The organism is Pseudoduganella umbonata, from assembly GCF_014192225.1.
Lineage (GTDB): Bacteria > Pseudomonadota > Gammaproteobacteria > Burkholderiales > Burkholderiaceae_D > Rugamonas > Rugamonas umbonata.
In genome coordinates, this window is record NZ_JACHXS010000003.1 from 173,015 (window position 1) to 230,685 (window position 57,671).

General features: G+C 68.2%; 43 protein-coding genes and 1 pseudogene (2 of these 44 running past the window's edge). 25 read left to right on the forward strand and 19 right to left on the reverse strand.

From position 1 onward, the window contains the following. Positions 1-2,938, forward strand: the 3' portion of a protein-coding gene (locus FHS02_RS09550; RefSeq protein WP_137313210.1) for a DEAD/DEAH box helicase. Its footprint begins 1,421 nt before the window's first position; the window shows 2,938 of its 4,359 coding nt (coding positions 1,422-4,359); its start codon lies off the left edge, out of view; it ends in the stop codon at positions 2,936-2,938. A gap of 271 nt (positions 2,939-3,209) precedes the next feature. Here the strand turns inward: FHS02_RS09550 and FHS02_RS09555 are convergent, their stop codons facing one another. After that, the gene (locus tag FHS02_RS09555) at positions 3,210-4,121 is read right to left on the reverse strand and encodes a LysR family transcriptional regulator (RefSeq protein ID WP_137313211.1); all 912 of its coding nucleotides are present in this window, start codon (positions 4,119-4,121) and stop codon (positions 3,210-3,212) included. Between the two features lie 119 nt (positions 4,122-4,240). Here FHS02_RS09555 and FHS02_RS09560 point away from each other — a divergent pair, with 119 nt between their 5' ends. From FHS02_RS09560 to FHS02_RS09570, 3 genes are all read left to right on the forward strand, one after another. Continuing rightward, complete coding sequence (locus tag FHS02_RS09560) at positions 4,241-4,450, forward strand: hypothetical protein (RefSeq protein WP_137313212.1); 210 nt, start codon at positions 4,241-4,243, stop codon at positions 4,448-4,450. A gap of 68 nt (positions 4,451-4,518) precedes the next feature. Beyond that, positions 4,519-6,054 carry a methyltransferase regulatory domain-containing protein gene (locus FHS02_RS09565; protein ID WP_137313213.1) on the forward strand — a complete coding sequence of 512 codons (1,536 nt, stop codon included), beginning with the start codon at positions 4,519-4,521 and terminating at the stop codon, positions 6,052-6,054. An 8-nt stretch (positions 6,055-6,062) separates the two neighbouring features. Beyond that, positions 6,063-6,854, forward strand: a complete 792-nt coding sequence (locus FHS02_RS09570; protein WP_137313214.1) for an AraC family transcriptional regulator — start codon at positions 6,063-6,065, stop codon at positions 6,852-6,854. 31 nt (positions 6,855-6,885) lie between these two features. Here FHS02_RS09570 and FHS02_RS09575 read toward each other — a convergent pair whose 3' ends face one another. The 3 genes from FHS02_RS09575 to FHS02_RS09585 all read right to left on the reverse strand — a co-directional run bounded on the left by FHS02_RS09575 (position 6,886) and on the right by FHS02_RS09585 (position 10,771). Then, a complete protein-coding gene (locus tag FHS02_RS09575) occupies positions 6,886-7,476 on the reverse strand; it encodes a LysE family translocator (RefSeq protein ID WP_137313215.1) in 591 nt (196 codons plus the stop codon). 84 nt (positions 7,477-7,560) lie between these two features. Then, positions 7,561-9,225, reverse strand: coding sequence for an ATP-binding protein (locus tag FHS02_RS09580; protein ID WP_371870561.1), 1,665 nt, complete (start codon positions 9,223-9,225; stop codon positions 7,561-7,563). 16 nt (positions 9,226-9,241) lie between these two features. Further along, complete coding sequence (locus FHS02_RS09585; protein ID WP_137313217.1) at positions 9,242-10,771, reverse strand: ATPase domain-containing protein; 1,530 nt, start codon at positions 10,769-10,771, stop codon at positions 9,242-9,244. Positions 10,772-11,063: 292 nt separating this feature from the next. Here FHS02_RS09585 and FHS02_RS09590 point away from each other — a divergent pair, with 292 nt between their 5' ends. The 6 genes from FHS02_RS09590 to FHS02_RS09615 all read left to right on the forward strand — a co-directional run bounded on the left by FHS02_RS09590 (position 11,064) and on the right by FHS02_RS09615 (position 20,400). Further along, complete coding sequence (locus FHS02_RS09590; protein ID WP_137313218.1) at positions 11,064-13,013, forward strand: methyl-accepting chemotaxis protein; 1,950 nt, start codon at positions 11,064-11,066, stop codon at positions 13,011-13,013. Positions 13,014-13,098: 85 nt separating this feature from the next. Next, positions 13,099-14,793: a diguanylate cyclase gene (locus tag FHS02_RS09595; RefSeq protein ID WP_137313219.1), complete on the forward strand. Its 1,695-nt coding sequence runs from the start codon at positions 13,099-13,101 to the stop codon at positions 14,791-14,793. Between the two features lie 124 nt (positions 14,794-14,917). Beyond that, positions 14,918-17,296, forward strand: a complete 2,379-nt coding sequence (locus FHS02_RS09600) for a hybrid sensor histidine kinase/response regulator (RefSeq protein WP_137313220.1) — start codon at positions 14,918-14,920, stop codon at positions 17,294-17,296. 56 nt (positions 17,297-17,352) lie between these two features. Then, positions 17,353-18,117, forward strand: a complete 765-nt coding sequence (locus tag FHS02_RS09605; protein ID WP_137313221.1) for a substrate-binding periplasmic protein — start codon at positions 17,353-17,355, stop codon at positions 18,115-18,117. A gap of 14 nt (positions 18,118-18,131) precedes the next feature. Next, positions 18,132-19,160: an Lnb N-terminal periplasmic domain-containing protein gene (locus tag FHS02_RS09610; RefSeq protein WP_137313222.1), complete on the forward strand. Its 1,029-nt coding sequence runs from the start codon at positions 18,132-18,134 to the stop codon at positions 19,158-19,160. Between the two features lie 145 nt (positions 19,161-19,305). Further along, entirely contained in the window at positions 19,306-20,400 is a 1,095-nt protein-coding gene (locus FHS02_RS09615) for a PAS domain-containing sensor histidine kinase (protein WP_175424749.1), read from the forward strand. A gap of 60 nt (positions 20,401-20,460) precedes the next feature. Here FHS02_RS09615 and FHS02_RS09620 read toward each other — a convergent pair whose 3' ends face one another. Both FHS02_RS09620 and nhaR read right to left on the reverse strand, forming a co-directional pair. Beyond that, a complete protein-coding gene (locus tag FHS02_RS09620; RefSeq protein ID WP_137313224.1) occupies positions 20,461-20,820 on the reverse strand; it encodes a hypothetical protein in 360 nt (119 codons plus the stop codon). A 113-nt stretch (positions 20,821-20,933) separates the two neighbouring features. Then, complete coding sequence (gene nhaR / locus FHS02_RS09625) at positions 20,934-21,830, reverse strand: transcriptional activator NhaR (RefSeq protein ID WP_137313225.1); 897 nt, start codon at positions 21,828-21,830, stop codon at positions 20,934-20,936. Positions 21,831-22,067: 237 nt separating this feature from the next. On the opposite strand from nhaR, the gene FHS02_RS09630 reads away from it, so the two are divergent. The 4 genes from FHS02_RS09630 to FHS02_RS09645 all read left to right on the forward strand — a co-directional run bounded on the left by FHS02_RS09630 (position 22,068) and on the right by FHS02_RS09645 (position 25,693). After that, complete coding sequence (locus FHS02_RS09630) at positions 22,068-23,030, forward strand: TerC family protein (RefSeq protein ID WP_137313226.1); 963 nt, start codon at positions 22,068-22,070, stop codon at positions 23,028-23,030. Positions 23,031-23,090: 60 nt separating this feature from the next. Next, positions 23,091-23,498, forward strand: coding sequence for a tellurite resistance TerB family protein (locus tag FHS02_RS09635; protein ID WP_137313227.1), 408 nt, complete (start codon positions 23,091-23,093; stop codon positions 23,496-23,498). A gap of 166 nt (positions 23,499-23,664) precedes the next feature. Next, the gene (locus FHS02_RS09640; RefSeq protein ID WP_229422563.1) at positions 23,665-24,996 is read left to right on the forward strand and encodes a TrkH family potassium uptake protein; all 1,332 of its coding nucleotides are present in this window, start codon (positions 23,665-23,667) and stop codon (positions 24,994-24,996) included. Further along, a complete protein-coding gene (locus FHS02_RS09645; protein WP_137313228.1) occupies positions 24,986-25,693 on the forward strand; it encodes a potassium channel family protein in 708 nt (235 codons plus the stop codon). Before FHS02_RS09640 ends, FHS02_RS09645 begins: the two co-directional genes overlap by 11 nt. 3 nt (positions 25,694-25,696) lie before the next feature. On the opposite strand, the gene FHS02_RS09650 is transcribed toward FHS02_RS09645, so the two are convergent. Together FHS02_RS09650 and FHS02_RS09655 are read right to left on the reverse strand one after the other, a co-directional pair. Beyond that, positions 25,697-26,287 carry an NADPH-dependent FMN reductase gene (locus tag FHS02_RS09650; protein WP_137313229.1) on the reverse strand — a complete coding sequence of 197 codons (591 nt, stop codon included), beginning with the start codon at positions 26,285-26,287 and terminating at the stop codon, positions 25,697-25,699. A 242-nt stretch (positions 26,288-26,529) separates the two neighbouring features. Further along, positions 26,530-28,926 carry a TonB-dependent receptor gene (locus FHS02_RS09655; protein ID WP_175424750.1) on the reverse strand — a complete coding sequence of 799 codons (2,397 nt, stop codon included), beginning with the start codon at positions 28,924-28,926 and terminating at the stop codon, positions 26,530-26,532. Between the two features lie 286 nt (positions 28,927-29,212). Between FHS02_RS09655 and FHS02_RS09660 the strand changes: the two genes are divergently transcribed. The 7 genes and pseudogenes from FHS02_RS09660 to FHS02_RS09690 all read left to right on the forward strand — a co-directional run bounded on the left by FHS02_RS09660 (position 29,213) and on the right by FHS02_RS09690 (position 38,376). Beyond that, positions 29,213-30,328 carry an ABC transporter substrate-binding protein gene (locus FHS02_RS09660; RefSeq protein ID WP_137313232.1) on the forward strand — a complete coding sequence of 372 codons (1,116 nt, stop codon included), beginning with the start codon at positions 29,213-29,215 and terminating at the stop codon, positions 30,326-30,328. Between the two features lie 28 nt (positions 30,329-30,356). Beyond that, on the forward strand, positions 30,357-31,025 hold the full coding sequence (locus FHS02_RS09665; protein WP_137313233.1) for a class II aldolase/adducin family protein: 669 nt from the start codon (positions 30,357-30,359) through the stop codon (positions 31,023-31,025). A 95-nt stretch (positions 31,026-31,120) separates the two neighbouring features. Then, positions 31,121-32,494, forward strand: a complete 1,374-nt coding sequence (locus FHS02_RS09670) for an LLM class flavin-dependent oxidoreductase (protein ID WP_137313234.1) — start codon at positions 31,121-31,123, stop codon at positions 32,492-32,494. Between the two features lie 44 nt (positions 32,495-32,538). Then, positions 32,539-33,597, forward strand: coding sequence for a microcin C ABC transporter permease YejB (locus FHS02_RS09675; RefSeq protein ID WP_137313235.1), 1,059 nt, complete (start codon positions 32,539-32,541; stop codon positions 33,595-33,597). Between the two features lies 1 nt (position 33,598). After that, positions 33,599-34,699: pseudogene (locus tag FHS02_RS09680) on the forward strand (ABC transporter permease); the annotation flags it as partial. A 92-nt stretch (positions 34,700-34,791) separates the two neighbouring features. Then, positions 34,792-36,426, forward strand: coding sequence for an ABC transporter ATP-binding protein (locus FHS02_RS09685; protein WP_137313237.1), 1,635 nt, complete (start codon positions 34,792-34,794; stop codon positions 36,424-36,426). 69 nt (positions 36,427-36,495) lie between these two features. Further along, a complete protein-coding gene (locus FHS02_RS09690; RefSeq protein ID WP_137313238.1) occupies positions 36,496-38,376 on the forward strand; it encodes an extracellular solute-binding protein in 1,881 nt (626 codons plus the stop codon). A gap of 160 nt (positions 38,377-38,536) precedes the next feature. Here FHS02_RS09690 and FHS02_RS09695 read toward each other — a convergent pair whose 3' ends face one another. Beyond that, positions 38,537-40,306: an ABC transporter ATP-binding protein gene (locus tag FHS02_RS09695; RefSeq protein WP_137313239.1), complete on the reverse strand. Its 1,770-nt coding sequence runs from the start codon at positions 40,304-40,306 to the stop codon at positions 38,537-38,539. A gap of 486 nt (positions 40,307-40,792) precedes the next feature. Between FHS02_RS09695 and FHS02_RS09700 the strand changes: the two genes are divergently transcribed. After that, positions 40,793-42,088, forward strand: a complete 1,296-nt coding sequence (locus tag FHS02_RS09700; RefSeq protein WP_175424751.1) for a DUF1036 domain-containing protein — start codon at positions 40,793-40,795, stop codon at positions 42,086-42,088. Positions 42,089-42,166: 78 nt separating this feature from the next. Here the strand turns inward: FHS02_RS09700 and FHS02_RS09705 are convergent, their stop codons facing one another. Then, complete coding sequence (locus FHS02_RS09705) at positions 42,167-42,949, reverse strand: hypothetical protein (RefSeq protein ID WP_137313241.1); 783 nt, start codon at positions 42,947-42,949, stop codon at positions 42,167-42,169. Positions 42,950-43,100: 151 nt separating this feature from the next. Between FHS02_RS09705 and FHS02_RS09710 the strand changes: the two genes are divergently transcribed. After that, the gene (locus tag FHS02_RS09710) at positions 43,101-43,811 is read left to right on the forward strand and encodes a hypothetical protein (RefSeq protein WP_137313242.1); all 711 of its coding nucleotides are present in this window, start codon (positions 43,101-43,103) and stop codon (positions 43,809-43,811) included. Positions 43,812-43,816: 5 nt separating this feature from the next. On the opposite strand, the gene FHS02_RS09715 is transcribed toward FHS02_RS09710, so the two are convergent. After that, the gene (locus FHS02_RS09715; RefSeq protein WP_137313243.1) at positions 43,817-45,199 is read right to left on the reverse strand and encodes an MBL fold metallo-hydrolase; all 1,383 of its coding nucleotides are present in this window, start codon (positions 45,197-45,199) and stop codon (positions 43,817-43,819) included. Between the two features lie 109 nt (positions 45,200-45,308). Here FHS02_RS09715 and FHS02_RS09720 point away from each other — a divergent pair, with 109 nt between their 5' ends. Both FHS02_RS09720 and gudD read left to right on the forward strand, forming a co-directional pair. Further along, positions 45,309-46,490, forward strand: coding sequence for a pyridoxal phosphate-dependent aminotransferase (locus FHS02_RS09720; protein WP_137313244.1), 1,182 nt, complete (start codon positions 45,309-45,311; stop codon positions 46,488-46,490). 199 nt (positions 46,491-46,689) lie between these two features. After that, entirely contained in the window at positions 46,690-48,030 is a 1,341-nt protein-coding gene (gudD, locus tag FHS02_RS09725; RefSeq protein ID WP_137313245.1) for a glucarate dehydratase, read from the forward strand. Positions 48,031-48,039: 9 nt separating this feature from the next. Here gudD and FHS02_RS09730 read toward each other — a convergent pair whose 3' ends face one another. From FHS02_RS09730 to FHS02_RS09765, 8 genes are all read right to left on the reverse strand, one after another. Next, entirely contained in the window at positions 48,040-49,482 is a 1,443-nt protein-coding gene (locus FHS02_RS09730; protein WP_229422564.1) for an acetate kinase, read from the reverse strand. Between the two features lie 27 nt (positions 49,483-49,509). After that, positions 49,510-49,983 (reverse strand): hypothetical protein, encoded by a 474-nt coding sequence (locus tag FHS02_RS09735; RefSeq protein ID WP_137313247.1) that lies wholly within the window; start codon positions 49,981-49,983, stop codon positions 49,510-49,512. A gap of 29 nt (positions 49,984-50,012) precedes the next feature. Further along, positions 50,013-50,690: a C39 family peptidase gene (locus FHS02_RS09740; RefSeq protein ID WP_137313248.1), complete on the reverse strand. Its 678-nt coding sequence runs from the start codon at positions 50,688-50,690 to the stop codon at positions 50,013-50,015. Between the two features lie 14 nt (positions 50,691-50,704). Continuing rightward, entirely contained in the window at positions 50,705-51,181 is a 477-nt protein-coding gene (locus tag FHS02_RS31465; protein ID WP_229422565.1) for a hypothetical protein, read from the reverse strand. 89 nt (positions 51,182-51,270) lie between these two features. After that, positions 51,271-53,586: a hypothetical protein gene (locus FHS02_RS09750; protein ID WP_175424752.1), complete on the reverse strand. Its 2,316-nt coding sequence runs from the start codon at positions 53,584-53,586 to the stop codon at positions 51,271-51,273. A 388-nt stretch (positions 53,587-53,974) separates the two neighbouring features. Next, the gene (locus FHS02_RS09755; protein WP_137313249.1) at positions 53,975-54,442 is read right to left on the reverse strand and encodes an IS1595 family transposase; all 468 of its coding nucleotides are present in this window, start codon (positions 54,440-54,442) and stop codon (positions 53,975-53,977) included. Continuing rightward, positions 54,439-55,773, reverse strand: coding sequence for a sigma-54 dependent transcriptional regulator (locus FHS02_RS09760; protein ID WP_137313250.1), 1,335 nt, complete (start codon positions 55,771-55,773; stop codon positions 54,439-54,441). The genes FHS02_RS09755 and FHS02_RS09760 overlap by 4 nt, the downstream gene beginning before the upstream one ends. A gap of 393 nt (positions 55,774-56,166) precedes the next feature. Then, positions 56,167-57,671, reverse strand: the 3' portion of a protein-coding gene (locus tag FHS02_RS09765) for a methyl-accepting chemotaxis protein (protein ID WP_137313251.1). Its footprint extends 85 nt past the window's final position; only the last 1,505 of its 1,590 coding nucleotides appear in the window; its start codon lies off the right edge, out of view — the gene reads right to left on this strand; the stop codon is at positions 56,167-56,169.

The following is a 57,671-nucleotide window of genomic DNA, read 5'->3' on the forward strand; positions in this document are numbered from 1 at the left end:
CGACGCCGTCAGCGGCACGGTGCGCGGCCGGCGCGGCGGGCGGCTGACGGCCGTCACCTCGGGCGGCGCGATTCCCGACAATGCCGATTTCACGGTGCTGCTGGAACCGGGCGGCCAGAACGTGGGCACCGTGCACGAGGATTTTGCGGTGGAGAGCCTGGCCGGCGACGTGTTTCAGCTCGGCAACACCTCGTACCGCATCGTGCGCGTCGAAGCGGGCAAGGTGCGCGTCGAGGATGCCCGCGGCGCGGCGCCGAATATCCCCTTCTGGCTGGGCGAGGCGCCGGGCCGCAGCGACGAGCTGTCGCTGGGGGTGGCGCGCCTGCGCGGCGAAATCGACCGGCTGCTGGGCGAGAAGGAGGACGGCGAGGAGGCGATCGAGCATGCCATCGGCTGGCTGTATGAACACCTGGGCCTGGGCGACGATGCGGCGCGCCAGGTCGTCGAGTACCTGGCCCGGGCCCGCGCCGCGCTGTCCGCACTGCCCACCCGCGACACGCTCGTCATGGAACGCTTCTTCGACGAATCGGGCGGCATGCAGCTGGTGCTGCATGCGCCGTACGGCAGCCGCATCAACCGGGCCTGGGGCCTGGCGCTGCGCAAGCGCTTCTGCCGCACCTTCAATTTCGAACTGCAGGCCGCGGCCACCGAGGATGCGATCGTGCTGTCGCTGTCGGAAAGCCACAGTTTTCCGCTGGACGAAGTATGGCGCTACCTGCGCTCGGCAAGCGCGGAGCACATCCTGATCCAGGCGCTGCTCGACGCGCCGCTGTTCAACGTGCGTTGGCGCTGGAACGCCACGACGGCACTGGCCCTGCCCCGCTTCGCCGGCGGGCGCAAGGTGGCGCCGCAGCTGATGCGGATGAAAAGCGACGACATGCTGGCCGCCGTCTTCCCCGATGGCGCGGCGTGCCTGGAAAACATCGTCGGCGAGCGCGAACTGCCCAGCCACCCGCTGGTGGACCAGACGGTCGACGATTGCCTGCACGAGGCGATGGACAGCGAAGGCTGGCTGGCGCTGCTGCGGCGCATCGAGGCGGGCGACGTGCGGCTGCTGTCGCGCGACCTGCCGGCGCCGTCGCCGCTGGCGATGGAAATCCTCAATGCCCGCCCCTACGCCTTCCTCGACGACGCGCCGCTGGAAGAACGCCGCACCCAGGCCGTGCTGAACCGCCGCTGGACCGATCCGGCGTCCACCGACGATCTCGGCGCGCTCGATGCCGGCGCCATCGGCGCGGTGGCCGAGGAAGCGTGGCCGCGCCCGCGCAATGCCGATGAAATGCATGAAGCACTGGTGGCGCTGGCCTGTATCACGCGCGACGAAGCTGCCGCCAACGAAGGATGGCAGGACTGGATCGACGCGCTGGTGAAAAGCGGCCGGGCCACGCGCCTGACTGGCGGCGGCGCCGATTGTTACGTGGCGCTGGAACGGCTGGCCTGCCTGCAGGCCGCTTACCCGGATGCCGTCGCCACGCCGCCGCTGGCGATCCCCGAGCGCCTGGTGGTGGATGGCGACGATGCCTGGACGCGCGACGCCGCGCTGGTCGAACTGCTGCGCGCGCGGCTGTCCGGCTTCGGGCCGCAGACCGTTGCCGCCATCGCCGCGTCGCTGGGCCTGCCGGACAGCACGGTGACGATCGCGCTGGCGGCGCTGGAAAGCGAAGGCTACGTGATGCGGGGCCGGTTTACGCCCGGCGCGGTGGATGAACAATGGTGCGAACGGCACCTGCTGGCGCGCATCCACCGCTACACCATCAAGAGCTTGCGGCGCGAGATCGAGCCGGTGGAGCGGCAGGATTTCATGCGCTTCCTGTTCGAATGGCAGCATGTCGGCGAGGACACCCGGCTGCAGGGCAGCGATGCGCTGCCGCAGGCGCTGGCCCAGCTGGAAGGCTATGAAGCGGCCGCCGGCGCGTGGGAGAGCGAGATCCTGGCGACCCGTGTCAGGGAATACTCGATGCTGTGGCTCGACGACCTGTGCCGCGCCGGGCGCATCGTGTGGACGCGCGTCGGCGCGCCGACCAGCGCCAGCGGCGGCCCGGTGCGCGGCACGCCGCTGGTGCTGCTGCCGCGCCGGCAACTGGCCTTGTGGCACGCGCTGCCGGCGGTCGCCACCGAAGTACAGGTATCGTCGCGCGCGATGCGCGTGCTCGATGCGCTGCGCGCCCACGGCGCGATGTTCTTCGACGAGCTGGCGCACGACGCGCGGCTGCTGGGCGCCGAACTGGAAGATGCGCTGGGCGAACTGGTCGCCACCGGCCTCGTCAACGCCGACAGCTATGCCGGCCTGCGCGCAATGCTGGTGCCGGCCAACAAGCGCAACACGATGGACCGCAAGCGCCGCCGCGGCGCAGGCCCGACGATGGAGGAAGCGGGCCGCTGGGCGCTGGTACGCCGCGCCGACGGCGTGGCGATCGCCGAACGGGGCGCTGCCGCCGACCCGGGTCCCCGTCCTGCGCCGGCGCGGCGCCCGCGCACCGAGCCGGCAACGCTGGAACACATCGCGATGACCTTGTTGCGCCGCTACGGCGTGATGTTCTGGCACCTGCTGGAGCGCGAGGCGGGGTGGCTGCCGGCGTGGCGCGAACTGCTGCCGGTGTACCACCGCCTCGAAGCGCGCGGCGAGATCCGCGGCGGGCGCTTCGTGGCCGGGCTGTCCGGCGAACAGTTCGCGCTGCCCGAAGCCATCCCGCTGCTGCGCGAGATGCGGCGCCGGCCTCACGACGGCGCGCTGGTGGCGGTGTCCGGCGTCGACCCGCTGAACCTGTGCGGCATCCTGCTGCCCGGCGACAAGGTCCCCGCCCTGGCCGGCAACCGCGTGCTGTTCCGCGACGGCGCCCCCGTCGCCACGCTCATTGCGGGAAAATTCGCCTACCTGCAGTCTCCCGATCCCGCCGAACGCGAGATGCTGCACGCCCGGCTGGTCGCGCAGAGGTAAGCGCACCGATAAGCGCATAAGCAGTCGTTATGCAGATGTCGCAGATAGCGGCCGAGCAGCAGTGGACTGTCCCCGCATGGGGACTGTCCCCGGTTTTTTGCGGACGTCGGCGTAATACAGACAAAAACCGGGGTCCGGGACCTGGTGTCGGACACCGGCTTCATGGTGTCGGACACCGGTTTTCCAGCGTGGAGGTTCCCACATGCCGGCAAAAAACCGGTGTCCGACACATGAATGTGTCCGACACCAGCGGCACATCCTCCTCTGCGACTCATCCCCCACCCGGCTGACTACAAGCAAAAATCGCATCCCGCAACCACCGGTGCCCCGGATCGTCATCCCGCCGCGCATGCCACGCCTGCTGGTACGAAAAACTGGGCAGCGCGAACGGCGGCTTGAACCGCCGCAGCGCCTTGTGCGACGCCATCGCGCCGCTGGTGCGGCTGGCGGCGGTCAGGATCAGGTCGGTACCGGCAATCAGCTCCACCGCGGCGCTCCAGTGCGGCAGCGCGACGGCGATGTGGCGCTGCAGGCCCAGTTCGCCGAGGGCACGTTCGATCTCGTCATGCGAGTCGGGCCGCAGCGCCAGCTTCACGTGCGGGCGGCGCAGGAACTCGTCCAGCGTTAGCCCGCCCTTGGGCGGCAATGTGGACTTGTCCGCCAGGCTGATGAACTCCTCGGCAAACAGGTCCTGCACGTGGATCGTATCGGGACGGTCGGGAAAGATGCCGAGCGCCACGTCGACTTCGCCATCGACGAGCTGGGCCAGCATCGCATCCCGGCTGGCCTGGCTGACCGCCAGGTCGATACCCGGCGCATGGCGGCGCACGTAACGCACCAGCGGTGGCAGGATCAGGCGCGCCGAGTAGTCGGACAGCGTGAGCCGGAAGCGCCGCTGCGCCGCGGCCGGATCGAACTGCTGCGCGGCCAGCAGGCCATTCAGCGTGCCCAGTGCCTCCGCCAGCGGTTCGATCAGCGACAGGGCGCGCGGCGTCAGCGCCATCTGCCCGTCGCGGCGCACCAGCAGCGGGTCGTCGAAGTGCGCGCGCAGCTGTGCCAGCCCATGGCTGACCGCCGGCTGGCTCTTGTGCAGCCGCAGCGCGGCCCGCGTGACGTGCTTCTCCGCCAGCAGCGCGTGCAGCGTCAGCAGCAGGTTCAGGTCGATACGCCGCAGCTCATCCATTGCAATCATCCATCGCAACCGTCCATCGCAGTCAAACCGAAAATATTATTCATGCGACGAATAGTACACGTGCACCAGAACGATTTCCATCGATCCCGCGCATGCGCGACACTGGGCCCATGAATACCAGGACCGCCTTCCTCGCCCTCCTTCCCGTTGCCGTCGCCCTGCTGGCCGGCGCGGCACTGCCGTTCCAGGACGCCGCCACGGGCGCCGCGCCGGGCCACCCGCCGTGGGGCACCGTCGTCTCGCTCGCCGCCGGCGGCATCATCGCCCTGGCGGTCGCACTGCTGCTGCGCCTGCGCACCGGGGCACCGCCGCCGCGGTAACGACAAGTCTGGCCCCGGGCCGCATGCCTGGCTTACACTGGCGGAATCGTCAACGACAGGAACGCCACATGCCCGACTGGTCCGCAGGCTATGTATCCGACATCGGCTACACGTACGGCGTGTATCCGGAGCTGAACCCGCTGCGCGTGCGCCTGGCGTTCCTGAACGCCGGGCTGGTGTTCCCGGAGCAGGGGCACGCGTGCGAACTGGGCTTCGGGCAGGGCGTCAGCGTCAACGTGCATGCGGCGGCATCGGCCACGCAATGGCACGGTACCGACTTCAACCCCGTGCAGGCCGGCTTTGCCCGCGAGCTGGCCGCCGCGTCGGGCGCCGACGCCCACCTGGGCGACGCATCGTTCGCCGAATTCTGCGCCCGCCCCGACCTGCCCGACTTCGACTTCATCTGCCTGCACGGCGTGTGGAGCTGGGTGTCGGACGAGAACCGGCACGTGCTGGTCGATTTCGTGCGCCGCAAGCTCAAGGTCGGCGGCGTGCTGTACATCAGCTACAACACGCAGCCGGGCTGGGCGGCACTGAGCCCCGTGCGCGAGCTGATGACGCGCCACTACGCGACGATGACGGTGCCCAGCGCCGACATCGGGCAGCGCATCGGGCAGGCGCTGGGTTTCGCCGACGCGCTGCTGGCCACCGATCCCGGCTTCGTGCAGGCCAATCCGCACATACCGGCCCGGATGGAACTGCTGAAGGCATCGAGCACGGCCTACCTGGCCCACGAATACTTCAACCGCGACTGGCAGCCGATGTCGTTCCCCGCGCTGGCCGACTGGCTGGCGCCGGCCAGGCTGGATTTCGCCTGCCCGGCCACGTACGTCGAGCATATCGACAGCGCCATCGTCACGCCGGAGCAGGCCCGCTTCCTGCAGGGCGTGACCGACCCGGCACTGAAGCAGATGGCGTTCGACTTCATGATCAACCAGCAGTTCCGGCGCGACTACTGGGTGCGCGGGGCGCGCCGGCTGGCGCCGCTGGAACGCGCCCGGCTGCTGCGGGGCCAGCGGGTGGTGCTGGTGATGGCGCCGGACGACGTGGCCTACACCGTCAAGGCCGGGCAGATCGAAGTGGGCCTGAACGAAGCGATGCACCGCCCCGTCATCGAAACGCTGGCCGATCACCTGCCCCGCACGATCGGCGAGCTGGAAACGGCCTGCGCGGCGGCCGGGCTGACGGCCGTGCAGACCCAGCAGGCCGTGTTCCAGCTGGCCGGCACCCAGCAGGTGCAGCCCGCGCAGGACGACGCGGCCATCGAACGGGCATTGCCGGCCTGCCGCCGGCTGAACGAACACCTGCTGGCGCTGGCCGAACATCGCGGTGACATCCATTACCTGGCTTCGCCCGTCACCGGCGGCGGCATCCCGGTACCGCGGCTGCACCAGCTGTTCCTGCTCGGCCAGGCGCGCGGCCACGGCCAGGCCGGAGAACTGGTCGCGTTCGCGATGGCGCTGGGCGCCGGGCGGGACTTGCGGCCGGTGCACGGCGAGGCGGCTGCCACGGTGGACCAGCAGGTCGCGCTGCTCGAACGGCAGGCCGCCGCATTCCTGCAGCGACGGCTGCCGGTGCTGCAAGCACTGGCGGTGGTATCCTGAGCGGCACCATGAGCACTCCGACCTTCTGGCGCGACGACGCCCTGCCCTTCCTCGAAGCGCGCGCCATCGCGGACGGCCGCGGCATCTGCTACGCGAAGCACTCGCATGAAACCTTCTCGATCGGGTCGATTACGGGCGGCGAGAGCGTCTACCTGAACGGCCGCGTGCGCGAGCACGTGGGGGCAGGCACCGTGGTGCTGATGAATCCCGGCGACGTCCATGCCTGCAATCCGCTGGGCGAACAGCCATGGTCGTACCGCATGTTCCATGTCGACAGCCGCTGGCTGGCGGCGGCGCAGGGCCGCGATGCCTTCCAGCCTTACGCCGCGGCGGCCAGCCACGCTCCCGGGCTGTTCGCGCGGCTCGAAGCGCTGTACGCGACCTGCATCGACGCGGCCGCCGGCACGCTGGAAAAGCACGGTGCGGCACTCGACTTCTTCACATCCATGCACGACACGCTGCAGCCGGCACCGGCCGCGCCGCTGCCGGATCACCAGGTGCGGCGCGCCGCGGAATACCTGCGCGCGCACCGCGCCGGCAACCCCACGCTGGACGACCTGTGCGGCGCCACGGGACTGTCGCCGTCCTACCTGATCCGCGCGTTCAAGGCCCGCTACGGCATGACGCCGCATGCCTGGCTGGTCGACTGCCGCATCCAGTACTGCCGCGAGCAGCTGCGGCGCGGCAGGCCGATCGCCGACGTGGCGCTGGAGGCCGGCTTCGCCGACCAGGCCCACCTGCAGCGTGCGTTCAAGCGCCACGTGGCGGCCACGCCGGGCCAGTACCGCAAGGTGCGCTAGCCGTCAGTCGCTGGTTGTCGATCGCACATGATCAATCCGCCAGCAGCAGCCAGGCCGCGCTGCCGGCCAGCAGCAGCGCCATCGCCCGGTTGAGCAGCCGCACACGCGCCGCATTGGCCAGCCAGCCGCGCAGCGCCGTTCCCGCCCACGCCCAGCAGAAGATCGACAGCCAGCAGACCACGAAGTAGATGGCGGCGAAAATCCACACGAGCGCGCCGCCGCCATCGGCCGCGTACGCACCCATGCCGGAGACGGCGGCCAGCCAGGCCTTCGGGTTCAGCCACTGCATCGCCGCGCCGGCCAGCAGCGACGGCCCGCGCGCGGCGCCGTCGAACGACAGTTCGCCATCGTCGGCCGCCAGCCGCCACGCCAGCCAGAACAGGAAGGCGATGCCGGCCCAGCGAACGCCGGCGACCAGTCCAGGCCACCGTTCGACCAGCTGGTAAAGGCCCAGCCCGACCAGCAGCAACAGCACGGTGAACCCGATCGTGGCGCCGCTGACGTGGCGCATGCTGGCGGCCAGGCCGTGGCGGGCCCCGGCGCCGAGCGCCACGATGTTGACGGGGCCGGGCGTGATCGAAGAGGCCAGCGCGAAGGCGGCCATCGACAGATAAAGAGTCATGCGAAGCGCTCCTGGATCGAAAGAAGCGCCACGATAGCGGCCCGGCGTGCTCCCGTATTGAACGGAATTGCCCTCGCGAGCAGCTTACGTCGCCGGCACGGCGCCCAGCGCCCTGCGCACGGCTGCGCCCAGCTCGGCGATCAGGAACGGCTTGCGCAGGATTTCCACGCCACCCGCGGCATCCCGGATCGCATCCATGTCGGCATAACCCGTGGCCACCACCACCGGCAGGCCGGCGAAGCGGGCCCGCGCCTGCCGCGCCAGCTCGGCACCGGTCATGCCCGGCATCAGGTAGTCGGTCACCAGCACGCCGGGCGGCCCGTGGGCCAGCGCGTCGAGCCCGGCGGCGCCGTCGGGTGCCTGCTCGACCTCGCAGCCCAGCAGCGCCAGCGCATCGACCATGCAGGCGCGCACGAAGGCATCGTCCTCGACCACCAGCACCTTCAAGCCGGCCAGCTGCGGCTCGTGCCCGGCCGTATCCACCTCGGGCACGTCGCCGGCGCCGGCGGCCGGCAGCCACATCTCGACCGTGGTGCCCTGCCCCGGCATGCTCTCCACGCGCGCGATGCCGCCCGACTGCCGCGCCATGCCATACACCTGGGACAGGCCCAGGCCGGTACCCTTGCCCACCGGCTTGGTCGTGAAGAACGGCTCGAACACACGGGCGGCGATGTCCGCGCTCATGCCGGGGCCGTTGTCGGACACGGCCAGGCGCACGTAGGCGCCGGCGGCACTGTCCGGCAGCAGGCCTTGCGGCGGCCGCGGCCGCGAGGCGTGCAGCACGATGCGCCCGCCCCCGGGCATCGCGTCGCGGGCGTTGATGACGAGGTTCAGCAGCGCCATCTCGATCTGGCTGGTGTCGGCCAGCACGGCATTGGTTCCCGATGCAACGCCGGTGACGAATTCGAAGGTATCGCCCAGCAGCGGGCGGGCCATCTGCAGCACGGACTCGAACAGCCCCATCACCGGCAGGGGCCGCAGGTCCAGCGTCTGGTTGCGGGCAAACGCCAGCAGCTGCGCAGTCAGCCTGGCGCCCCGTTCGCACGCCGCCTTGGCCGTTTCGGCACGGCGCCGCACTGCGGCATCGGTGCTGGTGAGCAGGATCAGCTCCATGCTGCCCTGCACGACATTGAGCAGGTTGTTGAAGTCGTGCGCCACGCCCCCTGTCAGCTGCCCCAGCGATTCCATCTTCTGGTACTGCAGCATGGCTTGCTGGGCCTTCTCGCGCTCGATCACCTCGGCGGTCAGCCGGTCGTTGGCTTGTGCCAGCGCGCGCGTGCGCTCGTCCACCCGGGTCTCCAGCGTGGCATTCAGCGCGGCCAGCTCGTCCGACACCCGCTGGCGGTCGGCCAGCACGGCGCGCGCCTGGTACTGGCGATGCCGGGCCCGCAGCGCCGCGCCGGTGGCGCTGCCGAGCGTGTCCGCGCTCAGCGGGCGCTCCAGCAGGATCACGTTGCCCAGCGCGGAAAACAGCGCGCCCGCGCGGCTGGAGCCCGGCCCCAGCCGCCGCGACAGCAGCACGATGAACGGAAAGTCCGACCACGGCTCCTGCGCCGCCAGCCAGTCGTGCAGCGGCGCCAGGTCGGCGCCATGCAGCGCCTCGTCGGTAACGATCGCCGTCGCGGCGCCGGCCATGACGCAGGCGGCCAGCGCACCGAAATCGGCCACGGTTTCGCAGCGCACCCCGTGGCGGACGATGACACCGGCAATCACTTCGGCGTCCCGTCCGCGCGGGGCGAGTACGAGCACCCGTGCTTCGGCCGCCTCAGCCCCGGACATCGGCGGCCGACATCATCGCGGTATCCCCGCGGTAGCTCGGTAATCCCGTCAGCACGCCTTCGAAACCGACCAGAGGCGCGCCGATGCCGATGCCCTGGCTGTGCAGCGCCAGTTCGTGGATCGTCAGCGCGTGGCTGGCGGCGCGGCTTTTCACCACCGTGATGGCGCGCCGCAGCATGCCGCCGGCCTCGAAGAAGCGCATCAGCAGCGTCGAGTCGCTGAGGTAGCTGAGGTCGACTTCGCGCTCCATCTGCCCCACCAGGCCGTGCTCGCCCAGCACCAGCATCGTCGTCACGCCCTTCTGGTTCAGGTAAGCCAGCAGTTCGTGCATCTGCAGCGTCAGGTACTGCTCGCCGGGCATGGCCTGCAGGTAAGCGTTCAGGCTGTCGATGGCCATGAAGGTCACGCCGCCGGTTTCCACCGCGTCGCGCAGCATCTGCGCGAACTCGCCCGGCGACAGTTCGGCCGGGTCGACGTGGCGCAGCGTCATCTGGCCGCTGGCCAGGTGCGGCGCCACGTCCATGCCCAGCGCCGCGCTGCGCGCCAGGAAGGTGCCCATGCCTTCGTCGAACAGGTAGAACGCGGCTTTCTCGCCCCGCTCCAGCGCGGCCAGCATGCAGCGCATGGTCACGGTGGTCTTGCCGACACCGGACGGCCCCACGATCAGCGTGTTGGTCCCGGCAACCAGGCCGCCGCCCAGCAGCGTGTCCAGCCCGTCGTTGCCCGTGGGGCGCGCGACCGGCGTGAAGGCGCCGGCATGCTCGGCCGCCACCAGGCGCGGGAACATGCGGATGCCGCCCTTGTCCAGCACGTAGTCGTGGTAGCCGCCGCGAAACTGGATGCCGCGCATCTTGATGATGTTGACGCGGCGCCGCTCCTTGCCGAATTCCTGGGCGATCTGCTCCAGGCTGATGACGCCGTGCGAAATGCTGTGCAGGTGCTGGTCGGCCTGGTTGGTCTTGTCGTCCAGCAGCAGTACGGTGCACGCGCGCGCCGAGAAAAACTGTTTCAGGGCCAGGATCTGCCGGCGGTAGCGCAGCGGATTCTGCGCCAGCAGCCGCAGTTCGGACAGGCTGTCGAACACCACCCGCGCCGGGCGCACCCGGTCCACCCGGTCCAGCACACCCTTGGTGGTTTCGCCCAGCTCCACCTCGGCCGGATGCAGGATCGACTGCTGCGCGTCCGGATCGAGCGCGACTTCGTCGGCCAGTTCGAACAGGTCGATGCCGTCCAGCGACCAGCCATGGCTTTCCGCCACGGCATCGAGCTCGTCGGCCGTCTCCGACAGGGTGATGTACAGCCCCGCTTCGCCCCTGGCCCGGCCGTCGAGCAGGAACTGCAGGCCGAGCGTCGTCTTGCCGGAGCCGGGCGAACCCTCGACCAGGTAGACGCGTTCCGCGGTCAGCCCGCCGCACAGGATGTCGTCGAGGCCGGGAACGCCGGTGGAAACGCGGCGTGCCGGCTTGCGGGCCGCGCGGCGCGAAGCTGGAGGTGAGGAAGCGGGAGGTGTAGTCATTCTGGTCATCCGGGCTGATACCGACAGGCCAATTATATGGCAGGGCAGCAAATTGGCGCGGCCGACAGGCTGCAGGCCCCTGCTGCACGGTTGACAAGACGTTGGCGCCGATATAACGCCGCACCGCCGATCTGTTGTTCTGGCGACGCAGTGGCTCGTGAAATGCATGCCGCGACGCCCCGCCACACGCGTGCAGGCCGGGAACGAGGCTAACATTGCCGCCTGGATATACGGCACGCGGTATCGGCATGCCGCCCCCGGCTCTCGGAGAAATTCACATGAAGAAACGCGCATGAAACTGGCAACCATCAACCCGGCACGGGGCGCGCTGTCGCTGAATGCCCGCATCAGCCTGGCGGCGTCGGCGCTCGTCATCGTCAGCCTTGCCATCACCGCGACGGTGACCGGCATCCGCGGCCGCGACACGGCGCACGACGCGGCCATGCACCTGGCCCGCACCACCGCTGCCGAAGCGGCCGCCGCGCTGCAAGGCCGCCTGGGCGGCAACATGGCCGCCGTGGCCACGCTGGCCGGTGGGCTGCGCAACACGCTGGCCGACGGCCCGGCGCTGAACCGGGACCAGGTCGACAACCTGACGAAGGCGGTGCTGCTGGGCACCGAGGACCTGGTCGGCGTGTCCGCCACGATGGAGCCGGATGCGCTCGACGGCAGGGATGCCGAGTTTGCCGGCCAGGGCCCGCGCTTCGACGCGAGCGGCCGCCACATGCCGTATTTCACCCGCGCGGCGAACGGCGGCGTTTCCGTCGAACCGATCGTGTTCGTCGCCACGCCGGGCGGCAACGACTGGTACGACGTGCCGAAAAACACCGGCAAGCGCTATTTCTCGGAACCGTATTCCTACCCGGTCAACGGCAAGGATGTGCTGATCGCATCGATGGTCACGCCGATCATGGTCGAGGGCAAGGCACGCGGCGTGGTCACCGGCGACTTCATGCTCACCAAGCTGTCCGGCATCCTGGCCGGCATGCAGACCATGGAGGGCGGCGAACTGGCGCTGGTCTCGCATGGCGGCCTGTACGCCAGCCATCCGGTGGCGGCCCGCAACGGTAAGCGCGCCGACGACCTGCCGGCCGCCGCGCTGGACGCCATCCGCGCCGGCAAGCCGTACGAGTACAGCGCCGGCGGCATCGTCCACCTGCTGCAGCCGGTGCGGCTGCATGACGATATCGCGCCGTGGTCGGTGCGGCTGTCGTTCCCGGAAAGCGTGGCCACGGCGCCGGCGCGCCAACAGCTGATGTATACGCTGCTGGCCTCCGCACTGTGCGCGCTCGTCGCCGCGGTCGCCATGGTCTGCGTGCTGCGCCGCCTGACCCGGCCGCTGCGCACGCTGGCGCGCACGATGACGCAACTGGCCGGCGGCAATGCCGACCTGTCGGCCCGGCTGGCCGTCAAGGGCAGCGACGAGCTGGCCGTGATCGCCACCGGCTTCAACGGCTTTGCCGCCAAGATCGAGCGCGTACTGGCCCTGGTGCGCGACAGCTCCGGCAGCGTGGCCACGGCCAGCGCGGAAATCAGCCGCGGCAACCTGGACCTGTCGGCCCGTACCGAGCAGCAGGCCAGCGCGCTGGAGGAGACGGCGGCCTCGATGGAGCAGTTGACGGGCAGCGTCCGCCAGAATTCCGACAACGCCGCGCAGGCCCGTCAGCTGGCGGCCAATGCGTCGGAGGTGGCGCGGCGCGGCGGCGCCGTGGTGGCCCAGGTGGTCGATACGATGGCGGCGATCGATGCGTCGTCGAGCAAGGTGGTGGACATCATCGCCGTGATCGACGGCATCGCGTTCCAGACCAATATCCTGGCCTTGAACGCGGCCGTGGAGGCGGCGCGCGCCGGCGAACAGGGCCGCGGTTTCGCGGTCGTCGCCAGCGAAGTGCGCACGCTGGCCCAGCGTTCGGCCAGCGCGGCGAAGGAAATCAAGGCGCTGATCGGCGATTCGGCGGCCCAGGTGCAGCGTGGCAGCCTGCTGGTCAGGGATGCCGGCGCGACGATGGACGGCGTGGTCGCCAGCGTGCGCCAGGTGGCCGACATCATTGCCGAGATCGCCGCTGCCGGCGCCGAACAGAGCGGCGGCATCGGCCAGGTCAACCAGGCCATCGTGCAGATGGATGGCGTGACGCAGCAGAACGCCGCGCTGGTCGAGGAAGCCGCCGCCGCCGCCGAAAGCCTGCAGCAGCAGGCCGACACGCTGGTGGCCCTGGTCGGCGAGTTCCGCATCGGCGCCTGACGGCGAGGCGGCGGGCGCCGATGCGCGCCTGGCCCGCCGAAACTGGTACAGTTGCGTTTTGGCATCACCGGAACCGCCGTACCCCATGAAAGTCGAAACCAAGCTCAAGCTCGCCGCCGCCTGCATCGTCGTCGTCATGTCGGCGATCGCCCTGCTCCCCCACTTCGTCACCGCCAGCGTGACGGAGGTGATGGCGGAACTGGATAAAGCGATCGCGCGCGAACGCGAGTACGGCGTGCTGCTCAATTACCTGAGCGATGCCGAAGCGGCCGAGCGCGGCTATGTGATCACGGGCCGGCAGGAATTCCTGGAGCCCTACCACGAAGCGTTGGCCGCGCTGCCGGCCGTCGGCAAGGCGCTGGGCACCGGCCCGATCCCCGCGGCGGAACAGAAGGCGCTGGAGGATATCGCCCGGCTCACGGCGGCAAAGACCGCCTACATGCGCGAGGTGGTGCGGGTGCGCTCGGCCGACGGCGCCGAGGCGGCCCGGGCGCTGGTCGACACCGGTCGCGGCAAGCAGTACATGGATGAGCTGAGAGTGCGCATCGGCGCCCAGGAAACGGCCTATGCGAATTACCGCGCGGGCTTGCGCGCCCAGCTTGCCGCCCGCTCCAGCCTGGCCGCGAACGTCACCAGCGTGGCCACCGCGATCGATATCGTGCTGCTGATCCTGGCGGGCCTGGCGGGCAACCGCGTGCTGACCCAGCGCCGCAAGGCCGAGCAGCATGCCAACGACATCTCGCGGCAGCTGCGGCTGACCGCCGACATCGCCGAGCGGCGCAATGTCCAGCTGCAGAGCGGCGGCGAAATGCTGCACGCGCTGGAACTGGCCGAAACCCTCGAGGAAGGCGCGCAGATCGTCGCGCTGTACTTCAGCCGGCTGCTGCCGGCACTGTCCGGCTCCATGTACCTGTACCGGCATTCGCGCGACATCCTCGAACGCAAGGCCACCTGGGGCCAGGCGCACGACCCGGACATCATCGAACCGCTCGACTGCTGGGCCCTGCGCAAGGGTACCCAGCATTTCACGCACGGCGACGAAGGCACGCTGGCCTGCCGCCACGTGGCGGAGTCCGGCGCGCGGCTGCCGCGCATCTGCGTGCCGCTGGTGACGCAGGGCAACGTGATCGGCTTCATCACCGCCGAAGGGATGGCGCTGGGCCAGGACGACAGCGCCACCGAACGCGCATGGATCATGCAGCTGAGCGAACAGGTGGCGCTGGCGCTGTCCAACGTCCAGCTGCGCGCGTCGCTGCGGCACCAGTCGGTGATCGATCCGCTGACCCAGCTGTACAACCGCCGCTACCTGGACGAAACGCTCAAGCGCGAACTGGCGCGGGCCGTACGCCGTGGCGCGCCGCTGGCCGTGATCATGCTGGACCTCGACCATTTCAAGCGCGTCAACGACACGTTCGGCCACGAGGCCGGCGACCTGCTGCTGCGCCACGTGGGCACCCTGCTGCTGCAGTCGATCCGCGGCAGCGACGTGGCATGCCGCTATGGCGGCGAAGAGCTGATTCTGCTGCTGCCGGACTGTTCGCTGGAGCATGCCACGGCCCGCGCCGGGCGGCTGCGGCAGCAGATCCGTGCGCTGAACCTGGCGGTCAACAAGGATGTGCTCACCGCTTCGGCCTCGTTCGGCGTGGCAGCCTATCCGGTGCATGGCGATACTCCCGAAGCGCTGCTGCAGGCGGCCGACGCGGCGATGTACGCCGCCAAGCACGGCGGGCGGGACCGGGTCGACGTGGCGCCGCTGCCGGCGCCGGTACCGGTCCAGTAACCGGCACAGGTACCGGCGCAGTTACCGAATCCACCACCTGCCGCGTGACGTGCGCGAGGACGCCGCGGGCATTGCTAAACTGTGGCTCAGTCAAGTAAGGCACACGCCACACGACAAGGCATACATGTTCGGAGACGCTCGCGTTGTACGCAGGATGGCCTCGCTCGGCACGCGCGCCCGCTGGGGCGGCGCCGTCCTGGTGGCGGTGCTGGCAGTGGCGCTGCAGATGCTGCAGTGGCGCTTCGACGGCGGCCGCGCGCCCTTCCTCGTGTTCTGCCCCTTCCTCGTGTTCGCGGCCGCCGCGTTCGACCGCGGCCCGGCCCTGCTGGTGTTTTTCACCGGCCTGGTGGCCGGCGCATGGATGCTCGAACCGGACGGTTCCCTGCCCGGCTGGGCCGGCAGCGACCCGGCGGCCGTCGCCGCGTACTCGCTGCTGGGCCTGCTATCGATCTACCTGGGCGGCCTGGGGCGGCTCTACGCCTGGCGCGCGCTGCGCGCCGAACAGGCGCTGGCCGACGAGCGCGTGGCGCAGAGCGAGGCGCAGCGCGACCACCTGTACCACCTGCTGCTGCAGGCGCCCGGTTTCGTGGTCATCCTGCGCGGCCCCGCGCACCTGATCGAACTGACCAACACGGATTTCGACGCGCTGGTCGGCCGCGGCGGCCTGGTCGGCACGCCGTTCGCCGGCGCCGTGCCGGAACTGGCGTCGGCCCACCTGGTGGCCCAGCTCGACGCGGCGTTTCGCAGCGGCACGTCCTATGCGGCGCGGGAAACGCCGGTACATGTCGGCACCGGTGCCAGCCCGGCGGACCGGCTCCGCTACATCGACTTCGCGCTGCAGCCGATCGGCGACAACGGCCGGCCGACCGGCGTCTTCCTGTCCGGCGTCGACGTCAGCGAGGCACGCCGCGCGCGCGAAGCGCTGCTGCTGAACGAGGAACGCCTGAAGGAGGGCCTGATGGCGGCGCGCATGGCGGTCTGGGAATTCGACCTGCCGCGCAACGAGGTACTGTTTTCCGACAGTGCCGTGTTCCTGTTCGGCGCCTCGCTAGACGTGTTGCGCCAGCCATGGCACCTGATCCACCCGGACGACCTGCCCCGCGTGCTGGAAGCGCGCGCGGCCGCGATCGCCCGGCGCGGCGACTACCAGATGATCATACGGGCCCGGCGGGCCGACGACGGTTCCGCCCTGTGGCTCGACCTGCGCGGCCGCTGCATCGTCGGCGCCGACGGCGAGGTGCGCAAGCTGCGCGGCGTGACGCTGGACGTGACGGCACGCGAGGTGGCCGAGCAGGGATTGCGCACGGCCGAGCGGCGCAAGGACGAATTCCTGGCGATGCTGGCACATGAGTTGCGCAATCCGCTGGCGCCGATCAGCGCCGCGGCCACGCTGCTGCAGCGCGGCATCGCCCAGCCGGCGCAGGTGGCCATGGCCGCCGCCATCGTGGCGAGGCAGTCGGCCCACCTGTCGCGGCTGGTGGACGACCTGCTCGACGCGGCACGCATCAGCCGCGGCAAGGTCGAACTGGTGCCGCGCGCGTTCGACCTGCGCGACGCCGTGCGCGACGCGCTGGAACAGGTCCATCCGCTGCTGGCCGCCCGGCACCACGCGCTGGAGGCGGCACTGCCGTCCGGGCCCGTGGGCGTGGATGGCGACCGCGCGCGCCTGACCCAGGTGGTGGCCAACCTGCTCAGCAATGCGATCCGTTTCACGCCGGCGGGCGGCCGGATCGGCGTCGAACTGGCCATTGTCGACAGCGGCGGCGGCAGCGGGGACGGCGCCGGCCACGCGCAACTGACCGTCAGCGACAATGGCTGCGGCATTTCAGCCGATCTGCTGCCGCACGTGTTCGGGCTGTTCACGCAGGGGGAGCGCGGCGCCGACCGTTCGCAGGGCGGCCTGGGCATCGGCCTGGCGATCGTTTCCGGCCTGGTGGCGCTGCATGGCGGCACGGTGCACGCGGCCAGCGACGGCCCGGGACGCGGCGCCCGCTTCACCGTCACGCTGCCGGCCATCGCGCTGCCGCCGCCGCCCGCCGCCGCGGTTGCGCCGGCCGTGGCGGCAAGATCGCTGGACCTGCTGCTGGTGGACGACAACCGCGATGCCGCCGATACGCTGGCGATCCTGCTGCGCGGCGCCGGGCACCGCTGCGACACCCGCTACGATGCGGAATCGGCGCTGGCCGCGGTCCGCGCGGCGCAGCCCGACGCCTGCATCCTCGACATCGGCCTGCCGGGCATGGATGGCTACACGCTGGCGCGCGAGATCCGCGCCATTGCCGGCGACCGCGCGGGCGGCCGGGCCGGCGATCCGGAGCGCAGGGGCATCGTGCTGTTCGCGCTGAGCGGCTACGGCCGGGCGGAGGACCGTGAGCAGGCCGCGGCAGCCGGTTTCGACCGGCATTTCGTCAAGCCGGTGGCGCCGGACGAGCTGCTCGGCGCCCTCGCCGCCGCATCTGCCGCGTCCGGAGCGGCGACTGCCAGCGCGGCCGGCGGACGCTGACGCGCACCGCTTGCCACATGGACGGCGTACAGGCTCCTGCCCGGCTACAATGCGCCATGTACCGTTTGCTACCCGCCCTCCTCCCGGCACTCCTTTGCACCATCGCTGGCGGTGCCACGGCCGCGCCGCTGCGCGTCGGCGGCTTCGTCGTGGCGCCGCTGGTACTGGGCGAGCCCGACAAACCGCTGCGCGGCGCGCTGCGCGATTTCCTGGAACGCGAAGTGGTGCCGGGCGGCGTCGCCATGCGGTGGATGTCGACTAGCTCGCTGCCGGATGGCATCGCCGCCCTGCGGGAAGGGACGCTCGACATCGTGCTGGTAGCAAGCGGCCAGGCCGCGCGCCAGGCCGGCACCGCCACGTCCAGCTTTACCTACCTGTACACCCGGCCGAACCTTGCGGTCCGCGAGGACTTCCCGCTGCGCACCGTGCGCTCGCTGGACCAGCTTGCCGGCATGCGGATCGGCTGGGTCGCCGGGGCCGCCCTGTCGCCGCGACTGAAAGAGGCCGGCGCCACGTGGCGCCGCGCGGCGGGCCATACCTGGCAGCTGGAGAACCTGCGCCTGGTCCAGGCCGGGGAGATCGACGGGGCCTACTTCGAGAACGAATATTCGCCACGCTACCTGGCCCACGTGGGCGGCATGCCGCTCCGCGTCGTGCGCCTGCCGATGCCGCCGCGCGCCGTGTTCATGCTGTACTCGCTGAAGGCCGACAAGGCCGATATCGCCCGCTTCGACCGCGTGGCCGGCGAGGCGTTCGCGGGAAGCCGTTTCCGCGACTTCCTGGAACGGTACACCGCGAGCGGCGTGCCGCGCCCCCGTTGAGCGAGCCTCGCCTTATGCGCAGCGGACTGGCGCAGGCCGTCCTGGTCAGGATGCCGGCGACGCTCCTCCTCGCCCTGGCAGGCGCCTGGGGCCTGCTCGCGCTGCATTTCCAGTTGCCGCGCCTGCCGGCCGCCGCCGCCGGCACGGCGTGGTGCGGGCTCGGCATCGCCGCGGCAGTCGCCGTGTGGCGCCCGCCCGGCAGGCGCTGGCGGAACGGCATCGCGCTGGCCTGCGCGGTGGCCGCGGTGGCGATGGGCGCCTGGTGGCAGTCGGTCCGGCCTTCGCACGACAGGGCCTGGGCCGACGACGTCGCCCGCCTGCTCGACGCCGACGTGGACGGCAACCGCGTCACGCTGCGCAACGTGCGCAATTTCGACTGGGAGAGCGAAACGCGCTACACGCCGCGCTGGGAAACCCGCCATTACGACCTGGCGCAACTGGCATCTGCCGACCTGGTGCTGTCGTACTGGATGGGGCCGCACATCGCGCACACGCTGGTCTCGTTCGGCTTTGCCGATGGCCGCAAGCTGGTGTTTTCGCTGGAGATCCGCAAGGAACGGCACGAGGCGTTTTCCGCCGTCGGCGGCTTCTTCCGCCAGTTCGAGGAAGTCCTGGTCGCGGCGGACGAACGGGACATCGTGCGCACGCGCAGCAACGCGCGCGGCGAACAGGTCTACCTGTACCGGCTGCGCGCCACGCCGGCGCAGCTGCGCGCCGTGTTCCTCGGCTACCTGGCGCAGGCCGCGCAATTGCGCCACACGCCGGCGTTCTACAACACGCTGACCAGCAACTGCACCACCGTCGTCTTCGACCTTGCCCGGCAGATCGCACCCGGCCTGCCGCTCGACTACCGGCTGCTCGCTTCGGGCCATTTCGCCGAGTACGCGTACGACCAGGGCGCGCTGGTGCCGGGCTACCCGTATCGGGTGCTGCAGCAGCGCGGCTACATCAATCCGCGCGCGCTGCGCGCCGATACCGACGGCAGCGATTTCTCGCGGGCGATCCGGCTGGGGATTCCCGGCATGCAGCCCGGCGGAGAATGAGCGCTGCCGGTAGCTCCCGGCAATTTTAGTTCGTGCCAGGAACGTAGAAATATGACATGATGGCCGGTTATCGTCTTGCAAGCAACCCATGTCAACCACACCGCCATCCCCGCCCGCGGGCACGCCCGACAGCGCGAGCTCCGACATGCGCTTTCGTGCGGTGTTCGAGCAGGCGCCCGTCAGCATCCAGATCCTTGCGCCCGACGGCCGCACGCTGCGGGTCAACCAGGCCTGGGAAGACCTGTGGCAGATCCGCGAAGGCTCGGCGGTCAAGGCCCATGTGCTCAGTGCCGCCTACAACGTGCTGGAGGATCCGCAACTGGTCGGGCACGGCATCGCCGCCACGCTGCGGCGCGCGTTCGCCGGCGAATCGGTGGCGCTGCCGGCGATCCGCTACGACGTGGCCACGCTGGACGGCACGGGGCCGGCGCGCTGGGTGACCGCGCGGGCGCATCCGGTCAAGGATGCCGATGGCCGCGTCGTCGAGGTCATGCTGATCCACGAGGACATTACCGAGCGGCTCGCGGCGGAGCAGGCCCTGCACGACCAGGACCGCCGCAAGGACGAGTTCCTGGCGATGCTGGCCCACGAACTGCGCAATCCGCTGGCACCGATTTCCGCGGCGGCCGACCTGCTCCGGACGGTCGGCAGCGCCGACGAGCGGGTGCGCAAGGCCAGCGACGTGATCGCCCGGCAGGTACGGCACATGACCACGCTGGTCGACGACCTGCTCGACGTCTCGCGCGTCACGCGCGGCCTGATCCAGCTCGACCGCGCGATGGTGGACCTGGGGTCGATCGTCGCCAATGCCGTCGAGCAGGCGCGCCCGCTGATGCAGGCGCGCGGGCATGCGTTCGCCATCGAAGGCGGCGCCGGCACGCTGTGTGTCCACGGCGATGCCAACCGGCTCGTGCAGGTGGTGGTCAACCTGCTCAACAATGCAGCGAAGTACACGCCGCGCGGCGGACGGATCGCGCTGGCCTGCGTCCGCGAAGGCACGACCGTGGCCATCAGCGTGCGCGACAACGGCATCGGCCTCGACAACGCCCTGCTGCCCCATGTATTCGACTTGTTTACACAGGCGGAACGTTCGCCGGACCGCGCCCAGGGCGGGCTGGGCATCGGGCTGGCACTGGTGCGCAATATCGTCGCCATGCATGGCGGCCAGGTGACGGCCTACAGCGACGGGCCCGGCCGGGGCAGCGTGTTTACGGTGACGCTGGACTTGATGGCCGCGTAACGTACCCGGCGGGCTGCGGCAAGGCATTGCAACGCAGCCATGGAGATGTTGCCGGACGCCCTAGATGCAGGGCTCCTCGATCACCCTGCCATTCACCAGGTGCTTCGGGCAGCCTCCCGGCATCGGCAATGTCGGCGCACACACGCCCGGCAGCCGGGACGGCCGATCGGCTGGAACGCAGTCGCCCTGGCATTCGCTGTCGTCGGCGCAGGCTTTGCCACGGTCGCCTGTCCTGATGACGCAAAAATGGAACTGGCCCATCGGGTACAGGATCCATTCCCCGCCGCGTGCCATGCATTGCGCCTTGCTTCTCGGCGGTTCGGGCTTCGCTGGCTTGGCCGGCCCGCCGGCATTCGCGCTTGCCGCGACCATTGCCAGCACCGCAAGCACCCCCGGCAATAACGCATTGCGGCTTGCCATCCTCGTGATCTCCCTGGAATAGTGGATACGCGGCGATCCGCCGCGGGGCCGGCCGGATCAGATCCGGTATCCGCAGTGTAAGACCCGGTTTGCCATGACGGCAAGCGGCATGCCTACGTCCGGAACAGGTGCTGCTTGGCCTCCTGGCTGATCGCCACCGTGGCCGGGTGGCTCAGCCGCCGCTCGGTGGTGATCGCATAGACCTGGTCGACGACATCGCCCGCCTCGCCGAACTGCTCCACCCCGTACTGCTGGCAGATGTAGTCGGCCAGCACGCCGGGCGCGAAGAACAGCCCGGCGCCGGCCCGCCCGAACGCCTTCATCATCGCGCTGTCGTCGAATTCGCCGACGATGCGCGGGCGCACGCCCTGCTCCTCCAGCCACTTCAGCACGCGCGGCCGCGTGGCGAAATCCTCGCCGGGCAGCAGCATCGGCATCTTGTCCAGGCATTGCGGGAACGGCCCCTTCAGCCGCTCGCGGAACGCCGCCGCGCCGAAGATCTTCAGCACGCTCTCGCCCAGCAGGTGCGAAAAGCCGCGCACGGACAGGTGCGGCGGCATCGGCCGGTCGGCGATGATCAGGTCCAGCCGGTGCACCGCCAGCTCGCCCAGCAGCGTTGCCAGCCGCCCTTCCCGGCACACCAGGCGCACCGGCTCGGCCAGCGCCAGCGCCGGTGCCAGCACCTGGCTGGCTACCATCTTCGACACCGAGTCGGCGCAACCGACCAGGAAACGGGTGGCGTGCACCGATTCGTCGTGCAGCGCCTCGATCAGTTCGTCGCCGGTGCGGAAGATCGTGTCCGCATAGCTCAGCACGCGCGTGCCGGCCTCGGTCAGCTCCAGCGTGCGGCCGGTGCGGCGGAACAGCTCGACGCCCAGCGTGTCGGCGAATTCGGTCAGCTGGCCGGAAATCGATTGCGGCGTCAGGTGCAGCTGCTCGGCCGCGCGGGCGATCGTGCCGGTGCGCGCCACCATCCAGAAATATCGGAGATGCTTGTAGTTCAGGCTCATGGCTCGGTGTGTTGGTCAGGTGCACAAGGTGCGGGCGCCGGCTGCCGGTGCTGGCGCAAGCGTCGTCGCGTGTCGTCGAAGGTGCATTCGCGCAATTTGTCATTCTTAACAGGAAGTGTGAACGCCAAGGCAATTACTCGGTTTTTTCGATGTATCAGCAAAGTATATTCGATTTGTCCTTTGAATCGTACGCCGGTATCCTGCGTCCTATTGATATTCCATAAGGAGTTGGTCGAAATGACTGGACTTGAAAACATAGCCACACCCGGTATGTGGGCCGGATTCGTGGCCTTCGTGCTGGTGATGCTGGCACTGGACCTGTTTGTGTTTGGCGGCAACAAGGCACACAAGGTCAGCGTCAAGGAAGCCGCGGCCTGGTCCGGCGTCTGGGTGACGATGGCGCTGCTGTTCAACGCCGGCCTGTGGTGGCACCTGAAGGGTACCGTGGGCGAAGTGGTGGCCGACCAGAAGGCGCTGGAATTCCTGTCCGGCTACCTGATCGAGAAGGCGCTGTCGGTCGACAACGTGTTCGTGTTCCTGCTGATCTTCGGCGCGTTCCAGGTGCCGCCGCAATACCAGCGCCGCGTGCTGATCTACGGCGTACTGGGTGCGATCGTGATGCGCGCCATCATGATCCTGGCCGGTGCCTGGGTGGTGAAGGAATTCTCGTGGGTGCTGTACCTGTTCGGCGCGTTCCTGCTGTTCACCGGTATCAAGATGCTGATGGCCTCCGAGCAAGAGCCCGACGTGACGCAGAACCCGATCCTGAAGTTCGCCAAGCGCCACCTGCGCGTGGCCGACGACGAGCATGGCGAGAAGTTCATGGTGCGCCGTAACGGCCTGCTGTACGTGACGCCGCTGTTCCTGGTGCTGATTCTGATCGAGGTGACCGACCTGGTGTTCGCGGTGGACTCGATCCCGGCGATCTTCGCGATCACGACCGACCCGTTCATCGTGTTCACGTCGAACCTGTTCGCGATCCTGGGCCTGCGCGCACTGTACTTCCTGCTGGCCGACGTGGCGGACCGCTTCCACCTGCTCAAGTATGGCCTGGCGCTGGTGCTGGCGTTCATCGGTACCAAGATGCTGATCATGCCGTGGTACCACATGCCGGTCGAGGCTTCGCTGGTGACGGTGGCCTTCCTGATCGGTGCCAGCGTGGTGGCGAGCCTGCTGCTGCCGCCGAAGAAGAGCGACTGAGCCCGACAATGACTGACGGCGCGGCCCGATACGGGCTGCGCCACCGAACAAGGAACAAGAATGCGAACGTACGAAACCAATAGTCCGCGGGCCCGCGCCCGCCTCCTGGCCCTGTCGATGGTGGTCGACGGCCACCTCGATCCGGCCGAGCTGCAAATCCTGGAAGACGCGCCCGTGTTGCAAGAGCTGGACATCGACTGGACCCTGTTCAGCGAAGTGCTCGACGAACTGTGCCGCGACATGCTGGGCGGCACGGTGCGCAACGGCGCCGTCGAGATCGGACCCGACCTGCTGGACAGCCTGCTGGCCGACATCACCGACCCGGCCCTGCAGCGCAAGCTGCTGGTGGCGATGCTGAACATCGTCGAAGCGGACGAGCGCCTGGCGCACGGCGAGCGCCTGCTGGTCGCCCGCGCCGGCCAGCGCTGGGTGCCGGACAGCGCCGAAAGCGAGGCGGTGCCGGCGTAACGGCGCCGGTGAACCGGTGTTGTCACCGGTGAAGGCACGGCAGCCGGACAGCGCCGGCAGCGTCTTCCATTAGGCGCTGCCGGCGCCTTCGTTTACCATACCGGTCTTTGCCACCACGCCTGCCCTCCCTGCCGCTGAGCGCCACCGGAGGGCCGGCCAACACATCTTGAAACAGACCGTCCTCCATCCCGCCCGCACCGTCATCCTGGGCTTTGCCCTGGCGATCGCGGTCGGCACGCTGCTGCTGATGCTGCCCGTCGCGCGCACCGCCGGCGAACCTGCGCCGCCGATGGTCGCGTTCTTCACGGCGGTATCGGCCATCTGCGTGACGGGCCTGGTGGTGGTCGACACGGGGACCTACTGGTCGACCTTCGGCCAGTCGGCCATCATGGTGATGTTCCAGCTGGGCGGTTTCGGCATGATGACGGCGGCCACCCTGCTGGGCCTGATGGTGAACCGCTCGCCACGGCTGCGCACGCGGCTGGTGACGCAGACCGAAACGCGTTCGCTGTGGGTCGGCGACATCTCCAGCGTGGCCAAACTGGTGCTGGGCGTGACGGCGCTGTCGCAGCTCGTCATCGCCACCGTCCTCACGCTGCGCCTGCGCTTCGGCCACGACATGGCCTGGGGCGACGCCGCCTGGAGCGGTTTTTTCCATGCCGTGTCGGCCTTCAACAACGCCGGCTTCTCGATCCATACCGATGGCTTCATCCGCTACGCCGGCGATGCGCTGGTCCTGCTGCCGGTGATGATCGCCGCCGTGGTCGGCGGCATCGGCTTCCCGATCCTGAACGACCTGCGCGACCGCTGCCGCGATCCGCGGCACTGGTCGCTGCATACCAAGCTGACGCTGACCGGCACGCTGGCGCTGGTCACCACCGGCTTTATCGCCATCCTGGTGTTCGAATGGGACAATGCCCAGACCTTCGGCCCGATGTCGGTCGCCGACAAGCTGCTGAACAGCCTGTTCATGTCGGCGTCGGCGCGCACCGTCGGCTTCAACACGGTGGACATCGCCGCGCTGACCAGGGAGACGTGGGCCCTGCACTACCTGCTGATGTTCATCGGCGGCGGCAGCGCCGGCACCGCCGGCGGCGTGAAGGTGGGCACCGTGATGATCCTCGTGCTGCTGGTGATCGCCGAAGCCAAGGGCCACACGGATACCGAAGCGTTCGGGCGCCGCGTCGGCGCGTCGGCGCAGCGGCAGGCCATCACGGTGATGGTGGTGGGCAGTGTCATCGTGGCCGCCGGCACCATGGTGCTGCTGCGCATATCGCACTTTCCCACCGACCAGGTCATCTTCGAGGTGATCGCCGCTTTCGGCAGCGCCGGCCTGTCCACCGGCATCACGGCCGACCTGCCGCCGGCCGGCCAGTTCGTGCTGGCCCTGCTGATGTTCTTCGGCCGGGTCGGTACCATCACGCTTGCGACGTCGCTGGTCATCGGCGAACGGCGCATGCCTTATCGTTATCCTGAGGAGCATCCAATTGTGGGGTAGGATTTTTACGGAACAGTTCGCGTTTTCCGCCAGCGACAGCGTCGTCGTCATCGGCCTGGGCCGCTTTGGCGGCGCCGTCGCGCAATCGCTGATGCATCTCGGTCACGACGTGATGGGCATCGACAGGAAGGAAGAGCTGGTGCAGGTATGGGGCGACCGCCTGACCCATGCCGTGCAGGCCGATTCGACCAACGAAAACCTGATGCTGCAGCTGGGCGTGGCCGATTTCTCGCATGCGATCGTGGCGATCGGCACCGACCTGGCCGCCAGCCTGATGACGCTGATGGTGCTGACGGAACTGGGCATCAAGGACATCTGGGTCAAGGCGCTGACGCCCGAACACGGCCAGATCGCCACGCGCGTCGGGGCGCACCACGTGGTGTACCCGGAAGCGGACATGGGCGAACGCGTGGCCCACCTGATCACCGGCCGCATGATGGACTTCATCGAGTTCGAGGACGGCTTTGCGATCGCCAAGATCCACGCGCCGGCCGACACGCACAACATGACGCTGGCCGAGTCGCATGTGCGCACCCGGCATGGCGTGACCGTGGTCGGCGTCAAGCGCCTGAACCAGGACTTCCGCCATGCCCAGCCGGAAACGCGCATCCTGCCGGGCGACCTGCTGATCGTCTCCGGGCCGACCAGCAGGATCGAACTGTTTGCCGGCGGCGACAAGGTAAAAGGGAAGAAATAGCCGTCAGGCGGCATGCAGCTGGCGCTCGCGGACAGTGGCAGCGAACTGCGCCACCAATGCTTCAAGGCGGGCCTGGTCGGCGGCATGGGCGAGATTGCCCTGTTCGTCGAATGCCTCGTGCGCGGCCGGCAGCAGGTAGTCCTGCGCATGGCTGTGCGCCTTGAAGTTGTCGAACAGGTGCCGCAGCTGCTGCAGGCCGCGCGCGCCGCCGTTCGAGCCGCGCGCGGCCGACAGCAGCAGCACGTGCTTGCCGCGCAACGCGGCATGGCGTTCCTCGCCTTCGCGCGGGCGCGACAGCCAGTCCAGCGTGTTCTTGATCAGCGGCGGGAAAAAGCCGTTGTACTCGGGCGATGCAATCAGCAGCGCATCGTGCCGGCGGAACAGCGCGAGCAGGTCCAGCACCGCCTGGCCCGGCCCGTGCTCGGCTTCGGTATCGCCGTCGTAGAGCGGAATCGGATAATCCTTCAGGTCGATCCAGGTCACGTGCGCGCCCGCCCCTTCGGCGGCCACGGCGGCGACCCTGGACAGTTTTTTGGTGAGCGAGTCGCGCCGCGTGCTGCCGGCGAAGGCGAGGATGGTGATCGGTTTGGTCATGAGGTTTCCTTGGTTCTGGTTTTTTGGTGTCGGACACCGGCCTTATGGTGTCGGACACCGGTTTGGTTTTGGTGTCGGACACCGGCTTCCTGGTGTCGGACACCGGCCTTATGGTGTCGGACACCGGTTTGGTTTTGGTGTCGGACACCGGCTTCCTGGTGTCGGACACCGGTTCTTGGTCGACGCTGCCGAAAACCGGTGTCCGACACCCGAGGGTGTCCGACACCAAGCACTCGGCAGGGTCAGAAACTGAACGTGGCCTGCACGCCGAACTGCCGCGGCGGGGCGAAGCTGGTGGGATAGACGCCGCGCGTATTGACGATCTGCGACAGCACCTTGTTGCGCTGGTCCGTCACGTTCGATACGAAGGCCGTCAGCTGCAGCTGTTCATTGGCGCTGCGGTAGCTGATCCGTGCATTGCCGTTCCAGTAGCCGGGGGTTTCCTGGATCGGGTCGTTCTGTACCGTGGCGTTGTGGAAGATGTGGCTGCGGTACGACCAGTCGCTGCCGAACAGCACGTCCGCGCCGGAAGCGAGCGGCAGGCGATATTCCGCATCCAGCCGGAACGAGCGGCGCGGCGTGCGATAGAACTCGTTGCCGCTGGCATCGAGCTGCACGTTGCCGACCGAGTAGGCGAACTCGGTGTACTTCGAGCGCAGCAGGCCGATGCTGGCGGCGACGCGAAGCTCGCGCGTCAGCAGCGCGTCCACGTCCAGCTCGATGCCCTTGATATTGCCGTTGGAACTGCCGTTGGTGCTCGTGATCGTGGTGCCCGGCACCACCTGCTGGATGTTCAGCGCCAGGTTCTTGATGTCGTAGTAGAACGCCGCCAGGTTGGCCGTCACGCGCCCGCGCAGCCACTCCGACTTCGCGCCGACCTCGTAGTCGGTGATCGTCTCGGGGTCGGTCAGGCGGATCGCGTTGTTGACGATGGCCTGGTTGAAGCCGCCCGAACGGAATCCCGTCGCGACGCGCGCGTACAGCAGGAGGTCCTTGTCGACGCGGTACTCGGGCGTCAGGTCCCATGTCGTCTTGTTCCACCGGGCGCTGCGCTCCAGCGCTGTCACCGGCACCACCGCGCCGCCGCTCACCGCGCCAGGCAGCCACCAGGCATTCGCATCGTTGAACACGACGCGGTCGCCGGCCGCATTGTCGTTCGCCGTCAGCGTGGTTTCCTCGATGCTCTTGCGCTCGCGCGTGTGGCGCAGGCCGAGCGTGACCGCCGCCTGCGGCGTGAACGCATAGCGCGCATTGCCGAACAGCGCCGTGCTGATCGATTTCTGGTCCCACGAACTCTGCGTGTACTGCTCGGTGTTGTTGAAGCGCGCGCCCTGGCTGTCCACCCGCGCATCCTGGTTATAGTAATAGGCGCCCAGGATCCAGCTCAGCGGCTGGTCCTTCGATGAACTCAGGCGCAACTCCTGCGTGCGCTGGCGCGACGAGTCGCTGCCGCGCGCACTGGAACGGTCCAGCGTGGTACCGGCCGGCACGCCGACGCCCGACCAGGTGTCGCCGCTGGAGTTGTCGAACGCGGTGATCGACGTCAGCGTATGGCCGCCGAATTGCCACGTCACCCTGGCCGATGCGCCGTTGGTATCCTGCTTGTTGTAGCCGTCGCCGGCCCAGTAGTCGCTGGTCGGCTCCGGACTGGTGCCGTACGACGGCAGGTACGAACCGCCGCCCTGCGTGATCGCGCCGCCGGGGTTGGGCGTCGTCACGCCGTTCACGCTGGTCGCGCCCACCAGCGCGGAACCGGGATTGCCGCCGTCGCGCTGGCGCAGCCGCAGGATCAGCAGCGCCTCCAGGTCGCGCGTGGGCTTTGCCAGCACCTGGAAGCGCGCCGCGAAGTCGCGCAGCTTCGGGCCGTCCTCGCCGGTCACGATGTTCCGTGCCCAGCCGTCGTTCCTCTCATAGTAGAGCGAGGCGCGCGCCGCCAGCACCTCCTCCTGCACGGCGCCGCCGAACGCCGCTTCGACGGTGCGCGAGCCGTAGTTGCCGAAGCCGATCCGCGCATAGCCGTCCGTGTCGAAGGTGGGCCGGGCGGAGATGAAATTGATCGCCCCGCCCGTATTGTTCTTGCCCCACAGCGTGCCCTGCGGACCGCGCAGCACTTCGACCCGCTCCAGGTCGAAGATCGGGAAATTCTGGTTGCCCTGCAGGCCGACCACGACATCGTCGACATAGATGCCCAGCGGGCCTTCGTTGTTGGCGTTCGGGTCGTTGGTGCCGATGCCGCGCAGGAACCAGCGCGGCTTCGACGCCTTGCCGCCGGACGACTGCGCCGACAGGTTGGGCACCAGGCGCTCGATATCGGCGGAGCTGCCGATGTTCCTGTCGCGGATCGCGTCGCCGCCGATGGCGGTGATCGGCAGCGGCACGTCCGTGACTTTTTCCTCGCGCTTCTGCGCCGTCACCGTCACGACACTGATCACCAGGTTGGCTGCGTCGGACGGCGCCGCGGCGGCGGCTATTACCGCAGTGTCGGCGGCGGCGGGGTCGGCTGAAGGGTCGGCAGCCATGGCCGTGGCGGCGCAGGCCTGCGCGACTGCCAGCGCCAGCAGCGTGCGGCGCGCAGGAAGGGACCGGGCGAATCTCGGCGATGGCCGGAACGGAACGGAGACAGGGAACGGCGTGGGCATGCTTGGTTTTCCTCGATGGACTGGTAAGTGACTGTCCATCAACTGTTCGCAGGATTCGTGCCACGCGAAAAACAGTGCCGCGCTGCGGCGGCTTGAACAGAACGCCGCGGCGCGCTGTGCAAAATCCAGCAGCGCCGCGGCGCCGTGTGTTTGCTGGCGCGCACACGATGCTGTGAAATCGCTAGGAAAAAGGGCTGCCGGGCTGTCCGCGCCCTGTCGCCGCCTTGCCAGGTGCTGGCCCGGAACTTGCGGAATGGGTGAACAGGACCAACCCACAAGGACTGACATGACCCAAACGAACACCACAAGTAATATCGCGGGCACAGACACTGGCAAGACCGTCGAACTCTGGTACACCCGCTGCGGGGCCGCCACGGCGTCGGCGCTGGCGATCCGCAAGGGCTTCCTGCAGGCCGAGTTCGCGCAGGGCGGCACCACGCTGCGCTCGCTGCGCGACTCCGACAGCCAGGCACTGCGCAACGCCCATTACCACCACGGCCAGACGGGCCTGTTCCGCGAGGGCGGCAACATCCCGCCGATCTGGGCCAAGGCGGGCGGTGCCGACACCGTGGTGGTGGCCATCACCTGGCTCGACGAGTACCAGGGCATCCTGGTGCGGGCCGACAGCGCGATCCGCTCGCCCGCCGACCTGGCCGGCGCGCGCCTTGCCATTCCGCGCCACAAGCACGCGCTGATCGATTTCCAGCGCGGCGCGGCCCAGCACGGCTTCGTCACCGCCCTGGCCCAGGCCGGCCTGGCGCCGGAAGATACGCAGTTCATCGACATCGACGTCGCCGAGCGCGCCGAGCCGGGTACGGCCAATCCGGGCGGCGGCCAGCGCGAAGCCGTCCTTGCCGCGCTGGAGAACGGCGCCGTCGACGCGATCTTCCTGCGTGCCGCACAGGGCTGGCGCACGGCCCAGTCGCCGAACCTGCGCCAGATCGCCAACAACAACGCGCTGGCCGATCCGCTGGCTCGCGTCAACAACGGCACGCCGCGCCCGGTGACTGTGGACCGCGCCTTCCTGGAACGCCACCCCGACGTCGTCGCCCGCTACCTGGCCGTGCTGCTGCGCACCGCCAGCTGGGCCGAGCGCAACCCCGGCGACGTCGCCGCGCTGATCGGCGCCGACAACGGGGCCGACGCGGCCGAGGTGCTGGCCTCGCACGGCGACGGCTTCCACCGCGCGTTCACGCCGCAACTGTCGGAAGGCCATATTGCCGGCCTCGAGGCGCAGAAGAACTTCCTGCGCGACTGGGGCTACCTGCGCGCCGATTTCGACGTGCGCGCATGGATCGACCCCGCCCCGCTCGAAGAGGCCCGCCGCCTGGTCGAACAGCAGCCGGCGTTCACCGAAGGCCGCGCCGACACCGCGTCCGCCGCCACCCCGCTTGCCGCCTGAAGCCCATCCACAACAAAGGAGTTCCACCATGTCCGAACAACTTGCCGGGATCGACCTGGTTTCATATGTCGACGAAGCCAAGGCCGACGCCATCCACGTGTTCAATACGCTGCGCGAGAACCGCACGCTGTCGGCCAGCCTGACTTTCCACATCACGCACCGCATTCCGGGCCACGACCTGCTGCTGGCGATCCGCTTCCCGGGCGGCCTGGCGCGCGACCAGACGCCGACGATCGGGCTGTCGAAGTTCTCCGAGGCCAGGGCGTCGCTGCTGAACGAGGAACGCCTCGATGCCGACACCGTGATCCACGTGCACACCAACTACCTGTCGGCATGGTCGCTGGCGCACAAGCCGTTCCCGATCCTGTACGTGGCCGCCGCGCGCCACCTGCTGGCGCGCGAGATCCCGAACCACCTGGAACGCACGCGCAGCCCGCTGGAGGTGATCCGCGAACGGCTCGACAACCATCCCGAGCTGGCACCGCCGCCGGCGCTGCTGGAATCGAACGGCGGCGCCAACTTCTGGGGCAAGGGCATCATCGGCACGTCGGAAACCATCCTGTTCGTCGAAGAAGCGGCGCGCTACCAGGCGATCGCCGAGCAGATCGGCGGCGCCCAGGCCTACACGCCGGGCGCGCTGGAACTGCAGTGGAAACGCACCGGCCTGCTGGAAAAATCGAAGGCATTCAGCGGGTGAACTACTTCGGCTGAACTGCGGCGCCAGATTTACATGGCGGGCCACGATCGGGGATCGCGGCCCGCTCCCGAACATTCATATCAAAAGGTAATACCGTGAGCGAAAACAAGCGCCAGCTGGTGTTGAACGTCTTCCTGCAACGCTTCGGCCACCATCCCGCCGCCTGGCGGCATCCCAGTTCGACCGACAACGGCCGCCCCGACGTGGCGTGGTACCTGGAGGCGGCGAAGCTGGCCGAGGCGGCCAAGTTCGATACGTTCTTCCTGGCCGACTTCATCGGCCGCTCCGGCACCGTCACGCCGGACACGGGACGCAGCCCCGTCAACTACCAGTTCGAGCCGTTTACGCTGCTGTCGGCCGTCGCCGCCGTGACGGAGCGCATCGGCCTGGTGGCCACCGTCAACACCAACTACGAGCATCCGTACCACGTGGCCCGCAAGTTCACGTCGCTGGACCACCTGAGCGGCGGGCGCGCCGGCTGGAACGTGGTGTCGTCGTTCGGCGAGCATACCGCCGCCAACTTCGGCATCGAAGAGCCCCGCTCGCACGAGGAGCGCTACGAGCGCGCCGCCGAATTCGTCGAACTGAGCAAGGCATTGTGGGACAGCTGGGACGACGACGCGTTCGACCACCCGGACCGCGCCGCCGGCCAGTTCTACGATCCCCGGTCGGGCCACCCGGTCCATTTCAAGGGCAAGTATTTTTCGTCCGAAGGCCTGCTGGACTACCCGCGGCCCGTGCAGGGCTACCCGGTGTTCGTCCAGGCCGGCAATTCGGAAACCGGCCGGGAGTTCGCCGCGCGGGTGGCCGAGATGACCTACTGCTCGGCCACGTCGCTGGGCGTGGCGCAGGCCTACTATGCCGACGTCAAGTCGCGCATGGCGAAGTACGGCCGCCACGAAGACCAGCTGAAGATCACCCCGGGCCTGTCGGTGGTGGTGGCCGAATCCGACCAGGAAGCGCAGGACCGCTTCGGCGAACTGCAGGCGCTGGTCGATTTCAGCAACCTCGAATTCGGCGGCTTCGACCTGTCCGGCTACCCGCTCGACGGGCCGCTGCCCGACCTGCCCTACGAGGCCGGCGCGAACGGCAAGGGGCGCTTCCAGCAGCAGCTGGAACTGGCGCGCCGCGAAAACCTGAGCATCCGCCAGCTGGTGCTGCGCTTCCGCGTGGCGCGCGGCCACCTGCAGGCGGTCGGCTCGGTGAAGACCGTGGCCGACCTGATCGAGCAGTGGTTCGTCGAGCGCGGCGCCGACGGCTTCAACGTCGTGCCGCCCTACCTGCCCCAGGGCTTCGCCGACTTCACCCGGCTGGTCGTGCCGGAACTGCAGCGGCGCGGCCTGTTCCGCACCGAGTACGCGGCGAAGACCTACCGCGAAAACCTGGGACTGGACCGGCCGGCCAACCCCAACGCAGCTCTGACACCGGCGCCGGCTTCCGCACCCGCCCCGGCGCGCAAGGCCGCCTGACCGGGGCCGGCCCGGCTTTTCAATCCACACACTGCCCGAGAACCATGCTGATCTACCTGCTGAAACGCCTTGCCGCGATCGTGCCCACGCTGCTGGGGGTGCTGACCATTACTTTCCTCGTCACCCAGTTCGTTCCGGGCGGACCAGTCGACCATATGCTGGCGCAGATCGACGGGGCGGACGTGCGCTCGGGCGGCGAAGCGGAAAGCAGCGGCGGCTGGAGCTACAGCGGGCGCAGCGGCATCGACGCCGCGCAGATCGGCCAGCTCAGCGAACTGTACGGCTTCGACCGGCCGCCGCTGGAACGCTACTGGCAGATGCTGAAGAACTTCGCGCGCTTCGAGTTCGGCGACAGCTATTTCCACAACCAGTCGGTGTGGTCGCTGATCAAGGACAAGCTGGGCGTCTCGGTATCGCTCGGCGTGTGGACGTTCTTCCTGACCTACCTGGTCTCGGTGCCGCTGGGGATCGCCAAGGCGGTGCGGGCCGGCAGCCGGTTCGACTTCATCACCAGCCTCCTCGTGCTGGCAGGCTACGCGGTGCCGGGATTCGTGCTGGGCGTGCTGCTGATCCTGCTGTTCGGCGGCGGTTCGTTCTGGGACATCTTCCCGCTGCGTGGCCTGACCTCGGACAACTTCGACGAGCTGACGCCGCTGGGCAAGGCGACCGACTACCTGTGGCACGTGACGCTGCCGGTGATCGCCTCGGTGGTCAGCCATTTCGCGATGAAGACCCTGCTGACGAAGAACATGTTCCTCGAGGAGATCCGCCGCCAGTACGTGCTGACGGCGCGCGCCAAGGGGCTGTCGGAACGCCAGGTGCTGTGGAAGCACGTGTTCCGCAACACGCTGCTGCCGCTGGTAACGGGCTTTCCCGCCACCTTCATCGCCGCCTTCTTCACCGGCAGCCTCTTGATCGAGACGCTGTTCTCGATCGACGGCCTGGGCCTGCTGTCGTACGAGTCGATCAACAGCCGCGACTATCCGGTGGTGCTGGGCACGCTGTACCTGTTCACGCTGATCGGCCTGTTCGTCAAGCTGGCCGGCGACATCGCCTATGTGCTGGTCGACCCGCGCATCCGTTTTTCGGCCCAGGAGAACTGACATGGCGCAATCCTATGCCACCCTGCCGCGACAGGCCTCCTTGCATCCTGCCGGGCACTCGCCTTCGCGTTCGCCCGGGCGGCGTATCTGGCAGCGCTTCCGCCGCCACCGCGCCGGCTACTGGAGCCTGCTGATCTTCGCGTTCCTGTTCGGCCTGAGCCTGGCCGGCGAACTGCTGTCGAACGACCGCCCGCTGCTGGTGTACTACCAGGGCCAGTGGTACTTTCCGCTGCTGCACGACTATGCCGAATCGGTATTCGGCGGCGCGCTGCCGATCCAGGCCGACTATCTCGACCCGTTCATCCGCGCGCGCCTGCAGGCGCCGGGCAACTTCGCGCTGTATCCGCCGAATCCGTACTATTACGACACCCTCAATTATTTTTCCAGTGCCCACCACTTCCCCGCGCCGCCGTCGCGCGAGAACTGGCTCGGCACCGATATCGCCGGCTACGACATCGCGGCGCGCCTGCTGTACGGCTTCCGCGTGTCGGTCGCCTTCGCGCTGGCCCTGACGGCCGCGGGCACCATCCTGGGTGTGCTGATCGGCGCAGTGCAGGGGTATTTCGGCGGCAAGGTCGACCTGCTCGCCCAGCGCCTGATCGAAGTGTGGGGCTCGATGCCGGAGCTGTACCTGCTGATCATCTTCGCCTCCGTGTTCGAGCACAGCTTCCTGCTGCTGTTCGTGCTGCTGTCGCTGTTCGGCTGGATTCACCTGGCCGACTACGTGCGTGTCGAGTTCCTGCGCAACCGCCAGCTGGAATACGTGAAGGCGGCGCGCGCGATGGGCCTGTCGAGCTGGCAGATCATCTGGCGCCACGTGCTGCCCAACAGCCTGACCCCGGTGATCACGTTCCTGCCGTTCCGCATGAGCGCCGGCATCATGGCGCTGGCCAGCCTGGATTTCCTCGGCCTCGGCGTGACCGCGCCGGCGCCCAGCCTGGGCCACCTGCTGGCGCAGGGCAAAGCCAACCTGGATGCCTGGTGGATCGCCCTGTTCACCTTTGCCGTGCTGGTCGCCACGCTGATGCTGCTGACGTTCATGGGCGAAGCACTGCGCGACGCCCTCGACTCGCGCATCGCCGACGACACGCTGGGGGCCGGGGAGCCGGATGCGGAGCCCGAAGCCGAAGCCCAAGCCGATGCGGCACCCGCCGCCGGCATCGCCCCGGGCCGGGTTCCTGCGAGGGATGCGGCATGAGCGGCCCGTTGCTGTCCATCGAAGACCTGTCGATCTGGTTCGGCAGGCACCAGGCGGTCAAGGGCCTGAACCTGCAGATCCAGCCGGGAGAGCGACTGGCGCTGGTCGGCGAATCCGGCTCCGGCAAGACCGTGACCGCGCTGTCGATCCTGCGCCTGGCCGGCCAGGCCCGCGTGCGTGGCCGCATCAGCCTGCAGGGGCGCGACCTGCAGGCGCTGCCGCTGGAAGAACTGCGCAAGGTGCGCGGCGCCGACGTGGCGATGATCTTCCAGGAACCGATGACGGCGCTGAACCCGCTGTTCAGCATCGGCAACCAGATCGTCGAAACGCTGGTACTGCACGAAGGCCTGTCGCCGCAGGACGCGCGGACCAGGGCCATCGCCCTGCTGGCGCGCACCGGCATCCGCGAACCGGAACGGCGCATCGACAGCCTGCCGCACCAGTTGTCCGGCGGCCAGCGCCAGCGCGCGATGATCGCCATGGCGCTGGCCTGCCGGCCCAAGCTGCTGATCGCCGACGAGCCGACCACCGCGCTCGATTCGCCGGTGCGCGCCCGCATCGTGCAGCTGCTGCTCGACCTGCAGGAGGAAGAAAGCCGGCGCGAAGGCGGCGACGGCATGGCGATCCTGCTGATCACGCACGACCTGAACCTGGTGCGCCGCTTTGCCCAGCGCGTGGCCGTGATGGAGCGCGGCCGGCTGGTCGAGGTGAACACCACGGCCGAACTGTTCGGCGCGCCGCGCCACCCGTACACGGTCAAGCTGATCGACAGCCTGCCGGTGCGCAGCATCGGCCCGGTCGCACCCGACAGCCCGATATTGCTGGAAACGCGCAAGCTGCGCGTCGAGTACCCGGTACCGCGGCCGGGCTGGCGCGGCTGGTTCAAGAGCGCCGGCTTCGCGGCCGTGCAGGGTGCCGACCTGCGCGTGCGGGCCGGCGAAACGATCGGCGTGGTGGGCGAATCGGGCTCCGGCAAGTCGACCCTCGCGCAAGCGATCCTGCAGCTGCTGCCGGCGCACTCGGGCGAACTGCTGTTCGACGGCACGCCGCTGGGCCGCGGGCAGGCGCGGAAGAACAGTGCCCGCCAGAGCGCCGGTGGCCACGCGCGCCGTTCGCTGCGTGCGCGCCTGCAGGTGGTGTTCCAGGACCCATTCGGCTCCCTGTCGCCGCGCCGCACGATCGAACAGATCGTCGGCGAGGGACTGGCACTGCATTTCCCCGAACTCGGCGCCGAAGAACGGCTGGCGCGGATCGTCGCGGTGCTGTCCGACGTGGGATTGCCGGCAACGGCGCTGACCAAGTATCCGCACGAGTTCTCGGGCGGCCAGCGCCAGCGCATCGCGATCGCCCGCGCGCTGGTGCTGCAGCCGCAGCTGCTAGTGCTGGACGAGCCCACGTCCGCGCTGGACGTGTCGATCCAGAACCAGGTACTGCAACTGCTGGTCCGGCTGCAGCAGAAGTACGGCCTCGGCTACATCCTGATCAGCCACGACCTGGGCGTGATCAACGCGCTGTCGCACCACCTGTACGTGATGCATGACGGCGCCATCGTCGAACAGGGAGAAACACGTGAAGTGCTGTCCCGGCCGCGGCATCCGTATACCCAGCGGCTGGTCCGTGCCGCGCTGTAATTGACCACTGAATCCGACCCATCGATCCGACTGATGTTCCCAGAATCTTCGCTCCTGCCCCATCGATCCATGAAGCCATTTTCCGTTCTTGCCGGCGCCCTGCTGCTGGCGTTCCCCCCCGCCGGCTGGGCCGCGCACGGCGTTGCCCAGTTCGGCGAGCCGAAATACCCGGCCGACTTCAAGCACTTCGACTACGTCAATCCCGCCGCGCCGCGGGGCGGCACGCTGGCCCTGTCCAACACCAGCCAGGGCAGCAGCTTCGACAAGCTCAATCCGTTCAGCCTGAAAGGCAGGATCGCCCCCGGCGTGATGGAAATGATGTTCGAGACGCTGACCGTCTACAGCCTCGACGAGCCGAACACGCAATACGGCCTGCTGGCCGAGGATATCGACGTGGCGCCGGACTTCGGCTCGGTGACCTTCCGCCTGCACCCGGCGGCGCGCTTCGCGAACGGCGACCCCGTCACCGCCGCCGACGTCAAATACTCGTTCGACACACTCACTGGCCGCAAGGCCAGTCCGCGCTTCCGCGCCTACTTCGCCGAGATCGCCAGGCTGACCGTGATCGATGCGCGCACCGTGCGCTTCGACTTCAGGCGCAAGGGCCGCGACCTGTCGTTCGTGGCCGGCAGCCTGCCGGTGTTTTCGCCGAAATGGGGGCAGGAAGCCGGCGGCAAGGCAGGCGGAAAAGAAGGTGGGAAGGCCGTGCCGTTCGACGAACTGCGGCTGCAGCCGCCCATCGCCACCGGCCCGTACCGGATCGAGAAAGCCCTGGACGGGCGCGATGTCAGCTACCGCTACAACCCCGGCTACTGGGCCAGGGACCTGCCGGTACGGCGCGGGATGTTCAATTTCGACCGTGTCATCTACAAGCTGTACAAGGACAGGGACACCCAGGTCAACGCGATGCGCTCGGGCGACTACGATTTCTTCAGCGAAGTGCAGATGCGCTACTGGTGCTGCCAGTACATCGGCAGCCGTTTCGACAGCGGCGAACTGGTCAAGGAAAAGCTGCCGCATGCGAACCCGCCGGCGATGAACGGCTACGCGGTCAACCTGCGCCGCGACCGCTTCAAGGACCCACGCGTGCGGCTGGCCCTGAACTACGCGATGGATTTCGAATGGGTCAACCAGAAGATCTTCGCCAGCGAATTCAAGCGCGTGACCAGTTACTTTACGGGCACGCCGCTGGCTGCCACCGGCACTCCCGGTGCGGCGGAGCTGCGCCTGCTGGAACCGTACCGGGCGCAGCTCGACCCGGCCGTCTTCGGGCCCGTGATCACGCAACCCGGCACCCTGCCGCCGCAGTCGCTGCGCAACAACCTGATGGTGGCATTGAAACTGTTCGCCGAAGCCGGATGGCACAACCGCGACGGCGTGCTGCGCAACGCCGCGGGCGAGCCGTTCGTCATCGAGATTTCCGCGTCGCGCGGCCAGAGCCCGTTCATGGATCCGTACTACCGGGCCCTGTCCAAGCTGGGCATCGTGGTGCGCAAGAACCTGGCCGACGCCGCCACCGCGCGCAGCCGGATGAACGGCTACGACTACGACTTCGCCACCGTGGCGATGCGCGAGGCGCGCATGCCGGGTGCCGAACTGTGGCGCAACTTCAACAGCGCCGATGCCGCCAGGCCGGGCAAGGAAAACGTCATCGGCGTGCAGTCGCCCGTCGTCGACGACCTGATCAAGAAGCTGCTCGACGCCGGCTCGCGCGAGGAGCTGGAAGTGACCGCGCGGGCGCTCGACCGGGTGCTGCTGCATGGCCACTACATCCTGCCGTGGCGCTACCTGACGGACCACTACCTGATCCGCCATCGCCGGCTGCAGCGCCCGGCCAAGCTGCCGCTGTACTACGGCGCGCAGGAGTGGGCCATCGCCACCTGGTGGGATAGCACTGCCCTGCCGGCCGTCACCGCCCGGGCCACCCCCGCAACCCGCCTTGAAAAATGAGGTCCTGATAGCGACAGATCAGCAGGGGTCTGTCCCCGCCAGTCGGTAATTTTTGTCCCGGTCGCCTGCCTTGATCAAGGGGACTGACCCCGGTTCTTGCCAGCGTATCGAAAGCGCCAGCAAAAAACGGGGCAGTTGCCAATCAGCCTAGTACCGCCTATCACCCCCCCACCGCGTGCAGCCGCCCCCTGGTCTGCAACGCGAACAGCCGCGCATACAGCCCGCCCTCCCTGGCCGCCAGCTCCGCATGGCCGCCCCGTTCCAGCACCCGGCCGCCCTGCATCACGAGGATCTGGTCCGCATTCATCACGGTGCTCAGGCGGTGGGCGATGATCACCGAACTGCGGCCGGCCAGCAGGCGGTCCAGGCCCTGCTGCATCAGGTCTTCCGATTCGGAGTCCAGCGCGCTGGTGGCCTCGTCGAGGATGATCAGCTGCGGGTCCTTCAGGATGGCACGGGCGATGGCCACCCGCTGCTTCTCGCCCCCCGACAGCTTGATGCCGCGTTCGCCGACCAGCGTGTCGTAGCCCTGCTCCATGCTGCCGATGAACGCATCGGCATGCGCCGCCAGCGCCGCGTCGCGCACCTGCCCGGCGTTCGCGCCGGGCCGGGCGAAAGCGATGTTTTCGCCAATGCTGTCGTTGAACAGCGCCACGTCCTGCAGCACCACGCCCATCAGCGCGCGCACGCTGCGCTGCTGCCAGTCGCGCAGGTCGCGGCCATTGACGAGGATGCGGCCGCCGGTCGGGTCGTAGAAGCGCATCAGCAGCTTGACGATCGTCGTCTTGCCGCTGCCGCTGGTGCCGACCAGCGCCAGCGATTCGCCGGCCGCCAGGTGGAACGACACGTCGCGCAGCGCGTATTCGTCCTTGCCGGGATAGCGGAAATCGACATTGTCGAACGTGATGCTCTGCAGCGACTGCAACGGCTGGGCATCCGGACGGTCCGCCACCTCGGCTTCGACATCCAGCAATTCGACGAGGCGCTCGGCCGTGCTTTCGATTTCGCCGGCCTGGTTGATCTGGCGCGCGATCGGCGCGATCGTGTTCGTCAGGTTCTGCGTCAGCGTCAGCACGAGCAGGATGTCGCCGGGCGTGAAGCGCCCCGCCAGCGCACCGTACACGGTCAGCGTCACCGCGGCGAACACGCCGGCCGTGTTGACGACGTTCAGCGCCAGTTCCGAGCGCCACTCGGTCACGTGCAGCTGGTTGCGGGCGATCTTCCACTCCGCCTGCGTGGCGTCGTAGCGCTGCTTGACCGCGGGTTCGCCGCCGAAGCTGCGCACCGTGGCGATGTTGCCCACCATTTCGGCCAGCAGGCCCGTCATGCGCCCCGCCAGCACCTGCCAGCCGCGGCGGTGCGGCCGGGTCCAGCCGACGGTACGGTACGAGATCCAGAAATTAATCACCAGCACGACGGTCATGATCACGCCGACCAGCGGCGCCTTGACGAGCAGCACCACGACGATGAACACCATCTGCAAGATGTTCGCCAGCACGCCCTCGGTCAGCGCCGACAGCCACATCGTGATGCTGGTGATCGTGCTGAAGCGGTCCATGATCTCGCCCACGCGCGTCTTCTCGAAATAATCGATCGACTTCTGCGTCATGTTTTCAAAGACGCGCTGGCGGAACGTGCTGACGGTATCGAGCCACAGGTCGTCGGCCTGCTTGTTCTGGATGGCGCCGCACACCACCACGCCGAGCCGCAGCGCGAAGAACACGCCGACCAGCAGCGTGACCGCCCAGCTGGCCTCCTGGTACGTGATGCGCCCGGCCAGCATCGACGCGATGGCATCGACGACGCCCTTGTAGATATAGGGCGTGGCCGTGCCGAGCAGGCCGGCAACGGCGCCGACGGCGATCACGCCGACCACGCGGCGGCGGTATTCGGGAATGAACTGGATGGTTCTCCAGAGATTGTTTGTCATAGTTGTGCCATGGATGTTGTGGAGGTGCGGTGAAACAGACCCTATGAGGCAAGAGCTGTGCCATCGAACTGCGGGCCAGCAAGCATCGGGTGGCGTGGGGGAGCCGGACAGGCCCGGGCCTCTGCGCAAAATGCAGCACGTGGACGGTGGCCGGTGTTGGGCAGCAAGCAGGCCGCTGGCGCAACAGTATTTGAGGGAGGAGCGCCGCTAATAAGCAATCAACATGGCAATGCTACATATACAGATAGCGAAAAAAACTGAAGACGTAGCGTCCTGTCGCGACGGAAAAGGACATCCGAAGTCTTCTACTGATGTGCATGACGGCTCCTAGCGAAGTATGGAGACTCAGCTGGCTTTCGATAATTTACTTCGACAATAACATTATCTTGTAAAGGGTCACGTTCTTGACAATACTGTCTGGAGTGTCACATAGTGCAAAGTCGAAATTACGAGCTAAAGACTTGAGCCAGTATGAAAGGACGACATATGAACATCATTCTTGCGCGAATTCTATCAGTTTGTCTTTTGCTTTTTTCCACAGACGCGTTTGCTGGGCTATTTGTTTGCAATAACACAGCAGACAAAATAAACGTGGCAGTGGGGTGGTTCAAGGACGGCAACTGGGTTTCGCGAGGATGGTATGTTGTTCCATCTCGCCAGTGCGCCGCCACATTGCTTGGGAAGCTTGAACAGAGATACTATTACTACTATGCCGAGGCGTCCAACAGCAATGCCAAATGGACGGCAAAAAGAGGTGCGGAATTCTGCACCTCGGAAAGCAAATTTTATATCCGATATGTCGAAGGATGCGTAGGTGAAATATTTCGAAAATTGGATGTTGGAGACGACCACCAACATACCTTCTACTTGAGCGAGTCTGGCGATCCATTAGCCTCCGCTGCTAATTGTGCAAATCGAAGGTCGGAGGGAGCTGACGCTTTCGCCAAATGTTGGGTTAAAAACATGGCAACAACCAAGCAGCGCGCAATTTTGCGATGCGTAGAGAGGACAAAATCAAACGCCAGTTTTGCAATATGCGCGGCTGCTGCCAATGGAGACATCGATGGCGAAGCCTTGAAGGTTGCCACATGCGCGAATAATTATGCAACATCAAGACGAGGTGATACTTTTTTGAAATGTGTAGCAAACGGCAGCTTGAGCGAGGAACAAGCGCGAGTTTTTCAGTGTGCTGTCGACAATCCCGACATCTCTGACGCTGCACTTTGTACTGCAATGGGCGAACTCACTAGTGAACAGAGGCGCATACTCGGTTGTGTTAGCAAAAATCGCGCAAACTATGCAAGAGCTGGATTATGCGCTGCCTCAGGAGCCCTTACAGACGATCAACAGCGTGTCGCGAGCTGCGTCCTAAACAATAGAGGAAGTTATATTCAGATGGGAGTCTGTGCTACCGGCAACTCGCTAACTCCGGAACAACAAGTCTTTGTAAGCTGCGCCATATCATCAGCTGGTGAACCGATGACCTTCGCAGGATGCGTCGGAACCCAGTTGACAATGAACGAGCTAGAGAAATGCATGACAGATGGAATTGGCGGAAGCGGCTGCTTTGGCGACAACAACACAGCTGTAAAAATTGTCAGGAATTACTGGAAGGATGTAACGCAAGGCCCCGGCCCGAGCAATGATTTACTTGGCCGCGACGGCTGGGTCGGCAGAAAAATGAGAGACGTTGAATCGGATATTAGAAATGGTCCAGGTAATACTAATGATATCGTAGGTAAGGATGGGTTCGTTTGCCGAACACTATTCGGCGGATGTTGATAATGGTCTCTCACGGCTCCTATGTGCGATATGGCATTAGAACTGCTAAAAACCTCGGCCCGGGAATGATGGCACTTATCAGAGCCGCAACGGCAGCAGGTGCCGGAACGTCGGCTCGATATTTTTCGCGTGCAGGAAGCGCACGATGTCTTCCAGCGTGGCGTCCTTCAGCAGCAGGCCGGGCGGCACCGCATCGCTGCCAAGCGGCGGCGCGGCGGCGGGCAGCGCCGGTGCGGCCGCTGGCCCGGACGGCGGCTGGGCCACGTCCAGCGCGGGCTGGAGCACGTCCAGCGCGTGCTGGAATTGCGCGGCGCCGATCGATTGCAGCCCCTGCAGGAAGGCCGTCTGGGCCGCGGTGGGCGGCATCATCTCCAGCGCCGGCTCGTCGGCGAACGACGCGCCCATGCCGGGATGGATGAAGGCGGCCCATTTGCCGGTTGCCGGATTGCGGCACGGCGGCATTTCGACCGGTGCCAGCCAGCCTTGCGCCGGCCGTGCCAGCTCCGGAAAGTAAGCCGCGCGCAGCAAGTCGAGGAAATGCTGCGCCGTCGCTACCGGCAGCGGCGATTCGAACGACAGCCACAGGCGGAAACCGGCGGCGCCGGAAATGCTGACCGCGGGCGCCGGCAGGCCCAGTTCGCCCTGCAGCGCATTGGCCACCGCGCACAGGCGCTCCCACTGTTCGGTACCGCCGCCGTCCTTGCGCCAGTCGAACGGGATGACGAGCGTGCGGACCGTCCCGTCGCTCGCCAGGTCGAGGGCGCGGATGGTTTCCCCGGCCAGGTGCTGTTCCAGCCCATCCGGTACGGCCGCGCCGGCGGGCAGGTACAGGCGGAGCAGTTGCGAAATCAGTTCATGCATGGCGTTCCTCGATATGCTGTCGGCCGGCAGCGGGCACGGTTGTGTTGCAAGCGGCACGGTTGTGTTACAAGCCGCATTATCGCCGAACCGGCAGGAATCGCGGCTGCCTTGCAATACAATGACGGTCCTTCGCCACCACCGCCCGAAAAACATGAGCAACACCGACCTGCCCTTCCGCGCCACGACCGGCGAAGCCTGCGCCTGGCTCTCGCAGCAGACCGCTACACCGTGGACGCTGGCGCGCCTGCTCGAACAGGGCCTGACGCCGTATGTCTGGCTGGACTATGACCCGGCATACCCGGAACTGTTCGGCGACGCCAACGGCGGCTATGCGGCGCCGATCTTCTTCGAAGGCGATATCGCCCGCCTCGTGGCGGGCAGCGAGGATGTGCTGATCACGATGACGAAGGATGCGTACAAGATCGTCGCGCGGCTGCCCGAACCGGGTTTTCGCCGGCCCCTCGACGCGCTGCGCTTCCAGAAGAAGGACCTGGAGCGCCTGGCAGGCAAGCTGAAACACGAAGCGGAGGCGGCGGCTCGCCCGCCGGCGGCGGCCAGCGAGTCGCAATACGGTATCGGCAAGGCGGACGTGCTGGCGGCGTTCGGCCGGCTGGCGCGGCTCGACATGGACAAGGCGCTCGATGACGCGATCGGCATCTTCGGCGACGACGGTGCCCGTGTAAAGGCCAGCGCGCGCAAGTCGAAGCGCAACGCCGTGTGGAATCCCGTCACCCTGGCGCTCGGCCTGCACGACGTGTACGGCGTTCCCCTCGGTCCCCTGAAGCGCGCTTTCGCGTCGCACGACTTCCTGCATGCGTGGCAGGATGACTGGAACCGGTCGCTGTACCTGCTGGGCAAATAACGGCGCTATGCGGCCGGACACGCCAGCAGCCGGCGCAGCTGCGCGGCCTGGTAGGCGCCGAAGGTATCGCTGAACAGGCAGCGAATCAGCGGATCGTCGACCACGTCGGCCTCTGCGAGCTCGCTTTCAGTCGCGGCATCGAACCCTGTACCCCCCATTGAATCACTTATTGGATCGTTCACCCGCAGGTACACCGACGTCAGCGACTCGCCCTCTTCCAGCGCCGCCCACAGCTTCGCGGCGGGAATCGCGGTGGTCCAGCCGGGCGGTCCGGCGCCGTCGTCCAGCGTTGCCGGGCCGCCCGGTTCCAGCCGGTAGCGGAAATGCGTGGCCGCGCCCGCGTGATCGTAGAGGGTCAGCAGCCATGTGCGCGGCTGGTCGAAATAGTCCGACGACGCTTCCACCGCGCCGTATTTCGCCGGCAGTTCGGATCGGCAGTAATCGAATACGCGCGCCTGCTGCTGCGCCGTCAGCGCGCCGAAGTGCCGCGCGATCTCGCTGGTGTGCGGCGCGGCCGCGTTGCCTTCATAAACGTAGTCGACGTCCTGCGCACCGACGGGGATCACCCAGTCGAGCGGCGGCGCCGGGCGCAGCGACACGGCATCCAGCGTCACCGACACGGACGGATCGAGGCGCACCACCGTGGCGGCCGGCAGCGCCTTCGTCACCTCCTCCGTGAACCGCGCATACGAGATCGGGAAGAACGCGCGGTTGTACCACGACCACGGTTCCTGCTTGAACTGGCAGGAGCTGGGCACGACGTAACGGGGCGCCAGGGCCCGCAGCTGGGGAATCCATTCTTCCGGCAGCGCCGGCGGCGCGGCCGTGAAGCGCGACGGCGCCAGCACTTCGATCTCGCGCATGGTCTGGAACGGCCACAGCACCATGTCCCACGGGCCTTCCTCCACCAGCTGGGCAAGCGTGCCGTCGTCGATCCACGAGTCGACGACATTGAGCACGTTCAGCCCGGCCGCCCTGACCTGGAACATCGAGTCCACGTCCGCATCCATGGCTTCGCGCGGAATCACCTGGAACGGCCCCACCCCGACCGGCTCGTTCAGCGCCAGCGGCGTGACACTGGTAAAACCCAGCTGGCGCACCCAGTCGAGCAGCACGCCGAACTGGCAGTAGATGTACAGCGGCGTGGCGCGGTCCAGCAGGTCCAGGCTGTCGAGCGAGCAGTGGTCGTCGTGGAAATGCGAGATGAAGACCGCGTCGAAGCGCTGGGCGCGGATGTTGTCGACGTCGAATCGGACCGCCGGGAAGGCGTGGCAGTTGCGGCTGAACGGGTTTTCAAAAATGGGATCGAACGCGATGCGCGTGCCGCCGCAGGCAAACACATAACCGGCGTGCAGGATGCGGGAAATCGTCAGGGCGGGATGGGTCATCGGTCGGCCGGCAGGGTTCGGAAAGCCGCCAGTGTACCCGGCAACTTCAATTACGCCGTCATCCCCGGTAGACTGGCGGGTTCCGAACCGCACCGCACCACTACAGACCATGAAGATTTCACAACGCGCCCAGGCCATCGACCCGTTCTTCGCCATGGAATTCGGCAAGCGCGCCGCCATTCTCGCCGAACAGGGGCACGACGTCATCCGGCTCAGCCTCGGCGAACCCGATTTCGGCGCGCCGCCCGCCGTGCTGGAAGCCGCCGCCGCGGCAGCGCAGGCCGGCGCCTTGCCCTACACGGCGGCACTGGGCCTGCCGGCGCTGCGCGAAGCCATCGCCGGCTTCTACCTGCGCGAGCACGGCGTGGCGATCGCGCCGGAGCGCATCGTCGTCACGGCCGGCGCATCGGCCGCGCTGCTGCTGGTCACGGCCGCCCTGGTCGACCCGGGCGACGAAGTCATCGTCGGCGACCCGTCGTATCCGTGCAATCGCCAGTTCCTCGGCAGCTTCGGCGCCGACGTGCGGCTGGTCGCCACCGGCCCGGAGTCGCGCTTCCAGCTGGACGCGGCCAGCGTGCACGCCAACTGGACGGAGCGCACGCGCGGCGTGATGGTGGCGACGCCGTCGAATCCCACCGGCACGTCGGTGCCGCCGGACGAGCTGGCCGCGATCTGCGCGCTGGCGCGCGAACATGGCGCGTGGCGCATCGTCGACGAAATCTATCTGAACCTGGGCGACCGGGACAGCGCCGGCCGGCCGCCGCAGACCGTGCTGGCGGTGGATGACGGCGCGATCGTCATCAACAGCTTCTCGAAATATTTCGGCATGACGGGCTGGCGGCTCGGCTGGTGCGTCGTGCCCGATGCGCTGGTGCCGACCATGGAGCGGCTGGCGCAGAATTACTATATCTGCCCGTCGACGATCGCCCAGCAGGCGGCGCTGGCCTGCTTCACGGCGGACTCGCTGGCGGTATGCGAAGCGCGCCGCGTCGAATTCACGCGCCGCCGCGCGCTGGTGCTGGACGGCCTGGCGAGGATCGGCCTGCCCGTGCCGGTGCCGCCGGATGGCGCCTTCTATGTGTATTTCGACGTCGCCGGCACCGGATTGACGTCATGGCAGTTCTGCGAACGGGTGCTGCAAGAGGTGCACGTCGCCCTCACGCCCGGAAAAGATTTCGGGCATTGCGGTGCCGATAGCTACGTCCGGCTGTCATATGCGGCCAGTGCCGCGCACCTGGAGGAAGCGATCCGGCGACTCGGCGCCTTCATGGAAGCGCTGCGCCGCCAGTAAGTCATCCGCCCCGGTCGATGGATTCAAATAATGACTTAATCGAGTCAGCAATTGGTTTGTTCTTGAATCCATCCCCGTCTAAGATCGTCTCCATCACCAGCAGTGCCAGGAGACGTCGAGGATATTTCCATCCTGCTGGTCCGGATGCACCCCCAATCGGGCGCACTGTCCGGGTTTCACCAACCATTACAGGACCATTATGACCACCTACGTTTCCGGCGCTCCCACCGTTACCGACATGCGTGTCGTCCCAGTCGCGGGCCAGGACAGCATGCTGCTCAACCTCTCCGGCGCCCACGGCGCCTGGTTTACGCGCAATATCGTGATCCTGACCGACAGCGCCGGCAACACGGGCCTGGGCGAAGTGCCGGGCGGCGAGAAGATCCGGCAGACACTGGAAGACGCGCGGTCGCTGGTGATCGGCAAGAGCCTGGGCGAGTACAACAACATCCTGAACGCGATGCGCGCCACGTTCGCCGAACGCGATTCCGGCGGCCGCGGCCTGCAGACCTTCGACCTGCGCATCACCATCCACGCCGTGACGGCGATGGAATCGGCACTGCTCGACCTGCTGGGCCAGTTCATGAACGTGCCGGTGGCCGATCTCCTGGGCGAAGGCCGGCAGCGCGACAAGGTGGAGATGCTGGGCTACCTGTTCTATGTCGGCGACCGGAACAAAACGAACCTGGAGTACCGCGCCGAACCCGATGCGGACAACGCCTGGTTCCGCCTGCGCAACGAAGAAGCGCTGACGCCGGAAGCCGTGGTGCGCCTGGCCGAAGCCACGCGCGAACGCTATGGCTTCAACGACTTCAAGCTGAAGGGCGGCGTGCTGAGCGCCGATGCGGAGATGGAAGCGATCGTCGCGCTGCACGAGCGCTTCCCGGAAGCGCGCGTGACGCTGGACCCGAACGGCGCCTGGTCGCTGCAGGAGGCCATTCGCGTCTGCCGCGACAAGCACGGCATCCTGGCTTACGCGGAAGACCCTTGCGGCGCCGAGAACGGCTTCTCGGGCCGCGAAGTGATGGCCGAGTTCCGCCGCGCCACCGGCCTGCCGACAGCCACCAACATGATCGCCACCGACTGGCGCCAGATGGCCCATTCGATCCAGCTGCAGTCGGTCGACATCCCGCTGGCCGACCCGCACTTCTGGACCATGCAGGGCTCGGTGCGCGTGGCCCAGCTGTGCCAGATGTTCGGCCTGACGTGGGGTTCGCACTCGAACAACCACTTCGACATTTCGCTGGCGATGTTTACGCACGTGGGTGCCGCCGCGCCGGGCAAGGTGACGGCGATCGACACGCACTGGATCTGGCAGGACGGCCAACGGCTGACGAAGGACCCGCTGAAGATCGAGGGCGGCTTCATCGCCATTCCGCAAAAGCCGGGCCTGGGTATCGAGCTCGATCCGGCGGAACTCGAGAAGGCGCACCAGGCCTATAAAAACATGGGCTTAGGCGCGCGCGACGACGCCGCCGCGATGCAGTTCCTGGTGCCGAACTGGAAGTTCGACAACAAGAAGCCCTGCCTGGTGCGCTGAGCGCCGGGTTCAGAACGCCAGCGGCAACCGCACCGACAGCGAGACATCCGGCGTATCCTGCGTCAGCCCCGCGCCGACGGTGACGTTCACGGTGCGTTTTTCGTTGAGCCGGTAAGAGAAGCCCATCAGCAGCGTGCCCAGCTGGGTGCGCACCGAGCCCGGCACGTTGACGCCGTTCTGCCGGGTGCGGCCCATCGAGCTGTGGTCGTAGCCGAGGCTGAGCGACGCCTTGTCGTTCAGCGCCAGCCCGATGCCGAAGTTGAAGCCGATCACGCCGCCCGGCTTCACCTCGCCCAGCGGTTCCACTTCGCCGTTCAGCACCATCCGCATCACGTTGCTGCGCTTGACATTGTGCAGGTAGCTGATGCTGCCGAAGAAGATCGCCGGGTCCGACGGGAACAGCCAGGTCAGGCTCGGCTGGATGCCATAGAAGCCCGAGCCGGTCGGCAGGTCCAGCGGCAGGCCGGTGCCGGTCGCGTTCTCGCCCACGCAGCGCTGCGTGCAATCGGTCACTACTTCGAACGGGTCGCGGCCGGTGCGCGTCTTGACCCGCAAGCCGGCGATGTAATAAGCCTTGTCGGCACCGCCATCGTTGAGCTGGTGGCGCAGCGACAGTTCGATGTCGCCGATCGCCTTGCCGCGCGTTTCAAACACCCGTTCGACGGCGGTGCCGGTGAACAGCTCGCGGCTCACCGTCGAATCGGAACGGTACACATACGGCACCCGCAGTTCCAGCTCGGTGCGGTTGGTCAATCCATAGCGGCCCGATATCGCGGCCGTGAAGGTATTGCGCTTGACTTCGCGCACGTCCACCAGCCCGATCAGCAGTGCCGGGATGATCGTGTAGCCCACCAGCGCCACGCGGTTGCTGGACGAATAGCCGAACTGGAACGACGGCTCCAGCACATAGTGGCCCCGCTGCGTCAGCACGCCGGGCGCTTCGAACAGCGGTGCCACTTCGGGCGGGCGCGAATCGCGCGCCGGCGCCTGGCCCACCGCCGGCGCCGCCGGGGCCTGCGGTCCCGGCGCCTGCGGTGCCGCCGGTCCCTGCCCCGGCACCTGCAGCGGCGGCTGTGGCTGCGATTGCATGGCGCCGCTTGCGGCACCAGCCCCGCCGGCGCCGCGCAAGCCTTCGAGCGTCGCCGCTGCCAGCGGCCGCTGAACGGGCCGTTGCCGTGCCTGCTCGGCGGGCAGCGGTTCCAGCCATTGCGTGGAGGGCGCCTGCGCCACGGCCCCCGCGCCCTGCCGCTGCGCCCCCAGCTCCGCGCGCAACTGCTGCAGCATCGCGCGCTGCTCGGCGAGCTCCTGCTTCAACTGGCGCAGTTCGGCGGCCAGTTCGGCCGCCGGGCGTGCTTCCGCGGGTTCGGGTGGCAGCGGCTGCTGCGCGATCGCACCGAACGTCAACAGGGACATGCCGGCACAGCCGGCACGCAGGGTCTGGACAAGCGGCATAAGCATCCTTTATATCGATGGTGCCGCTCAGCGCGGCGCGATGGAGGTCGACAGCGCCTGGCGCAGGCTGTCGCTGAAATTCATGTCCTTCAATACGCCGAGGCTGTTGACGGTGGCATCGATCGTCGTCTGCGCGCGGATCAGCTGGTCGCTTGCGCTGTTCTGCAGCACCAGCCCGGCCAGCGGCTGGTTGACGATCGCCAGCGCATTGCCCGCGCCCGCCTGCGCCGTGTGGAACGACGACAGGCCGGCACCGGACGCGGCGGCCTTGGCCACGTCCGGCACCGCCAGCTGGCTGCTGGCGACGACGTTGCCGTTCATGCTCAGCAGCCGGTCGACCGACAGCGACACCAATAGCCCATTGCCGGCATCGAAGCCGCCGCGGGCATTGGCCAGCACGGTTTCGTCGACGGCGCCCCAGCCGCCCGGCACTTCGCCGGCCAGCGCGGCTGGCGCCCCCGGCAGCGATAACAACAACAACAACGGCAAGATCTTCTTCATCGCATCCCCTTGCGCCGGTCGCAGCGGATCTAATAGTCGCCGGCATCGAATTTCGGCAGCGTGACCCGCTGCAGGCTGTCGCGGTCCAGCCCCGCACCCGGTTGCAGGCGCGGCGCCGCCGCCCAGTCGGCCGCGTCGTTGAAGCGCGGCTTGCCGGGGCGGTCGTGGATCACGAACAGCAGCTGGTTCAGCCAGATCGACTCGAAGCGGGCGCGCGGCAGTGCCCGCGTGCCGCCGGACGGATCGCCGACCAGCACGCGGCCATCGCGCACGCCCTTGACGACGACGAAATGGTGATAGCCATGCTCGGCCACCAGCACGATGGCGGGAAAGCCGGCCTTGACCAGCTCGTCCAGCGGCTGCTGGAAACCATCGGCCTTGAACCCGTGCGCGGCCAGGAAATTCTTCATGTCCAGCAGTGAAAAACCTTCGCGGCGGATGCGGGCCTGGTCGCCCCGCGCGAACATCTCGGTAAACGCCTGCTGCTCGTTGACCGGGTAGCCGTAGTGATGCGTCAGCAGCGTGGCCAGTGCCGCCGAGCCGCAGCTGAAGTCGAACTGCTGGCGTATCGTCTTCACGAAACGCGCTTCCTTCATGCTCGTGACGCGCAGCGAGACCGGCCCGCCCGCGCCGAAAGGCAGGTCGGCCGCGTGCGCCGGCATGGCCAGCGCGAGCACGGCAAGCCACGCGGCCGCCCCCGTTGTCATGCAACGCCACGCCATCACTTGAACTGCACGTTGACGATGGTGGCGTTCTGGATCAGCACATTGGCGCCGGAATTCTGGATCACCATCGGCAATCCCGAGGCATTGCTGAACGCGCCATCGGTGATGATGTTCGACCCGGTGACCACGTTGCTGGCGGCATTGTTGCCGACCGTGCCGCCGAGCTTCATGTCGCTCCACGGCGTATCGGTACCGCCGCGCAGCTGGGCCAGGCGCTCGTCGCTGAGAGCCCCGGTCGCCGGTGCCTGCACGGCCGGCAACGCCAGCGCCGGCAGGGCCGCGGGTTCCGCGCGCACCGCGAATTCGCGCGGCGCATCGCCGCCCGCGTCCACCCGCACCGCGGCTTCCCCGGCATGAACGCCCGTCCCGGCCACGGCCAGCAGCGCGGCGGCACAGGCGCGCGCCCAGACCCGTGCGCGTCCCGGTTGCCCGGCGCGCCACGCGGTTACCCGATTACTCGTTCGATCGTGCATGGATCCTCCGTCAGGTTCGCCATGCCGCCGCCCGGCGTGCCGGGCAGCGGCCATCCGGCGCCGCGCATGGAGGCCGGCGCCGGCGTACATCAACGACCCACGCCCAGGTTGGCCTGCACGTTGATGCTCTGCTGCACCAGCGAACTGACACCGCTGCTCTGGCTGATTACGGAAATGCCCGCCGCCGATTGCGCCACGCCGCTCATCGTGTTCGACATGTTGAACGTGCCCGCATTGACGGTGTTCGTGCCGCCGGCACCGCCGGTACCGCCCGCACCCGCGCCACCGGTGGCCGAAGCCGTGGTGGAGCCAGCCGAGCCACCCGCGCCGCCGGTACCCGAACCGCCGGCACCGCCGGCACCGCCGTCACCCGCGGTGGCACTGCCGTTGGTCGCCGCACCGCCCGAGCCGGCGCCGCCGGTGGCCGTGCCGGCCGTCGCGGTACCGCCCGTGGCCGCGCCACCCGCAGCACCCGCACCCGCGGTATTCGATGCCGAACCGCTCGATGCGCCGGCACCGCCCGCGGCACCGGCCGCACCCGCGCCGGCCACGCTGGAGCCGTTGCCGCCGGCAGCGCCGTCGCCACCCGCGCCACCGGTGCCGGTCGCGCCCGCGCCGCCCGTCGTGCTGGCCGTTGCGCCGGCACCGCCCGCGCCCGTGGTGTTGGTACCGCCCGCCGCACCGGCGCCGGCCGTGTTGGCCGCCGACGAACCGGCACCGCCCGCGGCACCGGCACCCGCCGTGTTGCTGCCGGCCGCACCGGCACCGCCCGCCGCGCCGGCACCCGCCGTGTTGCTGCCGGCCGCACCGGCGCCGCCTGCCGCGCCGGAACCGCCCGCCGCGCCGGCACCGCCCGCGGCGCCGGCACCGCCCGCGCCCGCGGTGTTGGTGCCGGCCGTTGCCGTGGTGGCGCCCGTGGTGGCTGCACCGCCGGTACCCGCGCCGCCCGCACCGGCGCCGCCGGTGCCCGTCGCACCCGTGCCTGCACCGCCCGAACCCGCACCGCCGGTGCCGGTGGCGCCCGTGCCGGCGCCGCCCGTGCCGGCGCCGCTGCCGGCGCTGGCCGTCTGGTCACCGGACGTGCCCGGGGTATCGCCGCCGGCCGGCACGGCATTGGTGTTGCCCGAACTGGCCGAACCGGTGGCTGCGTAGCCGCCCGTGCCGGTTCCGCCGGTACCCGTGCCGCCAGGACCGTTGCCGCCGCTGCCGGCACCGCCGGTACCCGTGCCGCCAGGACCATTGCCGCCATTGCCGGCACCGGCCGAGGCCGTGCTTCCCGCGCCCGTGTCGCCCGACGAGGCCGCGCCGCCCGCCGCGCCGTTGCCACCCGTGCCGCCCGCACCGCCGGCAGCGCCGGCGCCGCCCGTGCCGCCCGCGCCGCCCGTGGCCGCGCCCGTGTAGCCGCCGGTGCCGCCCGTGCCGCCGCCGCCGCCGCTGGCTGCGCCGGTATAGCCGCCGGTGCCGCCCGCGCCGCCAGAGCCGCCCGTGGCTGCGCCCGTATAGCCGCCGGCGCCGCCCTGTGCGCCGCTGGCGTTGCCGCTGCTGCCGCCGGAGCCGCCGGTGGCCGCGCCTGCCAGGCCGCCCGCGCCGCCGGTACCCGCGCCGCCCGCCGCGGCACTGCCGCCTGCGCCGCCGTAGCCGTCGGAACTGCGGCCGCCGGTGCCGCCGGCGCCGCCCGCGCCGCCCGCGCCGCCCGCGCCCGAGTTGGCGCCGCTTGCCGCGCCGCCGGCGCCGCCGGTGCCCGCATAGGCCGCACCCGTACTGGCCGTACCGCCGGTGGCACTGCCGCCGTTGCCGTTGCCGCCATTGGCGCTGCCATTGGTTGCCACGCCGCCGATGGCGCCCGATGCGCCGGCGCCGCCATTGCCGGCCGCGCCACTGCCGCCGGTGGAGGTGGCGTTGCCGCCGCCTGCCGCGCCGCCGGTGCCGCCGGTGCCGTTGCCGCCGTTGGCGCTGCCGTTATTGGTGGCGACGTTGCCGATGTGGTGCACGTTATTGCCGGTCACCGTGCCGGTCAGCGTGCTGATGGCGGTCGCCGTCGACGTGTTGAACGCGTTGGTCAGGCTCGACGTTGCGGTGGCGCCATTGTTGGCGGCGGCAGCGCCGACCGCGGCGGCACGTGCTGCGCCGCTGCTGTTGTTATTGTTGTTGGCCTGGCTGTAGTCGTTGTCGCGGTTGGTGCTGGAATCGTTGTTGTTGTCGTTGGCCTGGCTATAGTCGTTGTCGCGGTTGGTGCTGGAATCGTTGTTCCGGTTGGTGCTGCTGTCCTGCACCGCCGACGCGTTGTCGTTGGCATGCGCCCCGGCGCCGCTCTGCGTGACGCTGTTGCCCGGCTCGGTCGTCTGCGCCTGTGCGCCCACGCTGAAGGCGAGCGCGATTGCCGCGGCAATCATGGTTTTTTTCATTTGCTTCTCCACTGAAGTAGTTTGGCCGATTCACCCCGCTGAGAATGAATTCCTCAGCAGCCTCGACGTTGCAAGGTTGATGCCATCGGCCTGAGCCATCAGTAAGCGCTTGAAATCGTTGACTTATCTGCTTTGCTACACTTTAGACAATATGACTAGAATAAGTATTTTGTAACGTTGCTGTTACTACCATGGGCGCCAGATCGCCCTCCGCGTGGCAGGTTTTCAGTGGAGAATCGTGGAAAAATACCGGCTGTAACAAATACGTTACAAAAGGTCGGGATCGGCAGGGTGTTACGAAGGCGCTGTTCGCGTAAAGTCGGTTTTGCCTGCAGGTATGGAAGTTTCTGCTCTTGTCGGTGTCGGGAGACCTCGGCGCGCCGGCGATTTACGCCAAGGCAACTCGAAGCCAAAGCGCCGGAGCCGTTAATGCAGCGGCGTCGAGGACCCTCTGCCACCCGGTGTAGTTGGCCAGGTAGAGACTGGCCACGCCATTGAATCGGCGCAGCCACGTCTTGAAGCGGCTATGCCATCCATTCACACCCTGGATGTGGATCGCGCCGCGCGCCCCGATGCCGGCCCTGACGTTGACCGCTTCGTGTGCGACGCCGGCCTGCCGCGCAAACGCTTTATAGGCATTGGCCCCGTCGCTGACGAGCAGGACGTCCTTTGCCAGTACCGGCAGCAAGTGCCTGGCCAGCTGGCTGGCGGTCACCGGACCGCGGCCGGTGGCGAAGTCGCAGGTTTGCCGATTGCGGTCGCGGGCGACCAGGATGCAGTCCAGTTCCGCGCCGATGCCGCGCCGGCTGGCCTTGCCGCCGCGCTTGCGGGGCGGATGACGCGCGCTGGTGATCAGGAACGCTTGCGCGCGGCGGCCTCGATGCCATGCTTGGCCATCAGGCGATACAGCGTCATCCGGGAAATGCCGAGATCGCGGGCGACGTCGGTGAGGCTCTTGCCGGCGCCCAGGCCCGCTTCGATGGCGGCACGTTCGGCCTGCACGCGCGCGCCGTTCAGCGCCACGCCGGAACCGGCGGTGGCGGCGTCGAGGCCCAGGTCCTGCGGCGTGATCAGCCGCCCTTCGGCCATCACCGACGCGCGCCGCACGCGGTTCAGCAGTTCGCGCACATTGCCGGGCCAGTCGTGCGCGGCCAGCGCCGCCAGCGCGGCACGGGAAAAGCCCTTGACGTGCGCGGAACGCTCGCGGGCGTAATCCTGGAAAAAGGTTTCCGCCAGCGCCTGCACGTCGTCGCCCCGTTCGCGCAGCGGCGGCAGTTCCAGCGACAGCACGTTCAGGCGATAGAACAGATCTTCCCGGAACGTGCCGCGCGCCACCGCCTCGTGCAGCCGCACGTGCGACGCGGCAACGATGCGCACGTCGACCTCGACCGGGCGGGTACCGCCGACCCGCGAGATGGTTTTTTCCTGCAGGAAGCGCAGCAGGTTGGCCTGCAGGTCGAGTGGCAGGTCGGCGATTTCATCGAGGAACAGCGTGCCGCCGCTGGCCGATTCGATCAGGCCGGCGCGCGCCTTGGCGGCGCCGGTAAAGGCGCCCTTCTCGTGGCCGAACAGTTCCGACTGGACCAGCCCGGTCGGGATCGCGCCGCAATTGATCGGCACGAATGGCCCGGCGCGCCTGGCCGATCCCTCGTGCACGGCGCGCGCCACCAGTTCCTTGCCGGTGCCGCTCTCGCCCCAGATCAGCACGGGCGCCTCGGCGCATGCGACCTTGTGCAGCCGCTGGCGCAGCGCCGCAATGGCCCGGCTGTCGCCGGTCAGCCGCATGCCGCTCGGACTGGCGAGGCGCGGCGCCGGTGCGGCAAGCGTGGCAAAACCGTGGGCATGCCCGAGCGTATGGCTGAGCCGCGCCAGGTCGACCGGCAGCGTGTGGTAGTCGATGCAATGGTCGTGGATCAGGCGGCGGTAGCGTTCATCCTCCAGCGCCTCGGCGCCGCACACGGCCACCCACTTCACGCGCCAGTGCTCGCGCAGGAAATGCTCGACGCGCTCGAGCATGTCGCGGGTGCCCAGTTCGATGATGCCGACCAGGCACGGCAAGCTGCCCAGCACGGCGTTCGCCTCGTCGAGATCGGTCACAGCGCGCAATTCGAAACCGCGGGCCACGGCCAGCGCCGCACCTGCGTCCCAATGTCTTCCTGCAATGCTCAGCAGTCTCTTTGTTGTCATTTTTATATCACTCGTGACAGCTAACCGGATGCCTGGCAATGGTGGCCGGGGCGCCATCCAAGGTCTTGGAATCGGGTGAGATCGGACAGCGCAATGTCGCGCCCGCAACGCGCGCGTTACGATATTCGTTTTTATTATTTTGGAAGTGAAATAGCGGAAGTATGGCCACGATCGCGTGCGTTGCGGCATCCAGCTACTATAGGCGAGTGCTGGACGATGCGCCAACACGCCTGCAATACTAAGTTGTTTCCGCGCCATGGCTGGCGGGACCGGACGACCGCCGGGGCCGGCGCCGCGGGGCCCATCGCGGGGCCCATCGCGGGGTAAAGTACGGGGAAAAGTACAGGGAAAGTACAGGGCAGTAGTACGGCGCGATGTACCGCTGCCGGCCTGTCAGCGCAAGGCTGCCAGGCGCCCGGCGACCTGCGGTTCCGCTGCGGCGATGCGGAACTGCTGCATCAGCGTACTGAGCACCTGGGCCTGCTGCCGCAGCGACTCCGACGCCGCCGCCACTTCCTCGACCAGCGCGGCATTGTTCTGGGTATCGCGCTCCAGGCCGGCCACCGCATCGTTCATCTGGGCAATGCCGTCCGTTTGCGCATGCGCAGCGTCGCCGATCCGCGCCATCAGCGTGCTCACGCCGTCCACGCGTTCCAGCATGCCGCCCATGGTGGCCTGGGCACCGGCGGCCAGGCCGGCGCCCTGCCCGATGGTGGCCACCGAATCGGCGATCAGCGCCTTGATCTCGCGCGCCGCGGTGGCCGAGCGCTGGGCCAGTGCCCGCACCTCGCTGGCCACCACGGCAAAGCCGCGCCCCTGTTCGCCGGCGCGGGCCGCCTCGACGGCCGCGTTCAGCGCCAGGATGTTGGTCTGGAATGCGATGCCGTCGATGACGGCGATGATGTCGACGATCCGGTCGGCCGACTGGCTGATGCCATCCATCGTGGAGCTCACCTGTGCGATGGCACTGCCGCCCTGCCCGGCCACGTCCGCCGCGCCCTGCGCCAGCCGGGCGGCATCGACCGCCTGGGCGCCGTTGATGCGCACCGTGGTGGCCAGCTGGTCCAGCGCGGCCGAAGTTTCCTGCAGCGTGGCGGCCTGGCGTTCGGTGCGCCGCGACAGGTCGAGATTGCCATGCGCGACCTCGACGGAGGCCGCATCGATCGCCGCCGCCGCATCGCGCACGCCGCCGACGGTACGCGCCAGGCGCCGCGCCATCTCGTTCAGTGCGTCGAGCAGCTGGCCCACTTCGTCCTGGCGGCCATGGCGCAATGCTCCCGTCAGGTCGCCTTCGGCGGCGCGCTCGGCAAAGGCGACGGCATCGCGCAGCGGCCGCACGATGCTGCGCGTGAGCAGCAGGGCCAGCACGCCGCCGGCCAGCAGCGCCAGCAGGCCGAGCCCGCCCAGCAGCACGCGCATCGCGACGACCGTGTCGCGCGAATCTTCCGACACCTGCCGTGCCGCCCGCTCCTGGTGGCCGAGCAGCGCGTCGAGCGCCGCCATGTAGCCGGCCAGCCGCGGTTCGAAGGCGGAGCCGATCAGTTCATCGACCTGCTGGGTGCGGCCCATTTCCTTCTGCCTGAAGATCGCGTCGCGCACCGCATGGAACTGCTGCTGCTGGCGCCGCATCGCCGCCGTCAGCGCCAGTTCGCCGGCATCGCCGCGCTGCTGCGCCAATGCCCGCTGCAGCCGTTGCGTTACCTTTTCCCCGGCGGCCAGCTGCGCCATGAAGGCGTCGGCCACTTCCAGGCTGTCGCTGCGGGCGATCGACAGGGCACGCAGCGCGTTCAGCTGCTCGCTGGCACGCAGCTCGATCGTCAGGCGCTGCCGCGCGAGCTTGTCCTCGGCGAGCAGTTCGGCATTGGCGGCCACGTTCTGCAGCGACCACAGCGACGTCA

Bases quoted from the DNA above. Each gene is read 5' to 3' on its own strand.
- FHS02_RS09555 (WP_137313211.1), bottom strand. From the start codon at position 4,121: ATGGATGAGCTGCGGCGTATCGACCTGAACCTGCTGCTGACGCTGCAC.
- FHS02_RS09560 (WP_137313212.1), top strand. From the start codon at position 4,241: ATGAATACCAGGACCGCCTTCCTCGCCCTCCTTCCCGTTGCCGTCGCC.
- FHS02_RS09565 (WP_137313213.1), top strand. From the start codon at position 4,519: ATGCCCGACTGGTCCGCAGGCTATGTATCCGACATCGGCTACACGTAC.
- FHS02_RS09570 (WP_137313214.1), top strand. From the start codon at position 6,063: ATGAGCACTCCGACCTTCTGGCGCGACGACGCCCTGCCCTTCCTCGAA.
- FHS02_RS09575 (WP_137313215.1), bottom strand. From the start codon at position 7,476: ATGACTCTTTATCTGTCGATGGCCGCCTTCGCGCTGGCCTCTTCGATC.
- FHS02_RS09585 (WP_137313217.1), bottom strand. From the start codon at position 10,771: ATGACTACACCTCCCGCTTCCTCACCTCCAGCTTCGCGCCGCGCGGCC.
- FHS02_RS09590 (WP_137313218.1), top strand. From the start codon at position 11,064: ATGAAACTGGCAACCATCAACCCGGCACGGGGCGCGCTGTCGCTGAAT.
- FHS02_RS09595 (WP_137313219.1), top strand. From the start codon at position 13,099: ATGAAAGTCGAAACCAAGCTCAAGCTCGCCGCCGCCTGCATCGTCGTC.
- FHS02_RS09600 (WP_137313220.1), top strand. From the start codon at position 14,918: ATGTTCGGAGACGCTCGCGTTGTACGCAGGATGGCCTCGCTCGGCACG.
- FHS02_RS09605 (WP_137313221.1), top strand. From the start codon at position 17,353: ATGTACCGTTTGCTACCCGCCCTCCTCCCGGCACTCCTTTGCACCATC.
- FHS02_RS09610 (WP_137313222.1), top strand. From the start codon at position 18,132: ATGCGCAGCGGACTGGCGCAGGCCGTCCTGGTCAGGATGCCGGCGACG.
- FHS02_RS09615 (WP_175424749.1), top strand. From the start codon at position 19,306: ATGCGCTTTCGTGCGGTGTTCGAGCAGGCGCCCGTCAGCATCCAGATC.
- FHS02_RS09620 (WP_137313224.1), bottom strand. From the start codon at position 20,820: ATGGCAAGCCGCAATGCGTTATTGCCGGGGGTGCTTGCGGTGCTGGCA.
- nhaR (WP_137313225.1), bottom strand. From the start codon at position 21,830: ATGAGCCTGAACTACAAGCATCTCCGATATTTCTGGATGGTGGCGCGC.
- FHS02_RS09630 (WP_137313226.1), top strand. From the start codon at position 22,068: ATGACTGGACTTGAAAACATAGCCACACCCGGTATGTGGGCCGGATTC.
- FHS02_RS09635 (WP_137313227.1), top strand. From the start codon at position 23,091: ATGCGAACGTACGAAACCAATAGTCCGCGGGCCCGCGCCCGCCTCCTG.
- FHS02_RS09650 (WP_137313229.1), bottom strand. From the start codon at position 26,287: ATGACCAAACCGATCACCATCCTCGCCTTCGCCGGCAGCACGCGGCGC.
- FHS02_RS09655 (WP_175424750.1), bottom strand. From the start codon at position 28,926: ATGCCCACGCCGTTCCCTGTCTCCGTTCCGTTCCGGCCATCGCCGAGA.
- FHS02_RS09660 (WP_137313232.1), top strand. From the start codon at position 29,213: ATGACCCAAACGAACACCACAAGTAATATCGCGGGCACAGACACTGGC.
- FHS02_RS09665 (WP_137313233.1), top strand. From the start codon at position 30,357: ATGTCCGAACAACTTGCCGGGATCGACCTGGTTTCATATGTCGACGAA.
- FHS02_RS09675 (WP_137313235.1), top strand. From the start codon at position 32,539: ATGCTGATCTACCTGCTGAAACGCCTTGCCGCGATCGTGCCCACGCTG.
- FHS02_RS09685 (WP_137313237.1), top strand. From the start codon at position 34,792: ATGAGCGGCCCGTTGCTGTCCATCGAAGACCTGTCGATCTGGTTCGGC.
- FHS02_RS09690 (WP_137313238.1), top strand. From the start codon at position 36,496: ATGAAGCCATTTTCCGTTCTTGCCGGCGCCCTGCTGCTGGCGTTCCCC.
- FHS02_RS09695 (WP_137313239.1), bottom strand. From the start codon at position 40,306: ATGACAAACAATCTCTGGAGAACCATCCAGTTCATTCCCGAATACCGC.
- FHS02_RS09700 (WP_175424751.1), top strand. From the start codon at position 40,793: ATGAACATCATTCTTGCGCGAATTCTATCAGTTTGTCTTTTGCTTTTT.
- FHS02_RS09705 (WP_137313241.1), bottom strand. From the start codon at position 42,949: ATGCATGAACTGATTTCGCAACTGCTCCGCCTGTACCTGCCCGCCGGC.
- FHS02_RS09710 (WP_137313242.1), top strand. From the start codon at position 43,101: ATGAGCAACACCGACCTGCCCTTCCGCGCCACGACCGGCGAAGCCTGC.
- FHS02_RS09715 (WP_137313243.1), bottom strand. From the start codon at position 45,199: ATGACCCATCCCGCCCTGACGATTTCCCGCATCCTGCACGCCGGTTAT.
- FHS02_RS09720 (WP_137313244.1), top strand. From the start codon at position 45,309: ATGAAGATTTCACAACGCGCCCAGGCCATCGACCCGTTCTTCGCCATG.
- gudD (WP_137313245.1), top strand. From the start codon at position 46,690: ATGACCACCTACGTTTCCGGCGCTCCCACCGTTACCGACATGCGTGTC.
- FHS02_RS09730 (WP_229422564.1), bottom strand. From the start codon at position 49,482: ATGCCGCTTGTCCAGACCCTGCGTGCCGGCTGTGCCGGCATGTCCCTG.
- FHS02_RS09735 (WP_137313247.1), bottom strand. From the start codon at position 49,983: ATGAAGAAGATCTTGCCGTTGTTGTTGTTGTTATCGCTGCCGGGGGCG.
- FHS02_RS09740 (WP_137313248.1), bottom strand. From the start codon at position 50,690: ATGACAACGGGGGCGGCCGCGTGGCTTGCCGTGCTCGCGCTGGCCATG.
- FHS02_RS31465 (WP_229422565.1), bottom strand. From the start codon at position 51,181: ATGCACGATCGAACGAGTAATCGGGTAACCGCGTGGCGCGCCGGGCAA.
- FHS02_RS09750 (WP_175424752.1), bottom strand. From the start codon at position 53,586: ATGAAAAAAACCATGATTGCCGCGGCAATCGCGCTCGCCTTCAGCGTG.
- FHS02_RS09760 (WP_137313250.1), bottom strand. From the start codon at position 55,773: ATGACAACAAAGAGACTGCTGAGCATTGCAGGAAGACATTGGGACGCA.